Below are 57,671 nucleotides of genomic sequence, written 5' to 3' on the forward strand. Positions count from 1 at the left end.
AAAATTTCCAGTACAATACGTGCTTTTTCATCAGGTGTGAACTTCCTTCTCTTGGATGACATACAACTAAGAAACTCCTTTTTTGCTGTCTAGTTTCTATGTAGCATTATAACTAGTCTCCCAACTTCTATAGTATATTGCAGTAATTGCTTATAACGTTGTTGTATTCACGAAGCCTCACCACCTTAATGACCGTTAGGTCCGGCCGCGATGCGGTTAGGTGGTGCAGGGTTGTCACCTGAATCGGCTTCCTCGAAAATCCTCCCTGGCAACCAAGGGGCGTCAGCCCCGCAGCGTGAATACGGTGTTAGCAGAAGTTACCGACCTCTTCGAATCGACAATTAAAGTCTATTGTTATTCTATTCCATAGTATTCCTTATAAAATTTAATTATCTTCGCTCGTGAAAAATCATTGAAGTCACCAGATATCACGCCATTCTCTATGTAAGACAACTCATCAAATGCATCATTAGATAAATCATTACTTAAGTATTTCTTAGTTTCTTCAATTCCAGCTCCACAAAGTAATTGAATGTCAATGTAACAACCGGTATCAAAATTCTTATTTTTCGCTCTCCAGATTAGATATGTATCTTCTACATTACCAAGTGAAAATAATTTAATGCATAATGTTTTTAAGTATTCGTTGTCTTCGCTATTATTGTTCTCTATCTCATCTATTAATAACTTACGTATTACTTCTAAGTATTCTGTTTCTGGTACTAAACCGTATTTTTCTAACAATTCATCGGTTCTGTCCATAAGTAGCTCCTAATTAATGTAATTGTATTATTTGAAGGTTTCTAAATTCTGTTATGTTTTTTTATTATTTTATATGGTTAATTTGATTTATAAGTATATTCGGTAATTTCTGCTAACGTTGTTATGTTCCCGAACCCTCACTGCCTTAAGGTCCAATAGGACCGGCCGCGATGCGGTTAGGCAGTGCAGGGTTGTCTGCTGAATCCGCTTCCTAGAAATCCCTCTGCAGACCAAGGATCGCTTGCGATCCGCCGCGGGAAAACGGTGTTATGTGAAGTTGCTGGCTTCCTGAATATACCATCAAATATGCTCATTCCGAATTAATTTATATTGTTTTTTTAGTCCATTGAGAAATTCTTCTAATACTTTTAAGTGAACAATAAATCTAAAACCTTTATTATAATCGCTTATATCACCATTAGTGAATTCTGCCATAGTAAGCCATATCTCTATATTAATTAAGTCAGTTTCAAGTGTTTCAAAAACTTTGATCTCAAAGTATACCTCACTACAAAAATGTTCAAATGGTTTGAAGCGATCCTCGTTTGGGTTATCAAGTGTATTGGTATTCATTGCATAAATAATTTCTTCCAACCCGTTTATTATTTTTTCAATTTCCCATACATTGAATGTTGGAGAGTATTCATTAATTGGTAAGTAATATGTTTCGTTATATAGATCTAAAGTAAATTTGAAAGGAACCCAATTCATAAAATCAGGTCTATCAACTTGAATATCAACCTTAGCATTATTTAATAGATCAATAGACAGAAAAACGTTTTTTTCTTTGTTCCATATTGTTGGCATTTAACGACCCCTTTTTAATATTGTTTTCCAGCAATTTCACATATCGTTCTATGTATTCACGAACCCTCACTGGCTTAAGGGGCGCTAGCCCCGGGTCCGACGGACTTAGCCAGTGCAGGGTTGTCTGCCTGACCACTCTTCCCCGAAATGCCTCGGGCAGACCAAGGGCCGCTAGGCCCGCAGCGTAAATACGGTGTTAAGCGAAGTTTCCGACTTCTTCGAGTTGCCTGCATAATTAGCAGTTATCTAAATTCCTTTGGTACCGCAACTTTCCCCGAAAAATAGAAATCACTTCGATTACTCCTGATATAATCCATTAAATATATTTCAAGATTATCTTCAAGTTCATATAACTTAGTATCTAAATCTTCGAAATCAGGTTCATATTCTTCTAATTTCCCTTGTCTTTCATCTCTATCTTTCGATGGATTTCCACCAAGTCTGATAGTTGATTCCTTTATTAAATCATAAAATTCAATTAAATTAATTTCTTTAAACCCGTTCATCGCTTCTTGCCAAACGATACCAGTAGAGTTGTCATAGAATTGATAATGTCCCCCGTTATTCACTTCAGATAGATACCATTGAATCGCAAAAATATACTGTTGTGGACTAGAGAAACGAGATAAGTCTTTATTATATTGATCTTCACCTTCATAAATACTAACACTCCACCAAAGTGGTTCTATTATCTTAAACACATCATTGGAATTAATAACAGAATCATCAATAACCAAATCAATTAGTTCATCGTGCATTATAATTTCACTCCTATAGGTATTTGGCTTTGTATTTAAATGTTCTCCGGAAATTTCGCTTAACGTTGTTGTGTTCCCGACGCCTCACCGACTTAAGCCCCGCAGGGGCGGCCGCGACGCGGTTAGTCGGTGCAGGTGTGTCTGCTGAATATACTTCCCCGAAATTCCTCATGCAGACCAAGGCTCCGTAGGAGCCGCAGTGGGAAAACGTTGTTATACAAAGGAAACTCTTCCTCGATATTGCCCACTAATGTTCTTCTTTAATAAGGTTTAATCTGTTTGTTATTTCTGTTACCCATTTACCTTCCTGATCAGCGAACACGGTTTCCCATCCAAGTTCTTCCGCTGGTATCAAATTTTTCTGTTGATCGTCTACATAAATAATCGATGTTGTACGATGTACTATTTTCTCCTGTACTAATTGATAAATTTTAGGATCAGGTTTACAATTACCAACCTCACTGGAAATAGTGATACTCTTAAGATATTTCGATATTGGATTTAATAAGGGGGCCAACCATTCATTACGATGGTTACTGAGTAAATGAATATCTGCTTTATCACTCCATTTTGAAATTTGTTCAATCGCAGGTAATGGAACTAAATGTTTGTTAATTAAAGGACGAGTATATCTCACTTCGAGGATTGGGAAGTGATTGTGGAGCCATGTCCAAAACTCTTCTTCACTTATCACTCCAGTCCATAGATGATCTCGCACTTCATTCTTAAATAATGTTTTTAAGTCGTTATATGAGATGTCTGCAGTTGTAGCGATTTCTTCCCAAAAAGATGGAGATAGATTTGTTATTATGACACCAGCCATATCAAGAATGAGTTGAGGTTTCTTCATCATCTTGAAACGTCCCCCTAGGTAATAGTGGTTTAATTGAATTTAGGTTCTTTCGTATAACGTTGTTGTATTCACGAACCCTCATCATCTTAAAGGAGCGTAGCGACTGGCCGCGATGCGGTTAGGTGATGCAGGGTTGTCTGCTTGAATCCGCTTCCTCGAAATGCCTCGGGCAGACCAAGGCGCGTCAGCCCCGCAGCGGGAACACGGTGTTATGCGCTGTTACTGTCATCTTTGGTTTACTTACAATTGTCTTTATTATTTCTTTATGGACCGAACCAGCAATCAATAATTGTCGATTTATTTATACTATTGTAATATTATAGAAAATACTTGATTTGGTAGGGGGACGGATTTTATGTTTTATCACGCTCTAGTAAAATATAGTAATGACAGCCAAGATCTATGCACATCAAATATTACAAAAGAAACATTAGTAGACAAACTTCTTATACCTTTTGTAAATGGCCACATTGTTTCGGCTGGAAATGAAGGGAAAATAGTTAATTTAAAAAGCGCTTATTCTATAACAATATACAATTCTGATGAAAAACTAGTTTCTGAAGGAGAAGCTAAACTAATTGATAAAATAAAAGCTAATGAATTTCAAAAAAATAATTGTACAAAAGAGATATTAAATGAATATAAGCATAAATTACATATACATTCTAAATCTGATATCCAAAGAAAATTTTCCGAAATCCAAGATAATGTATTTGTTATAATGAAGTTTGGAGATTCAATATTAGATTCTGCATACGATGGTGTTATTGAACCAATTGTTAGAGAATTTAATTTAACTCCTATTCGAGTAGATAAATTACAAGATTCCGGAAAAATTACAGACCAAATAATTGACAATATCTCAAGCAGTAAATATGTAATTGCAGATTTATCGGGTGAAAGACCAAATACATATTATGAAGCCGGTTTCGCCCATGCTTTAGGAAAAGAAGTTATACTTACCATAAAAAAAGGAGAACACATACATTTTGATTTATCCGGACACAGATTCATACAATGGGAGACCGAATCCGACCTGAGATTAAAATTAAAAGAAAGATTTAAAAGCTTAACAAACAATAACTAATATGATTACCCTTTTCAGTTAATTACAGTAATTGCGCATAACGGTTCCGTGTTCACGACGTCCATTCACCTTAAGCTGCACGAGTCGTGCGACTAGCACGATCTCGGCCGGCCGAGATGCGGTTAGGTGAATGTGTCGCCTGATTCCGCTTCTCTGTCAAAAACTTCTGGCGACCGAGGGGCGTATGCCCCGATGCGTGAACACATTGTTATCTGATGCCGGCTCTTCTTTGAGTTACTTCCATTAATGCTCTTCTATTTAGTTCCAATATGTTTCCTATAAAGTTTTTCTGTCCAACCCCAAACCCACAGACCAAAAAGTATCCCTCCAATAGGGAATAATACTATTGATATTATGAGCAATTCGAAAAAATCTTGATTAAATCTTATCGAGTAATTTTCCATAAATGACATTAAGAAAGTAAACAATATTGCTGTTGGTACACCCCATCCAATAACGCCATTGAAAATAATAAAATTCTTCTTGCCTTTAGCTCTTAATTTTTCCCATTTGCTTCTTTGTTTTTCTTTCATCTCAGTTCATACTCCTTTGTAAAAGTATACAGACACAGATTCCTTCGCTGTGTGTATTCGTTGTTTAGCCGGTTTCAGATAACGTTGTGTGTATTCACGAACCCTCACTGGCTTAAGGCAGCGTAAGCTGCCGGGTCCGACGGACTTAGCCAGTGCAGGGTTGTCTGCTGATTTCGCTTCCTTGAAAAGCCTCTGCAGACCAAGGGCCGTTAGGCCCGCCGCGTGAATACGATGTTAGGTGAAGTCCCTGCCTTCTTCGAACAACTGATCATAATTTATTGAATTCCTGCAGTTCCATATGTATTGTTTATCGCACTTTTGTAATCTTCCCACTTAAAATAAAAAGGTCCTATATTAATAGATTTATTATCAGGCTCTAGTTTAAAATCCCTCCATATTACTAGATCTTCTTCTCTCTCTATAAATACTGAAATAAAACCACAATCTTCATCTCCACACCAAGGACAAACTAGTATTGGATATCTGTAGAATAAATATGTGTGCATTTGATTCAATAAAAAATAATCAATCATTTGTTTTTGATGCTCCTCACTACCCCAACCGAGGGACGGAACCATATCATACTTTTTAAGCATTTGATAAAGTGATCTATCGTCAATTATCAAATCAGCAAATTTAGTATTTTTATTTCCTTCTTGTTCAGGATCATTGTCATCATAGCGACTAGAAGGTCTTGTTTGTAAGTAATTTAGATGTTTCATTTTGTTCCTCCAGGTATCTTGCAGGGATTTCACCTAAAGTTTAATCTGCGAATTCGCATTAAAGCTTTTCACGGTTCTTTAGACGAAGTTCGTTTATCTGGTGATAATCGTGTCATAGACGAAGTTGTTTATCTAGCTAGTATGGTTTATGTGGTAGCCCCTCTTCTGTAATCTGATCTAGAGGACTTTTGATACGACTGACATCCTTAATGCTAACATGCGTATAAATCTCGGTTGTTTTGGGGCTTGCGTGTCCAAGCAGTTCTTGGATGTAGCGAAGGTCGGTTCCAGCTTCCAATAGATGAGTCGCAAATGAATGACGCAGAGTGTGAACAGTGGCTGGTTTTGTAATACCGGTGGTTCGTTTAGCCCTTTCAAACACGTATTGAACGCTGCGTTCAGTTATTGGCTTTGACTGTCCTTCTTCGCCAGGAAAAAGGTAATCAACAATTTGTTCTTGCGCTTGGTACTGAGTAAGCAGTTCGTAAGCTACACGTGAAAGAACAGTGTATCTGTCTTTCTTTCCCTTACCTTGTCGAATGTGAATAACTTTGCGGTATGGATCAATATCCTTCTTTCTCAATTTCACGACTTCACCTACTCGGAGACCAGCTGAATATATAAGTGTAAGAATCACTTGATGTTTCAAGTTCGTAACCGTTTGTAAAATTAGCATGACTTCATGCTGAGAAAGAACGGAAGGAAGCTTTTTTTGAATCTTAGGTCGAATCCAATTATTCGGGAAATCTCGTCTTCCCTCGACTTCACAGATCCAAAAACGAAGTGCACTTATGGCTTGGCTGATATAGGAATGAGAGTGTTGTTGCTCCAGCAAATGCATTACGTAGCTATGAATATGTTGTGAAGTGATGGATTCAAATGGAACCACTAATTGTAACAAAAGTCGTTCGGCATGACCCAAGTATGCTTTTGTTGTCTTTTCACTATAACCCTTTCGTTTTAGCATCTCCTTCAGACGGGTCAAAGCATCTAGTTCAAATCTGCTTTTCAACCTATGTAAGATGGGGAATTCGTTATACAAAATTGTGTTCGCAATTTGAATAGCAACATTTTGGAATAGAGTACAAAAAATTGCAACCGATTGTATGTCTCGAGGTATCATCCACCTTTTCTGATTGTAGTCCCATTTTCTCCTGGGTACTTTTCGTATTAATTCGACCCACGCTGGAACTTTGGGCATTTCAATTAGAAGTTCATCATGTTCTCCTAAATAGACTGTAATGGTTAAGCTATTGAAATTCGCTTTTAACTTCATGATTCCCTCCATTTTCCATGAAAACAAAAAGGAGACAACCTACTTGATACAGTTGTCTCCGATGCTTTCGGCAAATATTTATTTGTTTACTCGTATACATTATACGACAGATTATACGATAATCCTTCAAAAAAACCACTTTTCAGCCACTATAACTTCACCTTCTGCGAAGAATCCCCACCTGCAGCTGATGCACGCTCCAACTCCTTTTCCCTGCGCAATATTTCATCCATCGATGTATTCAAAGCAGCCTGAGGACCGGGGAAATGCTTTTTGTAGTAGGTTAAATCCATAATGATCAAAAGAATCAGCATGCCGCCCAAGGCGTAGCCCGCCATTTGATTCGGCGGAATGACCATGATGATGCAAATGAAGACAATCCATATCAGTGACACAACGGAGATAAAATCGCTGTATTTGCCAAGGTTCCATGGGCCGAGATGTTTATCCTGGAATTTCCCTTGCGATTTGGCGATCAACTTGAGCAGGATGGGAATTCCATATGCGACGTATAGCCCTACTACGCTCACGGCAGTTAGGAAGGCGATTGTCGTATAGGTCGCATCCGGATTGAATGTTTTGATGATGTAATCGATGAAGGCGAGCAGGAATGATAGGATGATAGCCAGCCAGATGGCTTTGGCGGGTGTGCGGAATTTTTTGGAGATCTGTGCCCATTGGCTGCTGAATGGCATCCCTTTGTCACGCGAGAAGGCATACATCATCCGTGAAAAGGAAGTGATCGAAGCGAGGCCGCAGAACCACATGGCAGCTGTGACGAGCCAGAGGATAACGGAACCGAACGTACCACCGAGCGCCTGGCTGATGACGTAGATAAAGGCGTTGCCCGAGCCGGTCGCTGCGGAGGCATCTTTGATCGATAGAGTGACAAAAGCAAGCATGATGAAGCCGATGACGAAGGAATAAGCGACGGAAGTAAAAATACCCCAAGGTGCACGAACGCGCGGGTTGATCGTTTCTTCGATGGTATGTGCGGAAGCGTCGTATCCCGTGAACGTCCATTGCGCCTGCAGAAGTCCGATGAGGAAAGCGAGCATATAAGGTTTATCGGAGAACGTCTCCCCCACCTTGAACAAATAATCGACGCTGTTTAAGCCCCCTTTTGTAAAAAAGGCAAGGGAAACAACCAACACAGCAACGATAGCGATATGGTACCACGCTGAAAAGTCGTTGAGCTTGGCGACGATACGGATGCCGATATGGTTTAAAATTCCGTGGGTAAGCAAGATGACTGTAAAAGCGATCAGCACGGTCGTATTGCTGGACTCGTAACCGAAAACGCTGGCGAGCAGCGGGTCGGCAAACAGGGCGACTGAATAATCGATGCCGGCGACGATCCCGATTTGCCCGATCAGGTTGATCCACGCTGTGTACCAGCCCCACCGCTTATTCTTCAGAATGGCGGCCCAGTGATAAAGCGCACCGGCCGTAGGGATTGCCGAAGCGAGCTCAGCCATCGCAGCTGCGATGAACATGACGAACAGTGCGACAATCGGCCAGCCAAAGCCCATCATACCGGCGCCACCGTAGGTTAACCCATGACCGTAAAGAGAAACTGCTCCGGTGAGGATCGAAATGATCGAGAACGAGATGGCGAAGTTGGAGAAGCCTCCCATGCTTCGCAGCAGCTCTTGCGCGTAACCAAACTTGTTCAAATCCTGCTTATCTTTATCGTGGTGGTTAGCATGTGTGCTCATGTTAAACCTCCTAAAAGTTTTTCGTAAGAAAAACTAACTTCGTAAGCATTCTCTGAGTTTTGCTTTAGCAAAACTTGCATCGTAAGCATAATCTGAGTTTTTCGTAAGAAAAACTAACTTCGTAAGCATTCTCTGAGTTTTGCTTTAGCAAAACTTGCATCGTAAGCATAATCTGAGTTTTTCGTTAGAAAAACTAACTTCGTAAGCATTCGCTGAATCGACCGCCGGGTTACTTGCCGAGAAAGCTTTCATGCTTGCTTTCGTCGAAATTCTGTACGTTTCTTCCCGCAATTCGTACAATCCACCATGCAAACGAACAAGTTACTACAACCAATATGATACCGATCACCAGGCTCATCCTACCACCTCCTTCATTTAATCTCGCGAATCAGACGTTCATATGTCCAAATTGACGCCGCTCGCTTTTTGTTCCAGCATCTTTTGGAGTAGGGTACCGATGTGCGCACCAGCCTCGACGGGTGGCGTCCCCCGCAGGTGAATATTGGAAATCACGGTTCTCTCGCTTTCCACCGTGCCTTTGCGGGGGCGATAGCACATGTATGCACTCATGGATTGGGAGGATACCAGTCCCGGCCTTTCCCCAATAAGCAGCACGAATACGTCTGGCTGCAGGATCTCGCCAATATGATCCATCACCGCAACTCGGCCTCCGCGCACAAAAAACGGTGTGCCTACGGATAGTCCATGAGCACGGAGCGAGTCCATTAATGACGGATAAACATCACGCAGATTGGTATCGATCGCGTTGGCGCTTAATCCGTCAGAGATGACGATCTGTACCTGGGGGTTCATTTTGCAGTTTTTACGTATCTTCTCAATGCCCTCTGCCGCCACAATTCGGCCCATATCCGGACGTTTTAAATAATTCTCCGTGTTTTCATATCGCGTTTCCACGGTAAATAAACTGAAATCATCCAAAAGCGTCTGGCTTACATTTCCGTAGATGGAATCGACGGCGGCAGCATGATCGCAGCGGAATTTCAGCATCTCCTTGGTCAGTGGTCTTGTTCCTGTACGCCATACGCCGATTCGAGCCGGGGTGCTCGCGAGCAGTTCTTGCATCCCCTCTTCCCATTTGGGATTTGGAACATTCAGCGCACCATCGTCAATGACTCCAGTAAGATCAGATTCTTCGGCTACCGTCACGCCATTGACCTCTATCGGAACATCCAGCGTATTTTCTAACATGCCGTTGCCTATCGCGGGACTATCGGCAGCGCCTGCAGCATCGGCTGTTAAGAGCCTCTTCTCCAGCTCCGCCATCACGCTATCGACAAGCCGATCCAATGGAATGGTCCGGTCCATACAGGTATCTCTCCCTTCGCCAATTTACATGAATAATGTCGGATCCCCGGCAAGCGGCGTCAATCTGCCGTTCTCCATGAGGCCCATTTTCACCAACCAGTTTTCGAAGTCCGGAGCAGGCCTTAGTCCCATCATCTCACGTAGTGTAGCGATGTCGTGGTAGCTGGTGGACTGATAATTCAGCATGCAATCGTCGGCCATCGGCACGCCAATGATGTAGTTGACGCCTGCGGCTGCGAGCATCACGGCCAAGTTGTCCATATCATTCTGATCTGCTTTCATATGATTGGTGTAACAAACATCGACTCCCATCGGCAGCTGCTGCAATTTGCCCATAAAATGATCCTCCAAACCTGCGCGAATCACTTGTCTGCTGTCGTATAAATACTCAGGTCCAATGAAGCCTACGACCGTATTCACAATAAACGGCTTATATTTCTTTGCAAGTCCATAGCATCGTGATTCGAGCGTGACTTGATCGATCCCATGGTGGGCTTCAGCCGACAATTCGGACCCCTGCCCGGTTTCAAAATACCACAAGTTCGGTCCCGTACCTGTACCATCTCGCCGAATCAGATCGTCCGCTTCATCAAGCAAAGTCGCGTCAATGCCGAATGCTTTATTGCCGACTTCCGTCCCTGCCAAGCTTTGAAAGACCATATCCGCAGGAGCACCTTGGCGTATTGCTTTCATCTGTGTTTTAATATGGGCTAGAACACAATTTTGAGTTGGAATACTCCATTTCTCCATCACTTCCTTGGTGGCTTTCAAAATTTGCTTGACACTATCCGCCGAGTCTATGACGGGATTAATACCAAGTACGGCATCCCCAATCCCATAGCTTAATGCCTCAAATAAAGAAGCTTTCATCCCCTGAATGCTATCGGTCGGGTGATTCGGCTGAGCACGGCCGGCGAGAACGCCTTTTTGCCCAATTGTAATATTGCAATGGGAAATCACCTCAATCTTCGATGCCGCCTGAACCAGATCGAGATTGCTCATCAATTTGGCTGCGCCGGCAACCATCTCGCTGTTTAATCCACGGCTGATCCGGCGGATTTCGCGGTTTCCCGTATCCTGCCGGAGCAAGTATTCCCGCAGCTCGGCGACGGTCCAATTGCCGACTTCGGCGTAGATTTTTTCATTGACCGCCTCCTCAATGATCCTGGACACTTCATCCGTTTCCGGAGGGAGGAGCGGGTGATTACGGATATCCGCAAGCGTGAGATCTGCCAGTACCAGCTTGGCAGCCATCCGCTCTTTGGCATCTTCAGCAGCGATTCCGGCCAATTGGTCGCCCGATTTTTCTTCGTTCGCTTTGGCCATCACTTCTTTCAAATCACGAAATTGAAACGTTTTTCCAAGTAAAACGGTTTTCAGATTCAACGATGCTTTCCTCCTTCACTTTTGTTGTGAAAGGCCAGTGTTTTGACGACGACGGGAATCATTACACCCGAGATCGGCTTCCCCAGGTCGATGTAATCGCCATACTCCACCTTGATTTGGTCGATACTTATGACTTTCGGGCGCCCAACGCAGCGCTTTTCCAGCGACTGACCCAGCGCTTTGGCAATATCGTTCTCGCAAATCACTACCAGGATCAGGCTTCCCGGAAAATAGCGGGTGAAGCTTTCGGAAAGTATGTCGGCTATGGACTGAAGCGACGCATAGGTAACGTTCGCAACACCGGATAACGCCAAAGCAAACGGCGGAGACGCGTCATGTTCATACAGGCTTGCACCGGTTTGCATGATCGATGTCATCGCATCGGAAAGCTTGATAGGATCTTCAACGATAGCTTGTGTCAACTGCAGCTTCAACACAGGCAAGTTGCGGATCGGAAGCAGTGATGCGTCCAAATGGACGGTTGCACCGCTGATTTCCGTACTCTGCATCCCCGCACCAATCACCGTCGCCCTTCCGGTCTGATCCGGCTGCACTAACTTGATAGGATACCTCGAAAAGGCTTCCTTTATCATGCTGGCAAGCAATGGGCCAATATCGCCATGGATAGAAGTTGCCGCCAAATTAGCAGGCCCTGCCTCTTCCATCAGTTGGCCTATCCCTCCGGAAACCATCCATTCTTCTATCGGCGGAACCGATGTTAGCGGATCACCGACGATAAGTTCTTGAAGTGCTCCCAGCCTGCAGCCAGCATCACCTCCCGCTAAATAATCGAGCATGTCCCGACTCATCCGGGTACATATTTCCCGCAGCAGCTCGTAGCTGACTACTTGCCCAACATGGAGCCGGTAGCCGCTAGCCTGAAGCCACGGACGGATTGAAGGTGAAACAGCCGCAATCGCTCCACCTCCGTCAAGCTGAATCAACCTGCCTCCGACATGGAACGTAATAGTCCCAACCGGCTTCCCCCGCCTAAAAAATGCAGCGTTCGCCGTTCCTCCGCCAATATCGATATTGGCGACCGCTCCTCGGGTTTGCATCGAGCGCTGCTCCGCACCGGCACCCCTACCGGCGAGTAAGCCTTCCAAGTCTGCGCCCGCTGTCGCAACGACGAAATCCCCGGACTGCTCGGCAAGCAGATGCAGGATTTGGCTCGCATTTTTCTTGTTCGCGGTCTCTCCGGTAATAATCACGGCTCCCGATTTCAATTCCGAAGGGCGGACACCTGCACGTCCGTACTCAAGCTTAAGCATTTCTCCAATCCGTTCCGCGTCTACTTCGTCCCCGCTTTTCAATGGCGTGCTGTAAATCGGGCTTGCATAGAGAAGCTCCCGTTCTACAATTTCAAATCGAGGAAGACTGATGGCGCTGGATGTGCGCGATAGCTTCAGCCGGCTTACGATCATTTTGGTTGTGCTCGTACCTATATCGATCCCTGCACTGGTGATCCAATGATCTTCCATGACTTTCACCTGTTCTGAAGGATTCCTACATGTTTATCCAGTCCGTCTTCCAAAATGCCGGCAGCAAGCTTAGACAGCGGTATACCGGTCGACATGCTCGCGCTCCTCATCTTCCGGTAAGTTTCCTCCTCGTCCAGACCATAAGCTTTCATGACGATTCCCTTTGCTTTCTCCACGATTTTGCGCTCATCCAATGTTTGTTTGAGCTGATTCATATCTTTTTTTAGTGCATCCATCTTTTCCTTTTGACTAAGCGCGATGGCAACGGCCGGAATTAAATCAGCATCAGATACCGGTTTAACCAGATAGGCCGATACGCCGGCACTGCGGGCATCCTCAACCAGTTCCCTCTGACTGTAAGCGGTAAGCAGCAGAACGGAGGTATCCTGCATTCGCCGGATGATCTGAGTAGCTTTGATCCCGTTCATCACGGGCATCTTCACATCCATGATGACGAGATCGGGCTTCAGCTTGGCCACCAGCTCGATCGCTTCCTGACCGTTTTTGGCCTCTCCACCTACCCAATAGCCTTCTTCCTCCAGCATTTCCCGGATGTCCATTCGAATGATCGGGTCATCATCCACAACGACGATGGCATTTTTCACAGCGCTTCATCCTCCTCCGGCTTCGTTAGGCATAGCTGGAATGTGATCTGCACTTGAGTCCCCCGGGCATCTGAATCTACGCGCATAATCCCGTTCAGATTTTCCTGTACAAGGGTCTCCGTTATTTTCAGACCGAGGTGGTTCTTTCTGTCTGAACTGGTCGTACCTTCATATCCGTCAGGCCTTTGAATACCGCATCCGTTATCGGAAACCTTCAACCTGGCCATTTGTCCGCTTACCTGAACTGCGATTTCAATGTCACCTTGAGCTCTTTCCTTAAAAGCATGCGTCGCGCAATTTTGCACGAGTTCATTAATTGCAAGAGCAAGTGTCGTCGCTATATCTGATGGCAAAATAAGCTCATCACCACGAATCTCGACCCGAATCGTCTGATCCGGTTTGGCCGAAGAGGAAATGATGTTTTTGGCGATCCGATCCACAACATCGTTGAAGGGGACCGTGTCCAACCCATCGAAAGCGAGCATTTCATGAATGATTGCAATGCTGTTAATGCGATGAATGCTGTCTTGATATACCTTCTTCACTTCTTCTTGCTTCGTTCTGCGCATCTGCAGGCGGAGCAGGCCGGATACGTTTTGAAGGTTATTTTTGACGCGATGATGAATTTCTTTGATAACGGCCGATTTCATGCTCAGCTGCTTCTCTTTTTCTTTCAAGTCTGAAATGTCACGAATCAGCATAAATCCACCGACAGCTTGGTGGTCCCGATACATAGAAACTGCTTTCAACTCGAAAGCAATATTTCCCATTTGAAACTCATCACGAAAAACACCGGTTTGGCCAAGCCCGCTCGCCAGTTTTAATCGGCCATAAAATAATTGGTCAAAACTGCGGCCTTCCAGCACGCCCACATGACCAATTTCCCTGAGCATTTCCCGAGATCGCGGGTTCGTATAGGTTACGCAGTCTTTCTCGTCAAACAATAGGATCCCTTCGTGCATCAGGGACTGCATTCCTCCTTCCGACATGGCGACACTCAGCAGCGTCTTGCTCAACTGTTCCGTTGTTTCGATAAGACGTTCCACATTCTTTTCCTGTTCTATCTTTTCTGAAATATCCTGTTCCATAATAAGCGCGCCAATCACTTTGCCGCTTGTCGACCAAATCGGCACCACATTTTGCTGCATGGCTCTTTGTTCCTGTGAAATCCCTCTGGAGCCGTTAACCGGCTTACCTGACAGCAGGCAGAACATGACAGCGGGTTCGTTTTGAGCATAGGCATATTGCCCGACAACCGATGTTTTGTAGAGGGACGGGGCCGTGGACGGTTGCGCCTGAGCGACAACGATTGCCGAACTGTTATCTGTGAGCGGACAGTCGATGAACACATCCGATTGAGAAGCATCCGCGAACAATTGTAGATGGCGAGACAAATCCTCAATGATACCCGCTTCCTCCGGCGTCAAAAACGTATGTTCTATGCAGAGTTGAATGACAGACGTCATAGAAATTCCCTCACAGACATGAATTTTTGCTGCTACACATTGAAAACGAAGGTTTGCAGTTTCTGCTTCAATACTTCTATGCCTTGATTACTGGCTGCGGAAGTCATATAAATATCCCCATCCGGCAAAGATTGCCGGAGCAGCAACACGGCCCGCTCCACATCCGCTTTCGGATGATCGATTTTCGTGACCGCTCCGATCGCGGGTACGGGAAATCCATTGGAAAATCCAGGCGGAAAGTAATTCCTCGTGCGGGTGGCATCATGAACGAGCAGAATAGCCGATGCTTCGAAGGACGTCGCCATGAGTGAACGATAATAGAGCGGATTCTCGCTATATTCACCTGGCGTATCGATCAACCAATCGCGATATTCGAGGCTTTGCGTTTTCGTGGCCGGCTGCCGTTCGCCGAACAGTGCCTTGACTAAGGTCGATTTGCCGGCGCCGACGGCTCCGATGATCATTACTTTTTTCATGAATGTCACGACCTTGTCAATGATGCGGTAGTAAACTTTAACTTCTCATGTAAAAAGATGTTGACCGCTTCGATCGCCATTTCAACGGCTGCCACTTCCCCGACGATCACGAGCGATCCGGTAAACCGGTCCAGGTAACCGATGCCCACAGGTGCGGCTTTCGTCGCGATATCTGCGGCGATAATAGCCGTTTCCGTTGGCGTAAGCGTCAAAATCCCTAGCGCATTCGCTGCATCAATTCCGAGCTTGGCGTATAAAATTGGATCGGGATTGGCTATGACATGGGCAAGTGTCAGCTGTTTCCCCGGCACATATTCCTGGATTACGCGTTGCTTCTGCTCTTCCATCGCCATAACCTCTCATTCACCTACTTCCGTGACTTCATAACTGTCCACAATGCCTACCACCATCGCGTCAACGGGTACATTTTTTCCACTGAAAAGGATGCGTGCCGGACTCCCCCGCGATACGATTACCTTCTCGCCTACTCCGGCGCCGATCCGGTCTGCAGCGATAACCGTTTGTCCGGCATCACGGTCTTTGAAGTCCGTCGGTTGAATCACCAACAGCTTGAGATTTTCCATGCCGTCTTCTTTTTGGGTGGCCCAAACGCTTCCAATCACTCTTCCGAGAAACACGGGATCTCACCCCTCGTCCTTGAATTGAACGGCAATGCCTTTCTCCCTAAGCATATCTTTGGCGAGTGGTGATAGTATTGTTCCTTTGGCGAGCGTTAAGCGAGCGGTTCGGTTGATTTGAGGCTGCTGCTTGACCCATTCAGCGGAGACGAGCTTACCTTCGAACGTAAGAATAGTTTCTGTCGCGTCTTCAGATAAACCAGTCGTGACTACGCTAACTAAAGAGCCTTCTTCTTGACCGCCTTTACTCGCTGCACATTTGCGAACCGCAACTTCGGCCAACTGTTTCACGGGAGCAAAATCCACCCCATACATTTGCATTTCCTTTTTATAATATTCGAAAAGATTCTGATAAGACTTGGGCAGCCCGAGCGCTTGCAACGTTCGCCGATCTGTCCGTTTTAGCCCAGACGCATCATCCCCGACAAGCACAAATTTACCCAAGACAAGCGCGGAAAAAATGATTTCCGATTTGACAGTCCCTTTCATGCCGAGAGCGACTCTACCCGCGTTGTCCAGATCGATTTCCGGAATGACGATACCCGCGTAGTCCATCGGCACTTCGATTGGCGCAGGGGCATATTCATCGGCCAAAATGATTTTGCCGGGAGCGCCGGACTCAATCTTGTGCTTACCCAGCCAAGCTGAGGTTTCGCCGTCAAGGAACAAAATGTCGTGCTCGATGCCGTTCTTTTGCAGCAGAATAAAGTGGTCCAAATAAGCTTCCTGGGCAGTGCTATCGCAAAATATGTACAGCAGCTTGGGTGGCTTGACCGCTTCCGTTTGCATCGTTTTCACAAGCTCCCGGACGATCGATTCGACCACTAGTTTGATCTCCAACTGCAGCTACCCCCTTACGGAACCCGTGATTTCACCGTTTTTACCGATCATTCGGACAACGTCTCCTGTCTTCAAACCAGCAGCATTCGCCTCATCGGTATCGATATGGAAATCGAGCGAAAAACGTTCATTAACCCTTGCAATGACATCTGCAAAAATAAGCGGCCGTTCACCCAAAGTCTGAAGGATGAGACGATCTCCGCTTTCAGCTTTCATCTTTGATGCATCTTGCGGTGACATATGTACATGGCTCTTGGCTACGATAAGCCCCTGCAGCAAAACAACCGTTCCCTTCGTGCCGGCGAGAGTAATTCCCGGTGTATCTTCGATGTGTCCGGATAGTCTGACAGGAGGATGCACGCCAAGTACATAGCCGTCAGTCCGAGAAACTTCCACTTGCGTAGCCCCCCTGGAAGGGCCTAGAATGCGAACGTTCCGGATGATGCCTTTCGGTCCGATTAATATAACGGTTTCATGAGCGGCAAATTGGCCGGATTGCGACAATTCACGCATAGGCGTCAAGCTGTAACCGGATCCGAACAACGTCTCGACATGCTCCGGAGAAAGGTGGACATGGCGGTTGGATACTCCGACTGGCACACTCATATCCTTTAGAGCCATTTTATCCGGTAGAATGGTTGGATGTGGTGCTATCTGACAAGTAGCAATACCTCTGCTTTTCAAGAAATCAACCGCAGCCGGTGTCAGTTTATCTCCGACACGTACGGGAAAAGGATCCGGCAGACCTTTCACTAACCGGGAACGTAAATAGGCTTCCGTAATGAGCGCCATCGATGAATTTAACCTTCAAGCTTGGGCAGGATGAATTCAATGTCTGAATGCGGCCGTGGAATGACATGAACGGATACGAGTTCTCCCACTTTCTCCGCAGCTGCTGCTCCTGCGTCCGTTGCTGCCTTAACAGCACCAACATCCCCTCTAACCATGACGGTGATCAGGCCTCCGCCGACATGTACCTTGCCTACCAGCTTCACATTAGCTGCTTTGACCATTGCGTCGGCCGCTTCAATTGACCCTACCAAGCCTTTCGTTTCGATCATGCCGAGTGCCGCCATTTCTCCTGCCATTTGAATCCCTCCAATAATTAATATCATTAAATATAAATGTCGTAAATGAATCAACTAATGTAGTTGCATGTCAGAAAGCACACTTTTCACAATTTGCATCACTTCTTCACGGGAAATACCCAGCTTGGCTCGATCGCTCAGCGTGTCCGCTATCCGTTCAGCCGATTTTACTGTTATCGATTCAGGCTCCAACTTCATTTCACGTATGCCAAAAGCAACCCGCTTCAAGTTGAGCAAATGCTGCGGACCAATGTTGTCTGAGGTGATATTATTGCCAAATGAACCGCAGCCCAGCGTCATCGACGGCATGATGCCTGTAGTAGCGCCGATTCCCCCAAACGTGGTTCCTGAATTTACGACGATACGCGAAGCCGGTTTCTCCAGTCCAAACGCCTCTATGACGGCCAAATCCTCACAATGGATACCGAGCGTATGACCCAGACCTCCAAACTCAAGCAATTCAATACATTTTCGGCATCCTTCCTGCCAATCGGTCACGGTGTACAAAGCAAGGATCGTGGTTAGTTTTTCGACGGAAAAAGGATACTCGAGTCCTACATCTGCCTCTTCTGCAACGAGAACCCGGGCATGCTCCGGTACGGATATACCAGCCATTCGAGCGATATCCTGCGGTGATTTTCCGACAATTTTCGGATTCAATCCTTTGCCGGTCATGATGACGGATGCAACTTTTTGCTTCTCCTGATCATTCAGCAAATAAGCTCCCAGACGCTGCAGCTCTTCCAATAACTGTCGCTTAACCGCTAGATCAACGACGAGCGCTTGTTCGGAGGCGCATATCGTCCCGTAGTCGAACGTCTTGCTTTGCACGATATCGCCCACTGCTTTAGATATATTCGCGCTGTGGTGAATGTAGACAGGCACATTGCCGGGACCGACGCCATAAGCGGGCTTTCCCGAGCTGTAAGCAGCCTTGACCATGGCCGTTCCGCCGGTCGCCATAATGAGATCCGTCAGCTTGTGGCTCATCAGTTCATTGCTTGCCTCCATGGACGGCTTTTGCAAGCAATGAATCAGCCCTGCAGGCGCACCCGCTATCTCAGCGGCCTGACGCATCAGATTCGCCGCTTCTAGCGAACAGCGCAAAGCCGAAGGGTGCGGGCTAATAACGATCGCATTTCTTGCCTTCAAAGCGATCATGCATTTAAACATGACGGTTGATGTAGGGTTCGTCGATGGGATGATGGCGGCGATGACGCCGACCGGTTGTGCAACCTCCCAAACTTTGCGTTCCTCGTCCCGGTTAATGATGCCCACCGTCTTCATCTCTTTAATCGCCTCGTAGACGTTACGCGCCACGAACAAATTTTTCGTTTTCTTATCCGCCATATTTCCGAAGCCAGTTTCCTCCACAGCTAGTGTGGCAAGCCGTCCAGCCTCCGCTTCAGCTGTCTTTGCCATCGAAGCGACGATTGCATCGATTTGCGATTGAGACATGGCTTCCAGCTTCTTTTGAGCTGCCTTGGCCTCATGCAAGAAATCACGGACTTCTTGAATGGAGAGCAAATCTTGATCCAGCTTCATGAGGATGATTCCCCCCCGCTATTGTTCAGCTTCATGGATGCATCCGGAAGCTCATCGAGAGGCAGCAGCTTTTGTATAAAACGCCACAACGACGCATCCGGCCGTGGAATGACATGGGTAGACAACAGTGTTCCTATCTTGGAGGCCTCGCTCTCGCCCGCTTGCACAGCAGCTTTCACTGCAGCTACTTCCCCAAGGATATAAATCGTTACGATGCCGGCGTCGGCTTTCTCATATGTCGTAACGCGTACGTCGGCTGTTTTGGCGGCTGCATCCGCAGCAGCGACTAATGCGGGAACGCCCCGGGTTTCAATCATGCCCAGAGCAAGCATGTGTCGATTCAATCGTGATCACCTGCTCTTTCTCAACTGAGCTTCACGGGATTTCTTGCGACTTCCCTTACCGCTTCGGCAAACGCTTCGGCTGCTGCTGCGCAGGCTGACTGACTGCCCGTTAACAACCCGCCGGCAAAGTTTGTTTCCGACGGCGGCGCAAAATATTGGCAAATCCGGACATCTGCGGCTTTCAAAGCAGCATCTAAACCGAACACCGCTTCAAGGGGCGGAGCGATCAAATAGGACAGCGGCTCGCCTTCGCGAATCTCTGCGACCTTGGACAAATAAGACCCTGTTCTGGAGATGACATGGGCATAATAGACATGAGTTCCCTCCTCGTTGAGGGAATAAAAGTAAGCGCCGCTCTCCATCAAGCGCACTGCCGCATCAAGCCCGCTGCGCACTTCAGCAGGCGTTTGACCGCCGATGATCCCGATAAACTCGCCGGATAACGGACCCGATGCATGCGCTGAACCAGCATAAAATGAGTGGGCATAAACGACCTCGACTGCTGCCATTTTCGTTGCCTCATCTATCGCTGTATAGCCGATATCGTCAATGCTGGAAGTAAGCAATCCCAAACTGCGTATTCCCGGTTTCAAATTCAGCTTCTGCGCCAACCCCGGATCCACATTCGGTATCGTTCTAATGGCAAGCGGGACCGCGCGAATCGGTTGATCTCTCACTCCCTTTCACCTCTTCACCAAAAGGATGGTAAAACAAAAAGGTGCCCAGGATCAAAGAACGGATAACGATTCTTTTCACCAAGGCACCATTGCCTTCATAGCTATTCTTTTCATATGCTGATACCTATACTCTAATCCAATTTCAACCATTTTGCAATCGTTATCATGAACAAAAACAAGCTTTATTTTTAGCATCTTTACTAACAAATCATGAAATTTAACACCATAAATGAAAATTTATTTTGAAATATTTCTACAAACCCCTTCCCAAACCAGGGTCATTTGGATATAATTGGTTTTGTTTGTAAGACCACAATTAAAGGAGCGATGTTTAGTCCATGCGGAAACAAGTATTACGCATTCTTTCCGCCGCAGCCATTACTGCAATGCTTACACTGCCAAGTATGGTAAGTGCCGCGGAAGAAAAACCCCCTGAATCACCTACTACGGAAGCTGCCCCTCCAAGTCCTGTACCACTCAAGCCAAGTAACATCAAGTTAGAGACAGCCGGATCCTTCACCTCCCTGCAAGTCGGAAGCACGATTTATGTGTATGACGACCAAGGACAGATTTTCCAAACCAAAGGAGACAATCAGAACGGTTCATTGAAAGACCACTTCACTCTCCCTTACGGCCCTGAGCAAGTCCCATTCATTTTAGTCAAAAATTCCAAGAACGGCTTAATGGTATTCAGCGACATCTGGCCGGAATTCACCAAAAATAACGCGAATAAAGCAAATGACTTCGTCGAAGCCTACGACAGCGGCCGCGTCTTTTATTCCCCACAAACCAAAATCGTCAGCAAAACATCCCATCACTATGCAGAACAAAGCGATAAAGAAGTTGTCGTATACACAGCTAATGATTTCACGGATCTCAAAAAAGGCCATCATGAATCATTCCGGGTTGAAGGTAAATTAAGAGGATTGATCTTGTACGATTGCTGCCCTTATGTAGTGGTAGAAAACAGCAAGAATGAATTGGCCGTGTATCACGCCGGCGAAAAAGGTGCTGTGCAAGTCGGGACAATCGATCTGTAGTAAATACCAAAAAGCCTGACTTTCCAATGGAAGGTCAGGCAATTTTATTCAAGGCCTCATTTTACTCCCATAACTGATCTAATTTATTGGAATAAAAATGAATCGCTTTCTTGTAGGTTTGAATACCTTCATCGCTGCTAGTTTCCGATAACTGTATTAATAAGATTTCCATAGCCTTACTATGTTCATTCAAGTTGTATAGAACCATGGCATAAAACACTTGAAACTCTCTGTTTCCCGGAAATTCTTCTATCGCTTTTTCAAATAAAGTTTTAGCTTGTTCATACATGCCTAATGTGCGATAAGTGCTGCCTAATCCTAATATGGCTCCTTGTTTTTCTTCCCCTTGTAAACCTAGTACTAACGATTTTTCATAAAAAGGTACAGCTTCCCGCTCTAAACCCATCACATCGTGAATCCATGCGCATTGATACCAGAAAGACGGATTATCTGGCTCTTGCTCCAGTAACTCCAATATGATTGCCTTGGCTTCCAACCATTGCCCGGATTCCCTTAATTCAATGACTTCATTTAAACGATTCATAATACCATCCCTCTCCCTTTACATGAAACCTAGTTGTTATCCAGAAATTCAAACAACTTGTGATACATGTCCGCCGCTCCCTCTCCGATCCAAATCAAATGTCCCCATGATTCAAGCACATAAAGCTGCGCGTTTGGAATATACTTTTGAGCGTAATGGGCATGTTCAACGGGAACTGATGCATCATAACGACTATGCAGGATTAATGTAGGGCACTGAATGGCGGACAATTCGTTACTTTGATTATAACTTGTTTGTTTCAAATCAATCTTAAAACCATGCCCTGATCGCTGGCGGTTTATCATGCTTTTAAACTGCCTTTTATCTTCTTCGCTAATTTGAGGTAACACCTTTTCAACGTTAAGCTGACTAAATGAAGATACCATTTTCCGAAAAAGATAGGCAGGAAAAATCATGTTCATGAATCGAAGCATCTTCCAAAGATATTTTTCCGTATATGGGTGAAACATGAGCTGAGCAGACCTGAACAATAGATCCGCAGGAGTCAACCACTGATGCGTTACTGCTGATTGCAGCGTAAGACTTCTTACCCGCTGGGGGTATTTTGAAGCAAAATGAATGCCGCTTGGGCCACCTGCGGAAATCGCTATTATATGAACCTGAGGAACTTTCAAATGATCGAGCAATTCAAGATACGAATCGCACGAAGTGCTTTCATGTTCACCAATCTCTTTAGAAGTTTTGCCATAGCCCGGCCTTGAGGGTGTAATCACTGAATACCCACGTCCGGTAAGTTCCAAATACCCGAATTCCTCATTGCAATTCGAGTGTCCGCCGTGCATGATCAGGATGGGTTCTCCTTGCCCGGCGACGGAGTATTCCAGGTTATAACCAGCTTTGGTTGTGTATTGTCCAATTTTTCTAAGCATGTGAGAAGCCACCCCTAACCCCGTTTGCATAAATTCATCCTGTGCGGCCAGGAGAATAGATAGTCGTATTTCCTCTTTCAATACTTGAACCATAAATGAACCTCCGTTTTGCGGCTATTTCATACTCCGGGCAATGTCCACGAGCCTTCTGATGCCTTCACGCAATTGTCCTTCATTGACGAAGGAGTAGCTTAAACGAATCCATTCACGCATCTCTTTAAGCGGATCGCAGATCGTTCCGGGAACGAAGGAGACAGATTGCCTGAAGCATTCATTCAAGAACGATTCTACGGGAAAATGGTCGGGCAGTTTCAGCCATAAGTTGAGCCCGCCTTTGGGACTCACCCATTTCCAACCGGTAGCTGCTACTTCTTCCTCCATAATGTCTCTTCGAATTTGCAGAGCAATGCGCAGTTTTTCCAAATGCTGCTGCATCCGTTCCGACTCGAAATAATGCAAAAATATTTTTTGATTGACGAGCGGCGTTCCGTTATCTGCCAGTGATTTCGCCGTAGTCAGCTGAGCAATGACTGCTTTGCGCCCAATTATGGCACTAATTCTCAACCCGGGCGCCACATACTTGCTGAAGCTCCGGATATACACGACCCAGCCTTCGGTGTCATATGTGAACATAGGCGGTGGCGGCGTTTGATCAAAAAACATGTCGTGAAACGCATCGTCTTCAATCAGCAGACACTGATACCGTTCAGCCAGTTCGACAAGCTGCTTGCGTTGTCCGGATGGAACCGTATAGCCTGTCGGATTGTGAAAAGTTGGATTCATATAAAAGAATCGCGGCTGATATTGTTTCATCAGCATCTCGACTTTCTCCAAATCATAGCCTTCCGGCGTGATGTCGACCGGGAGAAACCGGGCTCCGTAACTGCGGAAAGTATCGAGGGCTGCGCTGTATGTCGGCCGCTCTACCAAGATCGCATCCAGCGGTCGAATATAGTTTCGGGAAATCAAGTCAATCGCTTGCTGCGCTCCCGTTGTAATCAATAAGTCGCTAGACGTTAGCTGCGCCTTGTGATGCCGTACCATATACTGACTAAGATGCTCACGGAGCTCCTCGTCCCCTTGCGCGGTGGAATAAGTCCCCATCAATTTGGGATAAATGTCGAATACTTTCTTCACGTATTCGGAGAGGAACAGATTCGGCAGCAAATTCGGATCAATCAATGCTTGCGAGAATTGGTAAATAACCGGAACTTGATGAATTTCGGACAAGTTGTTTTTCAGATGTCCGTTGAATGAACCGGGGTGAATCTCCGGATGCTCATCTTGCATTTGCTTCGGATCAATGGGACATATATAATACCCCGACTTTTCCTTCACATAGGCTTTTCCGTTTTGTTTCAAAAGCTGGTACGCTTTGAGCACGGTGAGCCGATTCACGCCCAGTTCCTGAGCGAGCTGCCGGATCGAAGGAAGCTTCTCATCCGCCTGCCAAACTTGGCGTTCCAATCGGGTAATGATATAATCATAAACTTGTCTGAAAAGCATGGCCGCCCCCTTCTCCTATTCCCTTATTGTACACCAAATATCTGCAATCTGGTCTATCTATGCGCATCTGTTCTATTGCCTTCCTTGTATGATACATATCAAAGGGGGAGCAGCTATGATCTTGTTCAATTATTTGCTTATATGTCTTATTTTCGGCACGACCTTTCTCGCGATTAAGATTGGTGTCGATGCCGCTGCACCGCCATTTTTCTCTGCGGGCTTGCGCTTTTTCGTTGCAGGTTTGGTTTTATACGTTTGGATGGTCGGGAGGAAAAAAGCGAGTTTTTCTCTGCTGCTGCATAAAGAGATGCTGCTGACAGGAATCGGTTTGACCTTCGGCACATTCGCAACCTTGTATTGGGCCGAGCAATATGTCACCTCAGGTATCGCAGCGGTGCTGTCGGCCACCGGGCCAATCATGATTCTTGTGCTGCAGATGGTTGTAATGCGACAAAAACCAACACCCCGTTCTGTATGGGGGTGTATCATAGGATTCAGCGGTGTCATCCTTCTGCTGCTTCCCAGCCTTACTCTCTCAGCAAGCGGATGGTGGGTACTCGGTTGCATCGCGATTTTGATCGGCGAATTCTTTTATTCATGGGGAGCCCTGTATTCCAAACGGGTCATCCAGCGTTTCCCGGAGGCATCTCCCATAGCTCTTAACGCGGCTCAGATGATTTACGGCGGTTTGTTATTATTACTTCTGTCTGCGTTTACGGAACACGATCCGTTCGCAAGCTTACAATCACCAGGCGCAATAGGCTCGCTTCTGTATTTGATCGTCATCGGCTCGATGGTTGGACATAGTCTGTTTTATTGGCTCGTCGCCAAAACGAACCCTGTCTTCCCGGCGACATGGCTCTATGTTTCGCCGCTCATCGCCCTCTCTATCGGAGCCATGTTTTATGGCGAAACTATTAGTTGGATTACGATTCTTGGCGTGATCACCATTATCGCAGGTATCGTTATGGTCAATTTGGACAACTTGAATCAGCTATTTAGAAGGCGGAAAAGCGAGAGTAAGAAGCTCCGTGAAGTTCATTCCTGAATGGTCATTTAGTCGTCAAAAAAAGCTTAATCCATGAGCCTTAACTGGCATGGACTAAGCTTTTTGTTATTATTACTGTTCATTTGCCGCTTCTTGAAGATGATCCGACAGCATAGCGGCTCTGCTAGGCAACCGGTTTTCTCCCAGCATCATTCCGGTACCGAGTGCCGTACATCCAAGCGGATCATCCGCGATATGCACAGGAACCCCGGTTTCTGCACGAATCCGCTCATCGATTCCTTCCAGTAAAGCTCCGCCGCCGCACAGCAATATCCCCTGCTCCATCACATCGCCGGCGAGCTCAGGTGGACAAAGCTCTAACGTCGCACGGATGGCTTCGACCAATACGGTTAAAAAATCATTCACAACTATGAATATTTCACTAGAGGCTAACCGAATTGAACGAGGCAAACCGTCGATCACATTGCGCCCTCGGATTTCTATAGTACGTTCTTCCGACGTACGGATCGCCGTTCCAATTTGTTTCTTAATCTCTTCGGCAGTACGCTCGCCGATTTCGAGATTGTACTGTTTTTTCACATAATCCATAATGTCACGATCGATCGACATTCCCGCGCGCGGAATCGTATGACTCGCAACGATGCCTCCCAGCGACAAGACGGCCACTTGACAGTTTCCGCCGCCAATATCGAGTACCAAGTGACCGATAGGTTCGTCGAGATTAATACCGGAACCGAGTGCCGCCGCCAGAGGTTCTTCCACCGCGATCGCTTTTCTTGCTCCTTTATGGACGACCGTTTCTTCAATAGCCCGCTTTTGTACGTTCGTAATGCCGCAAGGCACCGTTATGTAGATTTGGGAGCTCCGCAGGAAAGAAGATCTGCCTTGAATCTTTTTAATAAAATATTTCAGCATGCTGCTTGTCTTCTCAAAATTAGAAATAACGCCGTTCATTAAAGGATACGTGATATCCACATGGGCAGGGGCTCGGCCAATCATGGCTTGAGCTTCAGCACCGGCTGCCAATAGCTCTCCCGTATGTTGATTAAAGGCTATAACGGTGGGTTCGTTGAGCACAATGCCTTTTCCTTTCTCAAAAATCACCGTGTTGGACGTACCTAGGTCAATCCCATATAATTTGTCGAATTGTTTGAACATTTACTTTTTCCTCCTTTGATCATTCAGCTAAATGTGGTTTGGAGGTGGATTACACGTACTCATAGTATTCATAACCGATCGCAGTTTTGTGGGGGCGCGCAAAAAAATAAATACTGGAAAATAAAAGAAGCCGCTGCTATAGCGTGCTCCTCTAATCAATTTCTATTAGGCTACCGTCACGATCATAGGGGTATTTTTTGTAATAATAATGGTATGCTCATACTGCGCCGCCAAACTGCGATCCGGCAGGCGCAGCGTCCATCCATCCGGCTGTTCGACAACAAACTCTGCCCCTGTAGACAAGAACGGCTCTATCGTAATCACTAAACCTTCCTTCAGAATACGCGTATCGTGCTTATTATAAACCGGCAAAATATTGGGCTGCTCATGAATAGCTTTTCCAACGCCATGACTGCACAGATTTCGAATGACCTTATACCCTCCGCGCTGCGCTTCAGCTTGTATCATTCTGCCAATTTCGTTTATTTTCACGCCGTGCTTCAACGACGATATGACTTTCATCATGGTATCGTGGGTATGGCGGCAGAGACGCGTAACCGAGTCACGGTAAGGCGGCATCTGAAAAGAATACCCTGCATCAGCAATGTACCCGTCTTTTTCCGCGCAGACGTCAATATTGATCAAGTCACCAGGCCCAATTTTGCGGTTCCCCGGAATTCCATGCGCAATTTCACGGTTTATACTAATGCACGAGTGCCCTGGAAAATTCAACGTTGTTCTCGGCGCTGATACGGCGCTATGGCTTTTCAAAATCATCCCGCCAATCTCATCTAATTCCTTCGTTGTCATCCCTAGCCGTGCTTGTTGTTTCATTTCTTTTATCGTCAACGCAACTATCTTGCCGATCTCTTTCAAAGCATCAATATCTTTTTGTGAACCGACTGTCATGGGGATCTCCTCCGGTATCGTAATGATCAATGATCGCCTTATTTTACCATATTTTGTTGAGGGATTTCCAAAACGAGATGCCGATGGTCGGGAAAAACCCGCTTGTGATTCCGAGAATCACTGAAATTCTCAGCATTTTGCTATGTAATTTCGTCAACGATCCCTAGTTCCAATGCTTCTTCCGGGCTTATAAACCAATCGCGCTGATGCTCCTGAACGTTTTTTAAATCTTCCAACCGGAATTTCGTTTTCGAGATCAGATACTCATCATAAATCGTTTGCAATCGCTCTGTCTCATCAAGCCGGTTTTTCAATCGTTCGAATTGGCCGCCAATATGATTGGAGACGGAATGATACATAAAAGTGCTCAATCGGCCGGCATAACGTTTATGACCACTAGCCGCGATTAACAAACTCATACTGGCAGCAAGTCCATAAACATAGGTATGGACAGGCGTTTTACTGTTATCAATCACATTAATCAGCGCAAGCCCGTCATAGACGCTTCCGCCGTTGCTATTAATAATGAGGTCGATCGGAACGCGTTTAAAATCCTTTTCTTTTTTATCTCGTTCATCATCCAACTGATTCAGTTTGAGGATGGATTCAATAATCTGTTTGACAGAACTTTTATTAATCCCATCGAATAAATACAAGGTTCTTTCGTTCGTGATCATGGATAAGCCCCCTGTCTCCACCGCTGCTGTTCCTTTACTATATTCCTCCCTCCTGCACTTTGTAACTACTAATGGAACACAAAAAAATCTCCGTTTTACGGAGACCCGGCTAAACCGCTTTCATATCGAATGTCCGCGATCTGTTCCAAATGATTGACCCATCTTGCAGCCGCAAACAAGTAATCGGATAACCGGTTCATATATTGGATGGCTTCCGGATGCAGGGCATGTAGCTTAGACAAGCTCACGACGGCTCTCTCCGCTCTGCGGCATACGGCTCTACTCACATGCAAAGCTGCTGCCAGAGGAGACCCGCCAGGTAAAATAAAATAAGTGATTTCGGGTGTTTGCTCTGAAAATTCATCAATTCGCTTTTCCAGGAATTCCACTTTAGCGAGCGATATTTTATTCACTTTGGGAGCTAATGTAGCCAAATCAACGCCAAGGTCGAACAGATCATGTTGAATTTGCTGCAAACTTTGTTTGAATGATGTGTGAGGATCGTCCATGATTAAACTGACGGCCTGACCTATCAAGCAATTTAATTCATCAACCGTTCCGTACGCCTCTACGCGTAAATCGTCTTTATCGACACGTCCCCCGATGACGCTCGTCTTTCCTTGATCGCCTGTTTTCGTGTATAGTTTCATGCGCATCCTCCTAATTCGTCGAATTTCATGGATAGCGATAAAACCCATGACCGGATTTACGGCCCAATCGCCCCGCTTTCACATATTTTCGCAGCAGCGGGCATGGGCGGTATTTCGGATCCTTGAATCCTTCATACAAAATGTCCATGATAGAAAGACACGTGTCCAAACCGATGAAATCGGCCAGCTCCAGCGGTCCCATAGGATGATTCATTCCGAGCTTCATGACTTGATCGACCGATTCCATGCTGGCAACCCCTTCATAGACGGCAAAGATCGCTTCGTTAATCATGGGCATCAGGATGCGATTCGAGACAAAGCCCGGGAAATCGTTCACTTCCACAGGGGTTTTACCCATTTGTTTCGCAAGCTCATAGACGGAGTCGAATACTTCTTGCGAGGTTTCCAAACCGCGAATGACTTCAACGAGCGGCATAACCGGGACAGGGTTCATGAAATGCATGCCGATGACCTGTGAAGGCCGACTTGTCACTGCTGCGATTTCCGTAATCGGAAGTGACGAAGTATTCGATGCCAAGATGACGTGAGCCGGACAGATCGTGTCCAGCTTTTGAAATAGCGCCGTTTTTAGCTCCATATGTTCAATAATCGCTTCAATGACCAGTTCAGCCAGTTCCGCTTGTTCTAAACGATCTGTTGGCCGGACTCGGGATAGGATCTCCCCCTTTCGTTCCTCTGTTATTTTCCCCTTTTCGACGCTTCGAGTTAATTGTTTGGCGATCGTTGCCAAACCTTTCTGAATGAATTCCGAGGAAATATCATGGAATAGCACGTGCAAGCCGGATGCTGCAGCTGCCTGAGCGATGCCGCTGCCCATTTGCCCTGCGCCTGCGACCATGATGGTTTGGATGTTCATAGGATCGACCTTCTTTCATAATTGGGCAAATTACACGCGCAAAAGAATAGCATCGCCCTGCGCACCGCCGCTGCAAATGGCCGCTATGCCGTAACCTCCGCCAATTCTGCGCAGCTCGTGAATTAACGTGAGAATGATACGGGCACCGCTGGCGGCGATCGGATGACCAAGTGCAATCGCTCCGCCATTCACATTGACTTTATCAGGGTCCCAACCGATTAACTTTCCGCTTGTTAATACGACTGCCGCAAACGCCTCATTGACCTCGAACCGGTCGATCTGGTCCAGGGACATGGAAGTTTGCTGCAGCAGCTTCTGAATCGCAAGTGCCGGTGTGGTTGCGATATAACGAGCCTTCTGTCCGATTGACGCATGTCCTACGATGGTCGCAAGCGGCTTGAGCCCTATTGAGAACGACCTCTCTTTGGACATGACGACCATTGCTGCTGCACCGTCGTTAACGCCTGGTGCATTGCCGGCCGTTATCGTTCCCTCCTTGACGAACACGGAAGGCAGCCCGGCAAGTTTATCAAGGCTTGTGTCCGCTCGCGGGGCTTCGTCTTGTTCCATGTAAATCGTCCCACTCTTGCTAATGATCGGCACCGGAACGATTTCTTCGGCCAAATAGCCTTTATTCATCGCATGAATGGAATGCTGATGGCTGCGCAGCGCCCATTCATCCTGTTCCCCCCGCGTTATGCCAAATTCGTCTGCGACGTAACTGCCGTGTACGATCATATGAACTTTGTCGAACGCGCACTCCAAGCCATCATGAACCATCAGATCAATCAGATCCCGATTTCCCATTCTCGCTCCCCAACGCGCATTTTGATCCAGATAAGGCGCGTTGCTCATGCTCTCCATTCCGCCTGCAAGGATCGTATCCGCATCGCCTGAGCGAATGATCTGGTCGGCTAATGTGACACTGCGCATGCCCGAGGCGCACACCTTGTTAATCGTCTCTGTCGTCACATGCCAATTCAAGCCGGCGTACCTGGCCGCCTGACGGGAGGGGATTTGCCCGGCGCCGCCTTGCAGCACCATGCCCATGATCACTTCATCGATATCCGCCGGATCGAGCGAGGAACGCTCGATCGCCCCTTTCATCGCTGTACCGCCAAGCACAACAGCTTCAATGTCTTTCAAAGCGCCTCCGAACTTTCCGAAAGGCGTTCTAGCTCCACTAACAATGACACTTTCTCTCATGCGCATCGGCCTCCTTTCGTAGCGAAGATCGTTGTAACAAGCCTAGTAAATGATCGTATCCGGATCGTACAGCTCCAGGTTTTGCTTCACTCGCTGCATAAATTGACCGCATATGACCCCGTCTAAGATCCGGTGATCAAGCGAAAGGCATAGATTGACCATCGATCGGACCGCAATTGCATCGTCCTGAATCACGACAGGTTTGCGGACAATCGATTCGAAGGTGATAATCGCCGCCTGCGGGTAATTGATGATGGGATATGAAAGAATCGAACCGAAAGCGCCTGTGTTATTGAAGGTAAACGTACCTCCATGCATATCGGCAAGCGTCAATGTACCGGCTCGCGCACGCTTAACTAAGGCGTCCAGCTCAATAGCTAATCCGGCGATCGTTTTGTGATCCGCGTTGCGAATCACTGGCGTGACGACTGAATTCTCTGAGCCGATTGCGATGGAAAGGTGAATCTCTTTTTTGATGATCATGTTCTCAGAGGCCCAGGTGGAATTCAGCACGGGAAAGTCTTTAATGGCATTAACAATTGCTTTCACGACAAACGGGGTGAACGTCAGCTGCACGCCTTCTTCGCTTTGGAAGCGGGTTTTCAGCCTTTGCCGCAAGGCGACGAGACGGCTTACATCCGCTTCTACCATCAGCCAGGCGTGAGGAATTTCAGTAACGCTCTGCTGCATGCGCGAAGCGATCAGCTTTCGCATAGGGGTAACGGGATGCACCGTGTTTGTTAAATTTCGCACTTCAGGAATCGGTGACCTTTGTTCAGAAGCCTTTGCAGGTGTGACAGTCGGTTCATTCTTTGTAGAGGTAACTTCTTGCTTTTCTGCGGGACGTACCGGAAATGTTTGAGGATGAAGATCAGCTAGATTTTTTACATGGGTTAAAATATCTTTGCGCGTGATTCTGCCGCCCAGCCCGGTTCCTTTCACCTTATGCAAGTCCGTCCCATGTTCTTTCGCAAGACGGAGAACGGCTGGTGAGTAGCGGGAGCTATGCTCGCCTGATGCGGTTTCCTTGCTTTCAACACCTACCGGAACATCCGAATCTCCTGCTCGTAGTTCATCGCCCCCTCGGATGATGCAAATCGGAGCGCCGACGTCGGCACTTTCTCCTTCTTGCACGATGATATGAACCAATTTGCCTTCCAGCGGCGAGGGCATTTCCACATTCACTTTATCCGTCAACAGCTCGCATAAGCCTTCATATTCGCGCACGTAATCGCCCGGCTGCTTCAACCATTTGCCAATGATCGCCGAAACGAGGCTTTCGGCCAAATGCGGTACAATCACCTCAGTACCTCGCTCCTCGTTTTGCCTCATGTCCATCCTCCCCCGCTCGGACTTATGAACTCACAACTATAGCTCCGCTAATCGGCGCATAGCCTCCTTGACCATATCGACATTGGGCATATAAAATTTTTCGATGGTAGGCGCCATGGCAACCGGAGGAATATCGGGAGGGCAGCATCTCATAATCGGAGCATCCAATTCATATAAAAGTTCTTCGGCAATGATAGCCGATATTTCAGCGCCGATGCCTCCCGTCTTGTTGTCCTCATGGAAAATGAGGATTTTCCCGGTTTTCGCGGCAGCCTCGCAAATCGCCGGTTTATCCAGCGGATGCAGAGTCCGCAAATCAAGCACGTGTGCGCTGATCCCTTCGCTTTCAAGTTCAATGGCTGCTCTGAGCGCGTAATGAACCGCCATACCATAGGTGATGACTGTAATATCTTCGCCTTCACGCTTGACCTCTGCCTTACCGATGGGGACGATAAAATCTTCGTCAGGCACTTCGTCGGAGACGGAGAGATAGCATTTCTTATGCTCAAAGTAAAGGACGGGATCTTCGTCTCGAACTGCCGCTTTCAGCAAGCCTTTAGCATCGTAAGCGGTGGACGGGGCGACGATTTTGAGTCCCGGCGTGCCGAAAAAGACCGATTCCGGGCACTGCGAATGGTACAGCCCGCCGCCTCCAGTCGCTCCATATGGAGCGCGGATTACGATCGGGCAGTTCCAGTCGTTATTCGAGCGGTAACGAATTTTCGCCGCTTCGCTGATGATTTGGTTCGTTGCCGGGAATATAAAATCGGCAAACTGAATTTCCGCGATCGGCCGCATGCCGACCATGGCGGCTCCAATGGCCACGCCGACGATCGCAGATTCGGAGAGCGGCGTATCGAGTACGCGCAGCTCGCCGAATCTGTCGCGCATGCCTTTGGTCGCGTTCAACACGCCGCCCTTGCCGATATCCTCGCCAAGCACAAAAACACGCTCATCCCGCTCCATTTCCTCGCTCATTGCAGAGCGGATGGCTTCCAAGTAGGTGATGATCCCCATCTTAATCATCACCCCCTTCATCTTCATCTGCATATACGTATCTCAATGCATCTTCCGGGGCTGGATAAGGGGCTCTATCCGCATATTTCGTCGCTTCATTCACTTCATGCATAATGGTTTCATGCACGGTGCGATCCATTTCTTCGTTCAAGATGCCGCAATCGAACAAATATCGGCGAAAGCTTTCGATGCCGTCCTGCTCCTTATGGTATTCCACCTCTTCTTTCGTCCGGTACAGCATGTCGTCATCAGCGGTGGAATGAGGAGGAATGCGGTACATCATCGCTTCGATCAAAGTCGGACCGGCGCCCCGAATCGCGCGTTCTCTGGCCTCTTTCACTGCACGGTAAACCTCCAGAGCGTCGTTGCCATCCACGCGGACGCCAGTAAAACCGTATCCGGCTGCACGATCGACAACCCGTCCTGCCACTTGCCGATGAGCCGGGATGGAAATCGCATACTGGTTATTCTCACACATGAAGATAACCGGCAGCTTGAAAACACCGGCGAAATTGAACCCTTCATGCACATCGCCCTGGTTGCTGGATCCTTCGCCGAAGGTGACAAAAGCGACGCGTTCTTCTTTTTTCATCAAAGACGTCAGTCCAATCCCGACGGCGTGCAGAACCTGGGTAGCCACCGGACTCGATCCCGAGACGATGTGATGCTTCTTATAGCCAAAATGCCCGGGCATTTGTCTGCCGCCGTTAATATCATCCGCTTTAAAAAACGCGGCAAGCATCAGCTCCTGCACGGTCATCCCGACCGAGAGAACGAATGCATAATCCCGGTAATACGGAAGAAAAAAATCATGCTGTTTTTCAAGCGCAAACGCTGCACCTACCTGCGCCGCCTCTTGACCGATGCTGGAGATGTGAAAAGAAGTCCGGCCTGAGCGTTGAAGCAGCGTAACGCGTTCGTCGAATTTCCTCGCCGTCAGCATGCAAGTATACATGTTCAGCAATTGATCATTCGAAAGACCAAGCTGCCGATGCTTGGGGACTTGCTGAAAGGACATGGAATCCCTCCTCTGCCGGTTCATTGCATGGATTGACAAGCTACATGTTCCGGCGATATTGACCGCCAACCTCATAGAGGGCATGCGTGATCTGCCCTAGACTTGCTACTTTGACCGTTTCCATCAGCTCGGCAAATATGTTGCCCCCCTCCAAGGCTGCCAGCTGAAGTTTGGCTAAAGCGGGAGGCGCTTCAGCCTGATTTTTCGTGTGGAACTCCACTAGGTTCTTAATTTGCTGCTCTTTTTCTTGAGGAGTTGCCCGAGCCAAAGGAATATCCAAATCATCGCCTGTAGGCGGATCCGGACGACGGAAAGTATTCACCCCGATGACGGGCAGTTCGCCGTTATGCTTTTTCATTTCATACAGCATCGATTCATCCTGGATTTTACCTCTTTGGTACTGGGATTCCATGGCTCCGAGCACGCCGCCTCTCTCACTTATGCGTTCCAGCTCCAGTAATACCGCTTCCTCTACGAGATCGGTCAGTTCCTCAATGATGAACGAACCCTGCAGCATGTTCTCGTTTTTGACAAAGCCAAGCTCTTTCGTGATGATCAACTGAATCGCCATCGCCCGGCGAACCGATTCCTCCGTAGGCGTCGTTATCGCCTCATCATAAGAATTCGTGTGGAGCGAGTTGCAGTTGTCCAGAATCGCCATGAGCGCCTGAAGCGTAGTGCGAATATCGTTAAAATCGATTTCCTGCGCATGCAGGGAACGCCCTGACGTTTGGATATGATATTTCAGCTTTTGGCTTCGCTCATTGGCCTTATATTTGTTCTTCATGACGATGGCCCAAATTCTCCGCGCCACGCGCCCGATCACCGTATATTCCGGGTCAAGCCCATTGCTGAAAAAGAAAGATAGGTTCGGAGCAAAATCATCGATCGCCATGCCTCGGGACAAATAATATTCGACGTAGGTAAAACCGTTAGACAGCGTGAAAGCCAACTGGGATATCGGGTTTGCTCCTGCCTCCGCGATATGATAGCCAGAGATGGAGACCGAGTAATAATTACGAACCTCATGATCGATAAAATACTGCTGGATATCGCCCATCATCCGCAGCGCAAATTCCGTGGAGAAGATGCAGGTATTTTGGCCCTGATCTTCTTTCAAAATATCGGCTTGAACTGTCCCTCTCACCGATCGCAGTGTTTCTCTGCGGACACTCGCCGCCTCCTCAGATGTTGGTGATCTTCCTTGCGCATGACGAAATTTCTCCAGCTGCATGTCAATTGCCGTATTCATATACATCGCAAGTATGACGGGTGCTGGACCGTTGATGGTCATCGAGACGGACGTCATCGGGTGGCATAGATCGAAGCCGGCATACAGCTTCTTCATATCGTTCAGCGTACAAATGCTGACGCCGCTTTCCCCGATTTTCCCATAGATGTCCAGTCGATAATCCGGATTCTCTCCATATAAAGTGACGGAATCGAAGGCAGTGCTCAGACGTTTAGCCGGATCGTTTTGTGATAAATAGTGAAACCGCAGGTTGGTTCTCTCCGGCGTTCCCTCACCGGCGAACTGCCGTTTGGGATCTTCTGCCGTACGTTTGAACGGGAAGACGCCTGCCGTATAGGGGAACTCTCCAGGGACATTTTCGTGGCATATCCAGCGAAGCAGGTCACCCCAATCGCGGAATTTGGGCAGGCTCACCTTGGGAATGCTCAGCCCTGATAAGCTTTGCGTTGTAAGCTCTGTCACAATGTCTTTGTCACGGACCCTAGAGGTGTGGGTGTCTCCGGTATATTGACGCTGTATCTCCGGCCATCTGGATAACAGTTCTTTCGTTTTCTTGTGCATATTGTTCTCAATGGTTTCCTTCAGTTTGCTCATAGCTATTAGACTTTCTTCAGATCCAGCGTGCTGCTGCAAGACCTTTATCGCTCCGTCGATCCGGTAGCTGCTGCTTGCCAGTTCGGCTTCACGGGTTACGAAAGCCCGATAGTCACGGACCGTTTGAGCAATTTCTCCCAAATAGCGAATACGGTCATTCGGGATAATCGCGTGCTTCGAAGCGGCTTTTCGATCAGATGAAAAGCTTGGCGTTGGCCACTGCAGCGAGCATTTGCGGTTCATCGTATCGATCAGTGCATGGAACAACGCATGAACACCTGCATCGTTAAACTGACTGGCCATCGTTCCGTATACGGGCATCGTTTCATAATCTTGGTCAAACAAACCGTGATTTCTTTGGTATTGTTTCTTCACGTCGCGAAGCGCATCCAGCGAGCCTTTCCGGTCAAATTTATTGATCGCGATCAGATCAGCGTCGTCGAGCATATCAATTTTCTCCAGTTGAGAAGGTGCACCGAACTCACTGGTCATCACATACAGAAAGACGTCGGAAATTGCGGTAATTTGGTGATCCCCTTGCCCTATCCCGCTTGTTTCCACCATGATCAGATCAAAGCCGGCAGCCTTAACAACCTGAATCACATCCCGAATGGCGTTAGATAGCTCATGACCTGATCCGCGAGTGGCGAGACTTCGCATATACACCCTGTCGGAATGAACGGCGTTCATCCGTATGCGATCCCCGAGCAGTGCGCCGCCGGTCCGCCTCTTCGTAGGATCGACGGATAGGATGGCGATAGATTTGTCGGGAAATTGCCGAAGGAACCGTCGGACCAATTCATCGGTCAGAGAACTTTTGCCGGCTCCGCCTGTTCCCGTTACCCCGACGACCGGACAGCTTGAGGCCATGGCTTGAATATGTTGTAAGGCATCGAACGTCTGGTCGGAGTCAGGCAGCCTGCCCTCGCTCCTATTTTCAGCAGCCGTAATAAACTGCGCAATACTCCGCTGATCTTGACGCAAACAAGCATGGGGATCGAGATTAGCATCAGACACCGTGCTGTAATCGCACTCCCGCATCATGACATTGATCATGCCTTGCAGGCCTAATTCCCTGCCATCGTCAGGAGTAAAGATGCGGGCTACGCCGTATTCATGCAGCTTTTTGATCTCTGACGGCAGAATGACGCCACCGCCACCGCCGTAAACCCGAATATGCGAAGCCCCGTTCTCCCTCAAGGCATCAAGCATGAATGTGAAATATTCCATATGCCCGCCTTGATAGGAGGAGATAGCAATACCCTGAACATCTTCTTGAATCGCAGCCCTAACAACTTCATCCACGGATCGGTTGTGCCCGAGATGAATGACCTCGGCACCGCTCGCCTGAAGCATACGCCGCATCATATTGATGGATACATCGTGGCCGTCAAATAAAGCGGAAGCGGTAACAAATCTCACTTTATGCGTCGAACGATACCTGGTATCCGATCCCATCATGACTCTTCCCTTTCGCTCTCAGTCTGGCAGTTAATCAACCACCGGTTAACATGTATGCAGACAGTAAAAGCCCCTACTGACACGACTGCATCAGCGAGGCCTTTTCTCGACATTTGGGACTGATTTGCAATGGCTATACCATCACAAGGACTGCATACGGAATTTGATGATCTAGGTGGCCTCTTAGTCTGGTTCAGGTAAAATGGTTTTAGCTATTCTTCCATCCAACGCTTCGTAATCGTAATACCGGATAGTATCGTACAACTCTTTCCGCGTTTGCATTTGACTGAGCATCCCCATCTGTGTTCCGGAGTGACGAATCTCGTTGAACACTTGTTCATACGCCTTGGCAGCAACACGCAGCGATGTTACCGGATAGAGCACCATCCGGTAGCCCCAACTCTCGAATTGCTCTGCCGTGTAGTAGGGCGTCCTCCCGAATTCTGTCATGTTGGCAAGCAGCGGGACGCGGATTTCCCGGCTAAAACGCTGAAATTCTTCTTCGCTTTCGAGAGCTTCCGGAAAAATACCATCCGCTCCTGCGGCTGCATAATGCTTGGCACGCTCGATAGCTGCGTCGATGCCTTCGACGCTCTTGGCATCCGTTCGGGCCAGAATAAATAGAGTAGGACAGATTTCTTTAATTGTGCGAATTTTTTGCACCATATCCTGTGGTGAAATAAGCTTTTTGCCGTTCAAATGTCCGCATTTTTTCGGCAATTCCTGATCTTCGATCTGGACGGCTGCAACTTTGGCTTCCACCATTTCCTTTACCGTCCGGGCTACGTTCAGAATGCCGCCGAAACCGGTATCGATATCGACCAGCAGCGGGAGGCCTGATGCGCGAATCAGCTCACGTGCGCGTTCCGCCACCTCATTCGAATATATCAAGCCCAGATCAGGCCATCCTCTACTAGCAGTATACGCAGCTCCGGATAGATAAATGGCTTTAAAATCGCACTGCTTGGCAATTCTTGCCGCCATGCCATCGTGGGTGCCGGGTATTTGGACTATGGGACCTGTCTCTATTAGCTTCCTGAATTCGTTCGCCAGTTGCTTTTGGTCCGGCTCCTCTTCAATTAACCAGCTCATGAGAACCTCCAGCTCCAGTCTGATTTGAAATAACCATCGGTCAAATGACGAGATGAGACATGAACTCATGGACAGGCGTTCGAGTGAGTCGCTCGTAATCCATTGAGAGTTTAAGAATTTCAGATGCCTTGTTCCGTGGGAACCGGGTTAACAAGTTGGCTTCATACTTCTGTACCACTTTAGGCAAACCTTCATCACGGCGTCTGCGGTGTCCAACCGGATATTCGCGAACCGCTTTGTCCGTCTTCGTTCCATCCTTGAAATAAATTTGAATGCTGTTTGCAATAGATCGTTTCTCCGGATCCAGATAGTCTTGGCTGAACTGTTCATCCTCTACGACGACCATTTTCTCCCTAAGCGCGTCAATTCTAGGATCCATTGCTACTTCGTCTTCATAGTGTTCGGCTATTAACGTTCCAAAGATCAACCCGATCGCTACCATGTACTGCAGGCAATGATCCCGATCTGCCGGGTTATGCAGAGGGCCTTTTTTATCGATGATCCGAATGGCGGATTGATGGGTGGTGAGTTTGATTTCACGAATTTCATCAAGCCTGTTTTTCACTTCAGGATATAGCTCTAAAGCGCATTCAACCGCAGTCTGAGCGTGAAACTCAGCAGGAAATGAGATTTTAAACAATATGTTTTCCATCACATATGAACCGAAAGGACGCCCTAATGTCAGCTCTCTCCCTTTGAGTAAAACATCCTGAAATCCCCAGTTTTTCGCAGATAATGCTGATGCATAACCCATCTCACCACCGACAGCCATTAGCGCCAATCGAACTGCGCGACTCGTTGCATCTCCAGCAGCCCATGATTTGCGCGAACCCGTATTAGGGGCGTGGCGGTAGGTTCTTAAACTGGCACCGTCTATCCAAGCATTGGACAGCGCATTATGCAGCTCCTCTTGGCTTCCGCCTAACATCGCCGTGACGATAGCTGTCGAAGCAATCTTCACGAAATGAACATGATCCAGTCCCACGCGGTTTAAACTGTTCTCCAGAGCAAGTACGCCCTGTATCTCATGTGCTTTGATCGTCATCGTCAGCACATCTTTCATGGATAGCGGATCCTTCCCTTCCGAAACCCGTCTGCGGCTTATATAATCGGCGGTGGCCAGAATACTTCCCAGATTATCGGATGGATGCCCCCATTCGGCAGCGAGCCACGTGTCGTTATAATCCAGCCAGCGAATCATACATCCGATATTAAATGCAGCTTGAACAGGATCGAGTTCAAATTGCGTTCCGGGCACACGGGCTCCTCCGGGCAAAACTGCGCCTGGAACGATCGGGCCCAAATGTTTGGTGCATTCCGGGAACCGCAATGCAAGGAGTCCTGTTCCAATGGAGTCGATGAGCACATGCTGGGCAATGCGATAAGCCTCTTCGCTTTCAATTTCGTAATTTAGCGTATAGTCCGCGATATCTAGAATGAGCTGATCGAATTTCATTGCCGGAGTTTGTGAAAATCCGCTCCTGCTGCTGCTCATAGACTTCTTCCCTTCGATTCCTGCGACTCATTCAACCCAGGAGGATGCAGATTCCGCGGTCCCGTGTAATGAACGCGTGGTCTGAACAGTCGATTGTTATCATGCTGCTCAATGACATGCGCGCTTATCCCGATGGTACGCGCAGCGAGGAATACAGGTGTAAATAATTCGATGGGAATACCCAGCAAATGATATACCGGAGCTGCGTAATAATCCAGGTTCGGATACAGATTTTTTTCGCGCTTCATTACTTCTTCCCCGACGACGCACATCTGGTAAAGCTCAGGCTGATTCTTGGCTTTGGTAAGCTTCCAGAGCGCTTCTTTCATGAGAATGGCGCGCGGATCGGCCTTTTTCATGTAAACCCGGTGCCCGAAGCCCATGATGCGTTCCTTTTGAGCTAATTTCTTCAACATCAGGGATTCAAGGTTGGCTTCCGAGCCTGCTTCCAAAAGCATCAACATGACCGCCTCATTCGCGCCGCCATGTAGTGTTCCTTTAAGTGAGGCGACAGCTCCGGTCAGCGCTCCATATATATCGGATTGCGTCGAAGCGATGACGCGTGCCGCAAAGGTTGAGTTCGGCATTTCGTGCTCACTGTACACGATCAGAGATTGGTCAAAAATCGCCTCTTCCAGCTTGTCAGGCACTTTCCCAGTGATCATATACAAGAAATTGGCCGTATACGAAAGCTCCTCGCGCGGTTCGATAAAAGGTTGCTCCATCATCGCTCTGTAGCCGTTCGCCACAATTTGCGGCACCTTGGAGAGCAGCCGGATCGCTTTGCGCGAGTTGGCTTCTCTGGAACGATCATCCAGCTCAGAATCGAAGCTCGCTATCGCCGAAATGCCCGTTCGTAATACATCCATCATATTTGACTGCTCGGAAAGAAGTTGAAGAATAGAAAGCACTTGCTGAGGGAATGTGTATTCTGATTTCAGTTTTTGTTCCAATAAATGACGCTGCTCTGAAGTAGGCAGCGCACCATCAAGCAGCAGCCCCACGATATCCAGATACGTTACATGATGGGCTAGTTCAATTAAGTCGTAGCCACGTAAGACAATCTCTTCATTTTCCACGTCCAGATACGAAATGTCGGTCTCACTGGCAATCACGTTCTCCAGCCCGGGGCGTATCGTTTCGCTCATCTTATTCCTCTCCCTTCATGAATCGGCTAGAAGCATTTTGGAAATAACCAGGCGCTGGATTTCGTTCGTCCCTTCATAAATTTGCGTTACCTTTGCATCGCGTAAATAACGTTCTACCGGGAAATCCTTGGTATAGCCGTAACCGCCAAAAATTTGCACGGCTTCTACCGTCACCTGCACAGCCGTATCACTTGCGAAAAGTTTGGCATAGGCGGATTCCTTGCCATAGGGTAAATTGCGGCTTTCTCTCCATGCGGCCTGATAGGTCAGAAGTCTGGCCGCTTCAATTTTGGTAGCCATATCTGCGATCTTAAAAGCAATTGCCTGCTGCTGAGCGATGGGCTTACCGAACTGTTTGCGCTCTTTCGCATAGGCGATCGAGGCGTCCAGCGCGGCTTGCGCAATGCCCAGCGCTTGTGCGGCTATGCCGTTTCGGCCTCCGTCAAGACTCCGCATGGCGATGGTGAACCCTTCTCCTTCTTTGCCCAGAAGGTTTTCCGCAGGGACGCGGCAATTGTCAAAAACAATTTCCATCGTCGGCGACGAACGGATACCCATCTTTCTTTCTTTTTTGCCGAATGAAAAGCCCGGTGTTCCCTTCTCTACGATAAAAGCGCTGCATCCCCGTTGCTTTAGCTGCGGGTCTGTTAATGCAAAAACAACATAAATTTCCGCTTCTCCCGCATTCGTCACAAAAATTTTGGAACCATGGAGCACATAGCTGTCTCCATCTCGTCGTGCCATCGTTCTCATCGCTCCGGCGTCTGAGCCTGAACCGCTTTCGGTCAAGCTGTAGGCACCGAGTTTTTTCCCTTCGGCAATCGGGCGCAAGTAAGTTTGTTTCTGATGTTCCGTACCATACGTATACAGGGACCAGCCGACCAGCGAAGTGTGTACGGAAAGCATAACCCCGGTGGAAGCACACACCCGTGACAGTTCCTCCAAGACCATCACATACGTGACATAATCGGCACCGAGTCCGCCGTATTGTTCTGGCCACGGGATCCCGGTCAAGCCGAGCTCCCCCATCTTGTCGAACAAGACGCGATCGAACCTCTCCTCCTCGTCCCGCTCGGCTGCGGTCGGCAACACCTCATTTTTGGCAAATTCCCGCACCATCCGGCGAATCATTTCCTGTTCATCCGATAAGGTAAAGTCCATGCGATAGCCTCCTTCAACATGCTTGCCTATCCAATAGTTGCAGCGAAGACTATTCCGTAACCTAATACCGATCTGTGGGAATTGGAGAACGGTTACAAGTGATAATGAGCTCAATTTATATATACACAGCATGCGCATGCTTATAACTTCAATTTGGTTCTAGTAAGGGAATTAACGGAAAAAAGGTCACACTATCCGGCATAAATCGTCCCACGTGGTACAAGGGTGAATTGAAGGCGCTTTGAGGGCCTGTAAAGATGTTTTTCATCATTGCAGACGTGAGAGCGGTTGGAATCGTATTCTCTAACGATGTTTTTCATTTTGGCTCTGTTAAACTTTGTTGTTGATTGAAACAACGATTCTGTATGAAATTTCATATAAAATCGGGCTTTTCGCTTCAATTAGAGCTTTTGTGTATGATTTTTCGTGTATAACTATGTAAATTACCGTTTGAAGGATAAATCTGTGTGATTTTTCGAGTATATATATGGGGGAACTATAGTTTCGAATTGATCGCTAATTGTTTGAGTGGTTTTTCTTATGGTTAGAAATCAACAATAAAGAATAACAAAGCCTTCATCTTTAGAGACGGGAAAAGGGTGAGTCTAGGGTGCTTTAGGGTGAGTCGAGGGTGCTTTAGGGTGCTTTGAGGGTCTGTAAAGATGTTTCTCATCATTGCAGACGTGAGAGCCGGTGAAATCGTATCCTCTAACGATGTTTTTCATCTTTAGAGATGGGAAAAGGATCAGTTGAAAGTGGTGAAAAACATTGCTCAACGAATATTCATCACATAGCTTTATACTATAAAATTGAGTAATTAAGTGGAGAATTGACATATTGTACTGATATGCAGAATAATGAATCCGTTGGTTCAACATGCGTTGGATTAACAACTAATCCCCTGAAAATAGTTCCATTAGTAAAGGAAGCCAGACAAAAAAGACAGCGATATTCGCTGTCTTTTTCGTTTAATCATTTCTGTGGTCATTTCATTTTTTGCACCCGAAAGGGAATCTATATCCATAGGATGCAGGTCTTATGTTTTATCTGCGGGACTCGCTATGCTGTAACGCCCTCAATGGCTCTTTCAGGCAGCCCTGCTCGCCCCCTCGACATCCCGATGCACGTTAACGGTACCTTCATCATTCTACGAATGACTTACCGTCGAAGGCTGACCTGCATAGATGGAGTCTAGCTCATAGACGGCCACTGATTTTACTTTTACGGATCCTTCCTTCGCAAACAGCTTCAATCCTCTGCTTGAAGGTTCCGGAAAAATAAGATCCGTCATGACAAGTCGACCATCGTTTGCAAACACCTCGATAGATGACCAATCGACAAAAATATGCAGTTTGATCATACCATGTATCGGAGATAGTAAAGCACTATGCTTACAAGCGAACTCGTCATGGAAATCGGTCATTCCGGATTTCGTCCGGTCAATGAACAGTCTGTGCTGGCTAGAGTCATAGCCGATAATCGTTTCTTCCTTATCGGAGGTTCTCACTTTCAGGCCGAACTCCAATGCGTCCCCGACTTCAAATTCAGCAATGATTTCAAGCAGATCCCCTTCACCAAGATCTTGCTCCTGCCCAGAACTCACGACAAGCGAGGCAAAACACTTAGACCTCCCTCTCTGAACACAAAGTTCCTTAACAGGAATCTGCCTCAGATAAATCTCCCCTGCATCCATCCCCAGCGAAAGCTCTCTTGGCAGCGTCATCGCGCTTCGCCATTGGGATGTCGGCGTCACCAACGCGTATTTCCAGTTGCTCATCCAGCCGATAAAAAGACGCCTTCCATCGTGCTCCGGCACATCCGACCAGGTCACTCCGGCATAGTTATCCCGCCCATGGTCGAGCCACCGAATAGGAGCCGGGGTCTCACCAGCAACAAAGGTGTATCCATCAAAATGGCCGATGAAATACTGTGTCCTTGATCCTTCCGCATATTTGGCATCGTCGCCAATACTGACGATCAGCACCCATTTTTGTGTACTCGCCATACCATCGACAGGAAGCGGGAACAAATCAGGACACTCCCAGACCCCTGTATGCGAGCCTTGATCTGCACCAAATTCACCGCTATACTCCCACTCCTTCAAATTGGGGGATGTATAAAAGCGAATGTGATCGCCGGCAGCGATGACCATCACCCAATTGTGTCCATCCTCATACCAGAATACCTTAGGGTCGCGGAAATCGGTCAAATGTTCTTCAGCAAGAACGGGGTTATTTGCATATTTGAGCCAGGTCCTTCCGCGATCCACGCTGTATGCAAGACTTTGTCTTTGTCTGGCAATCTCGGTACCCGGCATCGTATCATGATGGGTAAAAATCGCTACAAGACCGGATCCTCCGCCAAAAAAACCGCTCGTATCGCACTCATCCGCCACGATGCTGCCCGAGAAAATCGTGCCGTGTTGATCCGGCTCCAGCGCAATAGGCAGGTGCTCCCAATGAATAAGGTCCCGACTGACTGCATGCCCCCAATGCATGGGGCCCCAAACCGTACTTTCAGGGTGGTATTGATAGCAAAGATGGTATTCCCCTTCATAAAAGACCATTCCGTTCGGATCATTCATCCACTGCTTGGCAGGCGTGAAATGAAGTTGCGGGCGAAACCGTTCCTGGTAGTTAGCTGTTGTCATGATCCTTCGTCACCTTCCGTATCTCTTCAAGCGTGGGCATTGCCGGGATCGCGCCTCTTCGGGTCGTCGCCAACGCACCTGCTGCATTGGCGAATCGGATCATGGTCCGAAGATCCTCTTCATTCAAAGTTTCAAATCCTATCTTTCTGTCCATCCAACCATATAAGAATCCCCCGAAAAATGCATCCCCCGCACCCGTCGTATCGATCGCCAGAACGGGATAGCCTCCAACGCTCCCAGTTTTACCACCGAGCCGATAGAAAGCTCCTTTTTCACCTAATGTGACTAAAATGAGAGATGTGCCGAATTTCTCGCCAATCATGCGAGAACCCTCTTCCAAATCCGTGACTCCGGTCAGGAACGTAAGCTCTTCCTCCGATAATTTCACGATATCCGCTCGCGCCAAACCATACTCGATCATTTTCCTCGCATGATCCAAGTCGTCCCAAAGCGGTATTCTTAAATTCGGATCAAACGATATCGTACAGCCTTGCTCCTTGGCATAAAGGAGCGCCCTCCTCGTCGCGGATGCAGCCGGTTCATCGGTCAACGATAGTGAACCAAAATGGAAAATCTTCGACTGCCCGATCATATCCAGCCGCACTTCCTCTTTTTGGAGCTGGGTGTCTGCGCCAGGTTTTCGATAGAAACTGAAAGAACGGTCACCATGCGGATCCAAATGGACGAACGCCAATGTCGTATTCACCTCATTACTCGACACGACGCCTCGAGTATCAATACCGCATTCATTCAACGTTTGGATTAAGTACTGCCCATGCGGATCTAATCCAACTTTGCTAATAAAACCCGTCTGCTTTCCCCATTTGGCTAAAGCCGCCAGCACATTGGCCGGCGCTCCGCCCGGATTACGCTCGAATAATGTGTACCCAAGCTCAGATTGTCCAGCTGGCGTGAAGTCTATCAAAACTTCACCTAATGCCACTACATCATACATTCGTTCTCTCCACCTTCGTCTTATTAAGTTAAATCTCTCTATTTTGAATCTATGAATGCCGGCTTCATTTCCCATATTTCTAATGATGCAATGCGTATGTCGTCATCCGCTCGCAGCTGCAAACCTAGAGCATCCAGTCTGGATGGATACGTACGTGTCGTTAAGCTCTTCAAGCCATTCGCATAAGCTTCGATCAAAGACCTGTCAACGAAGACACGCAGCTGCAGCGCTTCTCCATGAAGTTCAAATTTCCCTTCTTGAATGCCACGTGTGCGCTCATACGGGTCCAGCGTTGCTTTCTCCCGATTGACCCCGAATTGCTCACGGTCGCGATCATAGTAAATTACGGTCTCTTCCTCACCATCCGGCGTTCGCCTAACTACAAGGCCGAAAAATCGAACCGAACCTGATCCTAGAGTGATCTGTATGTCCAAAGCGTCTCCTTGAATGTCCTGCAGGCGATCATTTGCTTCACCAAGCGTAACATCCGCCAGATCAAGCAGCTTCATACCGTGAAGCAGCCGAATTTCTTCGATCGGCTCAATGCCTAACCGTCCATCCTCACGCAAAGTCAAGCTGACCGGCATGCCGGCGCTATGCGACCATCCGCAATCATAATCGATTTCGGGCGTTCGTTCCCCCTGCGCGATTGTAAAGAGCAGCGACCGGCCCGTGACAGGGTCAATCATGCCGCTAGGTCCTGTAAAATGAAAGTCGCCCACATCGATGAGCCCAGGCTCGTCATGATCCGGCATGAACCGGAAGCTGGCTCTGTCCCAATTTCCTAACCAATAGTTTACCTCGACTTTGGCTTCAGGCCCCCAAGGACTGATGAGCAAAATATGTTTGCCTGAATCTTGACCGTTACGTTGCAACGGAAGCAGCACCGGCAGCTCCCACATGATGCCAAGATACGGATACTGCTCATAATCGCTGATGAAAAGAGGACCTTTGCACGTCCAATCGATCATATTGATGGATGTATACACCATGGCGGTGCCGCCTTGACCCTCGATCCCGGTTCCAACCAGCATGATCCAGTGGTCATCTTCCTTCCACACGTAAGGATCGCGGAATTCGCCGAATAAACCGATGCCCGGCTCCTGAACGACAATCGGGTTAGGATGCTTTATCCATCTCTTCAAATCCCGATCCCGATCTTGCGGATAAGCGGTACGAGCCAATCCGACCGATTGATTCGGAGACAAAGCGAAATTACCCGCCGTATAAAATAAAGACGGATGGCCTTGCTCATCATAAGCGGCGCTGCCTGACCAAATGCCGTCCGGATCCAGTGCCGGTTCCGGTGATAACGCTGCCGGCAAATCCCGCCAATGCACCAGATCTTCACTAACCCAGTGGCCCCAATGAATATAATGCCAGAACGGGCCGTTAGGGTTGAATTGATAGAACAAATGATACTGGCCGTTAAAATAAATCGGCGCATGCGGCTCATTCATCCAATGCCCCGGCGAGGTCAGATGAAATTGCGGCCGATGCCGGTCACGGGTAAAATAGGACCGGGGTATCGACAAATGCTCATCCGGAATATCAGGAATGTCGCCCCCATGGCCTTCCAAAGCTTGCCGATACAATTCGGCAATCCCCTCCCCGGAAATCTCCGCATCATACATGCGAAGCTCATCCATCAACCCGTCAAACATATTCATCGTAAACGCTTCAGCCAGAATAACGCCTTTGTTATTTTTACCAATGAGCAGATCTTCAGAACTTGGTGTAATCTCAATCATCTGCTGCGAATGCTGATACATCGTAACTATATTGCCATTCAGGAACAACTTTATCTGTCCCGTCGCCGCATCATACGTTGCAGCTACGAAAGACCAGGTAAACTTAGGCAGCGGGTGGTCATAACACCACACTTCGACCCATTGTTCACCAAGCGCGAGCTGAATCGACCAGCTGCCGTGTCTCGACATGCCGATTACATAGCCTTCGCAGCGCTCCCGGTCATGCTGATTGACGATCGCGGCAAGCCGCTGCTCATCGCCGAAATCATAGCTGCGCGGCGCTACCCAAGCAGTGATCGTCAATCCATCGAATAGCTTGGGGGTTAGATCGGCGGATCTCTTCAACCAAGTTGAATAGCCGTCGAACAGCAGTGCATTGCCGTTGATGCCTTGACGCCAAATCGGCTCCCGCTGCGGCTGATAACGGCCTCTCAGCAAGGCAAATTCAATCTGATCATTTCTTCCCGATGCCTGATCATGCGCGATACTGCCCTGCCCTTCATCAAAAGCCCAGTAGGCGATTGGTTCCATCCGCATTTCCTCCTGCTATTACGCTTACTTGGCCGATTTATTATAGCGGTCCAAAGCGGCTTGATAAATGCCCAGCAAATCTTCCAAGCCCATTTTCTTTAATGTCGATAAGTAGGCGTCCCATTCTTTGTCCACGCCGCCCTCCATCAACCATTTGGAGCGCTTTTCATTCGTCAGCTTCGCAATATCCGGCTTGATTTTGCCGATTTTATCGAGTTCTTCAGGTGTGAAGAAGATGGCCGGATAGTTCTCTTTTTCCATTTGAGGAACAAAGGTATCTTTAATGCGATTCATACGTTCCAAAGCACGTGGTTCTGGAGCGACCAGGTTCTGGAAGTCCTCGGCCAAAATGACGCCCGTCAAATTCGGCGCAACTTTTTGCCGGAATTCTCCTGCAGCTACACCGGCTTCGAGCGGCTTCTGAACGAGCTTTCCGTCCTTCTCATCAAAGACGATGCCAATCGGTCCCCAATGAAGTTGTGCTGCCATTTTCGGCTCATATTGCAAATCCAGCCATCTCGCGGTAATTTCAGGGTTTTTGTTGACTTTGGTAATGACCGGACCACCCCTGCTCCATGGGGAACCGTTGTTGTATTTAACGACCATGTCTTTGAACGGCGGTACAAGTACATAATCTTTGGCACGATCCGGGCCCACGATCTCCGTCTCTTCCCACCACAGATACGACCCGAGAGTGACATCCTTCGTTTTCCCTTTCGCAAAGTAGGGCGCCGTATTGTTGTTGAACGTAAACGAATCCTTATCGATCAGTCCTTCTTCCACCCATTTATGAAAATAAGAGACGGCTTCCTTGTATTTCGGGTCGATAGCGGAGTAACTCACCTTGCCGTCTTTGACATTCAAGTGCTCGATAAACGAGTTATCGTTCGGTTGGTATGTCTTGTCAGGAACGCCAAAGGCTCCGAACAAATAACCGATATCTCCCGTCCAAAACGTATTCATGAACGACATGGGCACTTCATCCGGCTTGCCGTTGCCGTTCGGATCTTTCGTTTTGAATGCGGTCAGCACGTTATGAAGCTCATCGATTGTCGTAGGCATTTTGAGATTCAGCTTATCCAGCCATGCTTGATTCAAGAAAAGAAAATCCGGATTCGAGCCGATTCCCGCCTGCCCCTTGCCAAGCTCTTCCGCAACCGGCAGCGAGTAAATCTTGCCATCAGGAGCCGTCACAAAGGCTTTCAGCTCGGGCCGTTTTTCGAACAGCTTTTTCACATTCGGCATATACTTATCGATCAGATCGTTGAGTGGAATAATCGTACCGTCTTTGCTGTATTTAACCAGATCATTGTCCGTAAAACGCGCGCCGTAGAATACATCCGGGAGATTGGAACTGGCGAGCAAAATATTCTTTTTATCGTTGTAATTCGCCTCCGGGACGTTATCCCAATCAATATGCACATTCGTCTGGGCTTCAAGCCGTTTGAAAATTTCCATCTCGCCATAATTCGGCGCGAGCGGCGCTTTAGGCGATACCATTTTAAGTGTGACCTTTTCCTTGACGATCGGGTAACCGGTTTCATTGAAGCTTGCCGCTGCCTTCTCCCCGCTTTGCGGCGCAGCTGATTCTTTGACCTCAGGCGTTTTGTCGCTGCATGCGACCAAGACCAGGCTTAAGCTCATTGTGACTGCTGCAACTGTCGCGAATGTTTTTTTCATATTCGATACCCTCCCTTTTTGTATGTAGCCCACTGCAAGTTCTTTTTCACTTACACACGGTTTGGAGCTCACGCTTTCAGAAAGCCGACCACCACCTTTCATACGGTCTACACGGATGAGCACTTAACCTTTTACCGAACCGATCAGCACGCCCTTTACGAAATAACGCTGTAAAAAAGGGTACAAGATTAGCAAAGGCCCAGCCGCAATCAGGATGACGCCATACTTGATCAGCTCGGAGACTCTTTGTTTGGCCACCAAGGAATCGATATCCGATACCATATCGCCGATCGGCTGGCTTTGGATGAGAATATTCCGGAGCACTAATTGAAGCGGGTACAGCTTTTCATTTTCCAAATAAATCAGTGCATCGAAGAACCCGTTCCACTGCCGGACGACGGCGAACAGCACAAGAACCGCCATAATCGGCTTCGATAAGGGAATGACGACGCTCCAGAGAAACCGGGTGTTTCTGCAGCCGTCGATGAATGCAGCCTCGCGCAGCTCATCCGGTATCGTCGATTGAAAGAACGTGCGTGCGATGATGATCCCGAAAGCATCGACGGCGGACGGCAGGATAACGGACCAAACGGTGTCGACCATGCCCAGCTTTTTGATCAGCAAATAAGTCGGAATTAAACCGCCCGAGAAGAACATCGTGAAGACGAAGAACAGCATGAAGACGTTGCGGCCGTAAAAATCTTTGCGGGATAGCGGGTATGCCGCTCCGACGGTTAAGGCCACGCTAATGAGCGCGCTTGCCGCCGCGTACAGGATCGAGTTCCCGTAGCCGGACCAGATCTGGGGATCGGATAAAATCCGGCTGTACCCCTCGAGCGTGAAGCCTTTTGGCCACAACCATACGCTGCCTGAATAAATCTGATCGGGCTCGCTGACCGAAGCAATGACGACAAAATAAAGCGGATACAATATCAGTAGGGCGAACCCGCTCAACATGATCACATTCAAAGCGTCAAACCACTTATCTGCCGTGCTTTTTGTAGTAATCATCTTGGTTTACGACTCCTTTCCGGTTAAAATAGGCCGCTGCCGTTGATTTTTTTGGCGATGCGATTAACGCTGAGAAGCAGCACGAAATTGATCAAAGAGTTGAACAAGCCGACAGCTGCCGAAAAGCTGTATTCCGCGCGCTGCAGACCGATTTTGTACACATAGGTGGCGATTATTTCCGATGAGCTGGCGTTTAAATCGTTTTGCATCAGGAAGGCTTTCTCAAAACCGACATTCATCAGGTTCCCGACCGCCAAAATGAACAGTATAAGAATGGTAGGCTGAATGCCTGGAATATCGATATGCCAGATGCGATGCCATTTCGATGCGCCGTCCACGACTGCCGCCTCATGCAGATGAGGGTCGATACCCGCCAGAGCTGCCAGGTAAATGACGGATGCAAATCCCGTTTCCTGCCAGACGCCGGAAAAAACGTAAAGACTTTTGAACCATTCTGCCTTGGACAAAAAGTAAACCGGTTCGCCGCCGAACATTTGAATGATGTGATTGATGAGACCGCTTCCTGGCGACAGAAACACATACAGCATGCCGACGAGGACGACCGTAGAAATAAAATAAGGCGCGTATATGACTGTCTGGATAAACCGTTTGTATCGTTCTCTGGCCAGTTGATTGAGCATAAGCGCGATGAGAATCGGAATCGGGAACGAAACAGCTAAAGAATAAAGGCTAAGCCCGAGCGTGTTCTTGATGACGGTCCAAAAGTTGAAGGAATCGAAGAACCGCTGAAAATGTTCCATGCCCACCCAGGGGCTTCCCCAAAAGCCTTTGGATGCGATGAAATCCTTAAATGCAATCTGTACCCCGTACATCGGCCAATATTTAAAAATCACGAAATATAACACCGTCGGTACGATGAGCAAATAAAGTTCGTAATTGGCTTTGATTTGTTTGAACGCTTGTTTGTTCGTTATCATGTAAGCGTCTCTCCCCCTTCTCTACGGTAAAATCGTTTACGTAAACGTTTTTCTAACCTTCAAAAAAAAGCTGTAATAGCTTTTTTTAACAAGAGTCCCGCATGATCAGCGCGGTTGGCAGCCTGTATTCTTTGCTTCCTGCGGACGGATTCTCTATCCGCTTCAGCATGATCTCCGCCGCTTTCACGCCGATCTCATAGGAAGGCTGGCGAATGACGGTCAGCGGCGGTGATGTGATCTGCGTCCAATCATAATCGTCGAATCCAATAACGGCTAATTCTGCCGGAATCTGAATCCGGCGCTCCTGTATATATCTCATGGCGCCCATCGTCAACACATTATTGGCGATGAACAGCGCTGTAATGTCATGCTCGGCAAGCAGCGCTTTGACGCCCTCGTACCCGCTCTCAAAGTTAGATTCGGCGACTTTTACGATGGATGGGTCCCAAGGAATGCCGTGATCGGCCAATGCTTTCTGATAACCTTCATAACGTTCGTTGCTCGTCGTAATACCGAGCTCCCCCGTTAATAAACCGATTCGGCGATGCCCTTTGGCGATAAGCGTTTTCACGGCTTCATAAGCGCCTCCTAGTCCGTCAGCGAGCACACTGTCGCCGTTATACCCTGCCGGCTTGCGGTCAATGAACACAACCGGATAGTTGGAACGGACAATCTCGTTCAAATAACTGACATCCTCGGCGATGGAAGCGATGAAAAGCCCATCAATTAATTTGGAATTAAACAATTTGATTTGTTCCTGCTCATCTTCAATTTGTTCAGTCGTATTGTTGCTGAGCAGGAGATGATAGCCATGCTGTTTCAGCGTAAACTGAATGCCTTGCGCAACCATCATAAAAAAGAAATTCGATGTGTCCGAAGGAAGCACCGGTACGATTAAACCAATCGTATTGGACTTTTGACTGCGCAAGCTTCTGGCTGCCGAGTTAGGCCGGTAATCCAGCTCCTCCATCGCCTCGTATACTTTTCGCTTTATTTCGTCCGAAACATAGCGGGTGTTATTGATAACATGAGAAACCGTAGCTATGGAAACACCCGCATGTTCAGCGACTTGCTTAATGCCGGAACGCATGATTTTCGACCCTCTTTTCTCAGAAAAACGTTTACGTAACCGTTTTCTTGATTATAGGATCGAAGCGGAGTTGTTGTCAAACACTTTTTTATAGTTCACATTCATGTCGACACTTGGCAAGAAAGAAGCGCACCAAGTGCGCCTGTTCCCTCTTTTATCGTGACGATGCTAAGTCCCATACGTCCAGACTGACCAATTTGGCGTTTCCCTTTTTAGAAAATAGTCTGATGCCGACACTCGCCGGATCCGGATAGATCCGGTTGGTGATTGTTTTAATACCGTTATTGGCAAACAGCTCTACGGAAGAACGGTCGATGAACATATGCAGCTTAAGGCATCCGTCCTCCATCGGATTCAATCGCACTTCACTCACGCCCGAATCACCAATCCCGGACAAGCTGCGGTCCATGGAGAGCTTGCGTTCGGTCATCGAGTACGCGACTTCTGTACGTTCTGCATCATCGTCCGAGCAGCGCAGCCAAAAGCCAAATTCAGCTACGCCTGACGCATCGGCGATGTCGAATACGGCGTTCATTTCGAGCGCATCTCCTGCAATGTCAGGAAGCGGAACAACCGTATCCGCTGAGATATCCATCAACTCCAAGCGTCGATGCGTTCCACGCAGTGAGGTCAATTCTGCCACTGGCTCCATGAGCAAAGTGCCGTCTGCAGCAAGCTTCAGCTCACGGGGCAGCGTGAAAGCCCCCATCCAGCCGTGATCCTGCTCGGGCATCGTTGCCCCCCAAATATTCATCCAGCCTAACAAGATTCGCCTGCCATTTGCATCTTTGAATGTTTGCGGCGCATAGAAATCGAATCCGTAATCCAACCGCTCCGCTTGTTCGGCGATGAATTGACCCCGCTCGTAATCCATCCGGCCGGACATATACATGGTTTTCGTCGCCCCCATGTTCATCGGGGAGATGATCAGGACATGTTTATTCTGATTACCGAGCGGAAACAAATCCGGACACTCCCACATATCGCCCATCGTTCCATCGCTCTCTGCGGCGATACCGATATACGTCCAGTCTCGGAGGTCGTCCGCCTTGTATAGCAACGCTTTGCCTAGGCCGTCTTTGCCATAACCCATCACCAAGTACCAGCTACCTTCATGCATCCACACTTTCGGATCACGGAAACCGAAGCCGCCTTCTTCAGGCGGTGCACTGATCACGGGATTCTCGTTTTTAACAAAGCTCACCCCGTCTGAGCTAGTAGCCATGCATTGCACTTCCATCGGAGTTCGCCCGTCGACATGCCCCGTATAGAAAAGAGTCAGCTTGCCATCGTGGTCGATGGCACTCCCGGACCAGCAGCCATAACCACCGCTCTCGCCCAAATCGTATGGTTCCGAAGGGGCGAGCGCAATCGGGAGATGCTCCCAGTGGATGAGATCTTTACTTTTGGCGTGTCCCCAATGCATCGGACCCCATCTCGGTTCATACGGATAGTGCTGATAAAACGCATGATATTCGCCTTTATAATGGACAAGGCCATTCGGATCGTTCATCCAGCCGGCTGGCGGCATCAAATGATAACGAAGCCTGAAACTCTCGTCAGTCAGGCCTGCGGCTAGCTGCCCCAGTGCCTTATTTGCTTGAAGGACTCGCTCTGCATGTATCCGTCTTACCGATTTATTATCCTGTTGGTTCACTTCCTCCACACCTTTCCTGCATCTTCTGTTTTCCTTTCTTTGGCTATCAGCCCTTGATCCCGGACATCGTAATGCCTTGAATGTAATAGCGCTGCAAGAACAAGAACAAGAACAAAATCGGCACCGTCGACAGCGTGTTCGCCGCCAGTACTTTTGACCAATCCGTCCCTTCGGTCGAAGAAAACGCGGATATCGCCACTTGGATCATCTGCATTTTCTGATCGTTAATGACGATCAGCGGCCATAAATATGAATCCCAGTTACCGAGGAACGTCATCAATCCTAGCGTGATTAAAGCCGGAACAGCAGCGGGCAACACGATGGAGATAAACGTGCGAGGCAGACCAGCCCCGTCGATTCGCGCCGCCTCTATCATTTCGTTCGGAATTTCCGCGAAAAACTGCCGCAGCATAAAGATTCCGAAAACGGACAGCATCGAAGGAACAATCAGTGCCTTATAGGAATTAAGCCAGCCTAGATCATGCATCAGCAAATAGTTCGGTACGAGCGTTACCTCAGCCGGGATGATCATCGCGGACATAAACAATGCAAACAATGCCGGCTTAATGCGAAACCGCAGCTTGGCAAATGCAAAAGCCGCCATCGAGTTGATCAGCAGCACCATCACTGTGACTGCGGATGCAACGACGAACGTGTTGCCGATATAGCGCAAGAACGGGTTCCTCTCGCTGAATATAACGTTATGAAAATTTCGCAATGTCAGCTCGACGGGAACAAGCAAATGAATGTTCAGCGTCGACGTGTACTTGAATAATTCTTGATACGGACGCAATGAGCCGGTGACCATCCATAGGATAGGTCCGACAGAGATGACGGCAATAATGACCATCAGCAGCATTTTTAAAAAAGCAAGCGATTTATTCAAATGTAGTCCCCTCCTATTCATCCTTCTCATTGTCGAATAGCTTCATCTGCACCAAAGAAATGATCAGCACGATCGCGAATAAAATGAATGCCGCAGCGGTCGCATAGCCCATTCGCATTTGCTGAAAGGCGAGCTTGTAAATATAGAACACGACAGTTTCCGTAGAGCTGTTCGGACCACCATTGGTCAATACGAACACGAGACCGGACAGCTTGATCGCATCGATCGTCGTCATGATGACGACAAAAGCGGTCGTTCGTTTCAATAGCGGCAGCGTGATTTTGAAAAATTGCTGCAGCTTGGAGGCTCCGTCAACTTTGGCCGCTTCATACAGATCGGGGGAAATGTTATTCAAGCCGGCCAAGAAAATAATCATGAAGAATCCCGCCGCTTTCCAGATTCCCAAGATGATGATGCCGTTCATGGCCGTCTCCGGATTCGACAAAAAATTCGTTAGCGGCAAATGCAAGGCTTTGAGCACACTGTTCAGCAAACCGAACTCTTTGTTGTAAATCAGTTTAAAAACGGTGGCCGCCACCGCTGTCGAAATGACGACAGGAATAAAATACAGCGTCCGGAACAACCCGCTTGCCGCCGTTTTTTTCTGGATCAGCAGCGCCAGCCCGAGCGCAATGCTCGTTTGAATCGGAATGACGATGACGGCGAAATAAAACGAATGCTTCAGGCTGTTCAAAAACGAACGGTCTGTCAGCAGGCCCGTATAGTTGTCGAGTCCTACGAAGACGTCGCCGGAGCCGACTAACGAGTAATTTTTGAAGCTGATCATAAACGCCTGAATCATCGGGTAGAACACAAAGACAAGCAGCAATGCCAAAGCTGGAAAAACAAACCAGAATGCGGTGACCTGCTCATGTTTGCGGAAACTTTGCGACGATTTTTTTCTGTGTATCGCAGAATTCATGGTCTCTCTCTCCAATCCGCTTTATTTGTTCTCAAAAACAAACACGTCCACAGTCGTCAAAGCGCTGCCATCGGCGCTTACCGCTGTGATCTCCGCTTCTCCGGCTTTTACACCGGTCACCTTCGCTCCAGAACTGCTCGTTTCAACGCTCGCGATGGATTCATCACTGGATTCCCATCTGATCGATTGCGGTGCGCTGAGTGGAATGACGGATGCCACGATGCTCTCACTGCCGTCTACAGGCACGTCAAGAACGTCCTTATCCAGCGTAATTCGCTGCGGCTTCAGGCCGTCTGGATCTTCATCTCGCCATATCGTTCGCATCGGATAATAACGCGCATAACCCAAGGTAACGCCGCCGCCGACACTACTCAGCTCCAATCCATTGCTGGTCGGCTGGGGGAACATAATCATCGATAGCACGACCTCGCCGTCATTCGCGAATACTTCCACACTGGATTCATCGACGAAGACATGAAGCTTGATTCTGTTGCCTTGCAGCGTGAGCGGCGCGAATACTTGTTCCGCGAACCCTTTCTCGAACGTTGTAACGCCCGAACGTGTCCTGTCCAAAGTAAGCTGAGCGTTCTTGGTGTTGTAGCGAATGACAGTCTCTTGCTCGCTGCCTTTTCTTACTTTCAGCGCCAATTCGGCATCCTGCTGCACGGTGAACTCCGTTTCCAGCTCATAAGAAGTTCCTTTTATGCCTTCAAACGGATTGTTGCCGGAACCTGCAGAAAGCTCCTGTTTGGCGAAAATCATCGGCTTGCCGCGAAGTGCCTGCAATTCCTTGACCGGCTCCTGGATCATACGAAGTCCTTGACCAGGAATGTTTCTAAGTCTGAGCTCCCGGGGAATCGACATATTTCCTTTCCACGCGCCGGTTGGCATCGCGAACGGATAGCGCCAGTTGGACATCCAGCCAAGCCATATCCGGCGTCCGTCCTTAGCCGGAATATCGGAGTAGGACACCGCCGCATAAAAATCTTTGCCGTAGTCGGTCCACAGCACATCAGACGGCTTATTCTCATTCGTAAATGTCTTCCCATCAAATGAACCGATGAAATATTGGGCCGTAGAACCCTTTGTTGTCGGGTTGCTGCCGATGCTGACCGCAAGCACCCATTTCTTCTTATTCGTTCCCTCAATCGGAAGCTCGAATAAATCCGGACATTC

At 47.9% G+C, this 57,671-nt stretch carries 54 protein-coding genes (1 of these 54 running past the window's edge); 3 read left to right on the top strand and 51 right to left on the bottom strand.

Features of this window, described 5'->3' with window-relative positions:
* Positions 1 to 354 precede the first annotated feature (354 nt).
* From ICC18_RS08610 to ICC18_RS08625, 4 genes are all read right to left on the bottom strand, one after another.
* On the bottom strand, positions 355 to 762 hold the full coding sequence (locus ICC18_RS08610) for a hypothetical protein (protein ID WP_188174002.1): 408 nt from the start codon (positions 760 to 762) through the stop codon (positions 355 to 357).
* A 300-nt stretch (positions 763 to 1,062) separates the two neighbouring features.
* On the bottom strand, positions 1,063 to 1,569 hold the full coding sequence (locus ICC18_RS08615; protein WP_188174003.1) for a WapI family immunity protein: 507 nt from the start codon (positions 1,567 to 1,569) through the stop codon (positions 1,063 to 1,065).
* A gap of 242 nt (positions 1,570 to 1,811) precedes the next feature.
* Positions 1,812 to 2,327: a DMP19 family protein gene (locus ICC18_RS08620; protein WP_188174004.1), complete on the bottom strand. Its 516-nt coding sequence runs from the start codon at positions 2,325 to 2,327 to the stop codon at positions 1,812 to 1,814.
* Between the two features lie 247 nt (positions 2,328 to 2,574).
* On the bottom strand, positions 2,575 to 3,180 hold the full coding sequence (locus ICC18_RS08625) for an HAD family hydrolase (RefSeq protein ID WP_188174005.1): 606 nt from the start codon (positions 3,178 to 3,180) through the stop codon (positions 2,575 to 2,577).
* A gap of 355 nt (positions 3,181 to 3,535) precedes the next feature.
* Here ICC18_RS08625 and ICC18_RS08630 point away from each other — a divergent pair, with 355 nt between their 5' ends.
* Complete coding sequence (locus ICC18_RS08630; protein WP_188174006.1) at positions 3,536 to 4,267, top strand: TIR domain-containing protein; 732 nt, start codon at positions 3,536 to 3,538, stop codon at positions 4,265 to 4,267.
* Positions 4,268 to 4,521: 254 nt separating this feature from the next.
* Here ICC18_RS08630 and ICC18_RS08635 read toward each other — a convergent pair whose 3' ends face one another.
* The 19 genes from ICC18_RS08635 to eutL form a co-directional block, all read right to left on the bottom strand.
* A complete protein-coding gene (locus ICC18_RS08635; RefSeq protein ID WP_188174007.1) occupies positions 4,522 to 4,800 on the bottom strand; it encodes a hypothetical protein in 279 nt (92 codons plus the stop codon).
* A 275-nt stretch (positions 4,801 to 5,075) separates the two neighbouring features.
* Entirely contained in the window at positions 5,076 to 5,522 is a 447-nt protein-coding gene (locus ICC18_RS08640; RefSeq protein ID WP_188174008.1) for an oxidoreductase, read from the bottom strand.
* A 136-nt stretch (positions 5,523 to 5,658) separates the two neighbouring features.
* Positions 5,659 to 6,798, bottom strand: coding sequence for a tyrosine-type recombinase/integrase (locus tag ICC18_RS08645; RefSeq protein WP_223192451.1), 1,140 nt, complete (start codon positions 6,796 to 6,798; stop codon positions 5,659 to 5,661).
* Between the two features lie 149 nt (positions 6,799 to 6,947).
* Positions 6,948 to 8,516 carry an amino acid permease gene (locus tag ICC18_RS08650; protein ID WP_188174009.1) on the bottom strand — a complete coding sequence of 523 codons (1,569 nt, stop codon included), beginning with the start codon at positions 8,514 to 8,516 and terminating at the stop codon, positions 6,948 to 6,950.
* A 229-nt stretch (positions 8,517 to 8,745) separates the two neighbouring features.
* Entirely contained in the window at positions 8,746 to 8,874 is a 129-nt protein-coding gene (locus tag ICC18_RS34285) for a hypothetical protein (RefSeq protein ID WP_262495849.1), read from the bottom strand.
* Positions 8,875 to 8,912: 38 nt separating this feature from the next.
* Positions 8,913 to 9,842, bottom strand: a complete 930-nt coding sequence (gene eutC, locus ICC18_RS08655; protein WP_188174010.1) for an ethanolamine ammonia-lyase subunit EutC — start codon at positions 9,840 to 9,842, stop codon at positions 8,913 to 8,915.
* Positions 9,843 to 9,866: 24 nt separating this feature from the next.
* The gene (locus tag ICC18_RS08660; RefSeq protein WP_188174011.1) at positions 9,867 to 11,228 is read right to left on the bottom strand and encodes an ethanolamine ammonia-lyase subunit EutB; all 1,362 of its coding nucleotides are present in this window, start codon (positions 11,226 to 11,228) and stop codon (positions 9,867 to 9,869) included.
* Positions 11,225 to 12,709, bottom strand: a complete 1,485-nt coding sequence (locus ICC18_RS08665) for an ethanolamine ammonia-lyase reactivating factor EutA (protein WP_188174012.1) — start codon at positions 12,707 to 12,709, stop codon at positions 11,225 to 11,227. Before ICC18_RS08665 ends, ICC18_RS08660 begins: the two co-directional genes overlap by 4 nt.
* Before the next feature lie 5 nt (positions 12,710 to 12,714).
* Positions 12,715 to 13,314: an ANTAR domain-containing response regulator gene (locus ICC18_RS08670; protein WP_188174013.1), complete on the bottom strand. Its 600-nt coding sequence runs from the start codon at positions 13,312 to 13,314 to the stop codon at positions 12,715 to 12,717.
* Entirely contained in the window at positions 13,311 to 14,780 is a 1,470-nt protein-coding gene (locus ICC18_RS08675) for a GAF domain-containing sensor histidine kinase (RefSeq protein WP_188174014.1), read from the bottom strand. The genes ICC18_RS08670 and ICC18_RS08675 overlap by 4 nt, the downstream gene beginning before the upstream one ends.
* Positions 14,781 to 14,812: 32 nt before the next feature.
* On the bottom strand, positions 14,813 to 15,256 hold the full coding sequence (locus ICC18_RS08680) for a EutP/PduV family microcompartment system protein (RefSeq protein ID WP_188174015.1): 444 nt from the start codon (positions 15,254 to 15,256) through the stop codon (positions 14,813 to 14,815).
* Between the two features lie 5 nt (positions 15,257 to 15,261).
* Entirely contained in the window at positions 15,262 to 15,603 is a 342-nt protein-coding gene (locus ICC18_RS08685; protein WP_188174721.1) for a BMC domain-containing protein, read from the bottom strand.
* Between the two features lie 12 nt (positions 15,604 to 15,615).
* Complete coding sequence (locus tag ICC18_RS08690; protein ID WP_188174016.1) at positions 15,616 to 15,894, bottom strand: EutN/CcmL family microcompartment protein; 279 nt, start codon at positions 15,892 to 15,894, stop codon at positions 15,616 to 15,618.
* Between the two features lie 6 nt (positions 15,895 to 15,900).
* Complete coding sequence (locus tag ICC18_RS08695; protein ID WP_188174017.1) at positions 15,901 to 16,734, bottom strand: hypothetical protein; 834 nt, start codon at positions 16,732 to 16,734, stop codon at positions 15,901 to 15,903.
* 6 nt (positions 16,735 to 16,740) lie between these two features.
* On the bottom strand, positions 16,741 to 17,526 hold the full coding sequence (gene pduL / locus ICC18_RS08700) for a phosphate propanoyltransferase (RefSeq protein WP_188174018.1): 786 nt from the start codon (positions 17,524 to 17,526) through the stop codon (positions 16,741 to 16,743).
* 8 nt (positions 17,527 to 17,534) lie between these two features.
* Positions 17,535 to 17,822, bottom strand: a complete 288-nt coding sequence (gene eutM, locus ICC18_RS08705; RefSeq protein ID WP_188174019.1) for an ethanolamine utilization microcompartment protein EutM — start codon at positions 17,820 to 17,822, stop codon at positions 17,535 to 17,537.
* A 54-nt stretch (positions 17,823 to 17,876) separates the two neighbouring features.
* The gene (locus ICC18_RS08710; RefSeq protein ID WP_188174020.1) at positions 17,877 to 19,367 is read right to left on the bottom strand and encodes an acetaldehyde dehydrogenase (acetylating); all 1,491 of its coding nucleotides are present in this window, start codon (positions 19,365 to 19,367) and stop codon (positions 17,877 to 17,879) included.
* On the bottom strand, positions 19,364 to 19,711 hold the full coding sequence (locus ICC18_RS08715; RefSeq protein WP_282559200.1) for a BMC domain-containing protein: 348 nt from the start codon (positions 19,709 to 19,711) through the stop codon (positions 19,364 to 19,366). The genes ICC18_RS08710 and ICC18_RS08715 overlap by 4 nt, the downstream gene beginning before the upstream one ends.
* A gap of 20 nt (positions 19,712 to 19,731) precedes the next feature.
* Entirely contained in the window at positions 19,732 to 20,388 is a 657-nt protein-coding gene (gene eutL, locus ICC18_RS08720) for an ethanolamine utilization microcompartment protein EutL (RefSeq protein ID WP_188174021.1), read from the bottom strand.
* Positions 20,389 to 20,726: 338 nt separating this feature from the next.
* Between eutL and ICC18_RS08725 the strand changes: the two genes are divergently transcribed.
* Positions 20,727 to 21,428, top strand: a complete 702-nt coding sequence (locus ICC18_RS08725; protein ID WP_188174022.1) for a hypothetical protein — start codon at positions 20,727 to 20,729, stop codon at positions 21,426 to 21,428.
* A gap of 61 nt (positions 21,429 to 21,489) precedes the next feature.
* Here ICC18_RS08725 and ICC18_RS08730 read toward each other — a convergent pair whose 3' ends face one another.
* The 3 genes from ICC18_RS08730 to ICC18_RS08740 are packed head-to-tail and all read right to left on the bottom strand — an operon-like array spanning position 21,490 to position 24,368.
* The gene (locus ICC18_RS08730; RefSeq protein ID WP_188174023.1) at positions 21,490 to 21,972 is read right to left on the bottom strand and encodes a tetratricopeptide repeat protein; all 483 of its coding nucleotides are present in this window, start codon (positions 21,970 to 21,972) and stop codon (positions 21,490 to 21,492) included.
* 29 nt (positions 21,973 to 22,001) lie between these two features.
* Entirely contained in the window at positions 22,002 to 22,955 is a 954-nt protein-coding gene (locus ICC18_RS08735) for an alpha/beta fold hydrolase (protein ID WP_312029501.1), read from the bottom strand.
* Between the two features lie 21 nt (positions 22,956 to 22,976).
* Entirely contained in the window at positions 22,977 to 24,368 is a 1,392-nt protein-coding gene (locus ICC18_RS08740; RefSeq protein ID WP_188174024.1) for an aminotransferase-like domain-containing protein, read from the bottom strand.
* Positions 24,369 to 24,483: 115 nt separating this feature from the next.
* On the opposite strand from ICC18_RS08740, the gene ICC18_RS08745 reads away from it, so the two are divergent.
* A complete protein-coding gene (locus ICC18_RS08745; RefSeq protein ID WP_188174025.1) occupies positions 24,484 to 25,416 on the top strand; it encodes a DMT family transporter in 933 nt (310 codons plus the stop codon).
* A gap of 72 nt (positions 25,417 to 25,488) precedes the next feature.
* On the opposite strand, the gene ICC18_RS08750 is transcribed toward ICC18_RS08745, so the two are convergent.
* The 25 genes from ICC18_RS08750 to ICC18_RS08870 all read right to left on the bottom strand — a co-directional run.
* Complete coding sequence (locus ICC18_RS08750; RefSeq protein ID WP_188174026.1) at positions 25,489 to 26,535, bottom strand: rod shape-determining protein; 1,047 nt, start codon at positions 26,533 to 26,535, stop codon at positions 25,489 to 25,491.
* Positions 26,536 to 26,700: 165 nt separating this feature from the next.
* Entirely contained in the window at positions 26,701 to 27,444 is a 744-nt protein-coding gene (gene map / locus ICC18_RS08755; protein ID WP_188174027.1) for a type I methionyl aminopeptidase, read from the bottom strand.
* A gap of 140 nt (positions 27,445 to 27,584) precedes the next feature.
* Complete coding sequence (locus tag ICC18_RS08760; protein WP_188174028.1) at positions 27,585 to 28,121, bottom strand: ATP-dependent Clp protease proteolytic subunit; 537 nt, start codon at positions 28,119 to 28,121, stop codon at positions 27,585 to 27,587.
* Between the two features lie 95 nt (positions 28,122 to 28,216).
* Positions 28,217 to 28,771 carry a cob(I)yrinic acid a,c-diamide adenosyltransferase gene (locus tag ICC18_RS08765; RefSeq protein WP_188174029.1) on the bottom strand — a complete coding sequence of 185 codons (555 nt, stop codon included), beginning with the start codon at positions 28,769 to 28,771 and terminating at the stop codon, positions 28,217 to 28,219.
* A 25-nt stretch (positions 28,772 to 28,796) separates the two neighbouring features.
* Positions 28,797 to 29,648, bottom strand: a complete 852-nt coding sequence (locus tag ICC18_RS08770; RefSeq protein WP_188174030.1) for a 3-hydroxybutyryl-CoA dehydrogenase — start codon at positions 29,646 to 29,648, stop codon at positions 28,797 to 28,799.
* A gap of 30 nt (positions 29,649 to 29,678) precedes the next feature.
* On the bottom strand, positions 29,679 to 30,854 hold the full coding sequence (gene mmgA, locus ICC18_RS08775; protein ID WP_188174031.1) for an acetyl-CoA C-acetyltransferase: 1,176 nt from the start codon (positions 30,852 to 30,854) through the stop codon (positions 29,679 to 29,681).
* Between the two features lie 42 nt (positions 30,855 to 30,896).
* A complete protein-coding gene (locus tag ICC18_RS08780) occupies positions 30,897 to 32,186 on the bottom strand; it encodes a dihydrolipoamide acetyltransferase family protein (protein WP_188174032.1) in 1,290 nt (429 codons plus the stop codon).
* A gap of 36 nt (positions 32,187 to 32,222) precedes the next feature.
* On the bottom strand, positions 32,223 to 33,203 hold the full coding sequence (locus tag ICC18_RS08785) for an alpha-ketoacid dehydrogenase subunit beta (RefSeq protein ID WP_188174033.1): 981 nt from the start codon (positions 33,201 to 33,203) through the stop codon (positions 32,223 to 32,225).
* Position 33,204: 1 nt separating this feature from the next.
* Positions 33,205 to 34,221, bottom strand: coding sequence for a thiamine pyrophosphate-dependent dehydrogenase E1 component subunit alpha (locus ICC18_RS08790; RefSeq protein ID WP_188174034.1), 1,017 nt, complete (start codon positions 34,219 to 34,221; stop codon positions 33,205 to 33,207).
* A gap of 40 nt (positions 34,222 to 34,261) precedes the next feature.
* Positions 34,262 to 37,525 carry a fused isobutyryl-CoA mutase/GTPase IcmF gene (icmF, locus tag ICC18_RS08795; RefSeq protein WP_188174724.1) on the bottom strand — a complete coding sequence of 1,088 codons (3,264 nt, stop codon included), beginning with the start codon at positions 37,523 to 37,525 and terminating at the stop codon, positions 34,262 to 34,264.
* A gap of 186 nt (positions 37,526 to 37,711) precedes the next feature.
* On the bottom strand, positions 37,712 to 38,620 hold the full coding sequence (gene prpB / locus ICC18_RS08800) for a methylisocitrate lyase (RefSeq protein ID WP_188174035.1): 909 nt from the start codon (positions 38,618 to 38,620) through the stop codon (positions 37,712 to 37,714).
* Between the two features lie 40 nt (positions 38,621 to 38,660).
* Complete coding sequence (locus ICC18_RS08805) at positions 38,661 to 40,115, bottom strand: bifunctional 2-methylcitrate dehydratase/aconitate hydratase (protein WP_223192452.1); 1,455 nt, start codon at positions 40,113 to 40,115, stop codon at positions 38,661 to 38,663.
* A complete protein-coding gene (gene mmgD, locus ICC18_RS08810; protein WP_188174036.1) occupies positions 40,112 to 41,263 on the bottom strand; it encodes a citrate synthase in 1,152 nt (383 codons plus the stop codon). Before mmgD ends, ICC18_RS08805 begins: the two co-directional genes overlap by 4 nt.
* Positions 41,264 to 41,278: 15 nt before the next feature.
* Positions 41,279 to 42,424, bottom strand: coding sequence for an acyl-CoA dehydrogenase (locus ICC18_RS08815; protein ID WP_188174037.1), 1,146 nt, complete (start codon positions 42,422 to 42,424; stop codon positions 41,279 to 41,281).
* 1,147 nt (positions 42,425 to 43,571) lie between these two features.
* Entirely contained in the window at positions 43,572 to 45,074 is a 1,503-nt protein-coding gene (locus tag ICC18_RS08820; protein WP_188174038.1) for a glycoside hydrolase family 32 protein, read from the bottom strand.
* Positions 45,061 to 46,029 (bottom strand): carbohydrate kinase family protein, encoded by a 969-nt coding sequence (locus ICC18_RS08825; RefSeq protein WP_188174039.1) that lies wholly within the window; start codon positions 46,027 to 46,029, stop codon positions 45,061 to 45,063. The genes ICC18_RS08820 and ICC18_RS08825 overlap by 14 nt, the downstream gene beginning before the upstream one ends.
* 38 nt (positions 46,030 to 46,067) lie before the next feature.
* The gene (locus ICC18_RS08830; protein ID WP_223192453.1) at positions 46,068 to 48,311 is read right to left on the bottom strand and encodes a GH32 C-terminal domain-containing protein; all 2,244 of its coding nucleotides are present in this window, start codon (positions 48,309 to 48,311) and stop codon (positions 46,068 to 46,070) included.
* 24 nt (positions 48,312 to 48,335) lie between these two features.
* A complete protein-coding gene (locus ICC18_RS08835; RefSeq protein WP_188174041.1) occupies positions 48,336 to 49,991 on the bottom strand; it encodes a type 2 periplasmic-binding domain-containing protein in 1,656 nt (551 codons plus the stop codon).
* Positions 49,992 to 50,114: 123 nt separating this feature from the next.
* The gene (locus ICC18_RS08840; RefSeq protein WP_188174042.1) at positions 50,115 to 51,002 is read right to left on the bottom strand and encodes a carbohydrate ABC transporter permease; all 888 of its coding nucleotides are present in this window, start codon (positions 51,000 to 51,002) and stop codon (positions 50,115 to 50,117) included.
* A gap of 23 nt (positions 51,003 to 51,025) precedes the next feature.
* Positions 51,026 to 51,940 carry an ABC transporter permease gene (locus ICC18_RS08845; protein ID WP_188174043.1) on the bottom strand — a complete coding sequence of 305 codons (915 nt, stop codon included), beginning with the start codon at positions 51,938 to 51,940 and terminating at the stop codon, positions 51,026 to 51,028.
* Between the two features lie 85 nt (positions 51,941 to 52,025).
* On the bottom strand, positions 52,026 to 53,030 hold the full coding sequence (locus ICC18_RS08850; RefSeq protein ID WP_188174044.1) for a LacI family DNA-binding transcriptional regulator: 1,005 nt from the start codon (positions 53,028 to 53,030) through the stop codon (positions 52,026 to 52,028).
* A 154-nt stretch (positions 53,031 to 53,184) separates the two neighbouring features.
* Entirely contained in the window at positions 53,185 to 54,687 is a 1,503-nt protein-coding gene (locus tag ICC18_RS08855) for a glycoside hydrolase family 32 protein (protein WP_312029502.1), read from the bottom strand.
* Positions 54,688 to 54,733: 46 nt separating this feature from the next.
* Positions 54,734 to 55,573: a carbohydrate ABC transporter permease gene (locus ICC18_RS08860; protein WP_188174046.1), complete on the bottom strand. Its 840-nt coding sequence runs from the start codon at positions 55,571 to 55,573 to the stop codon at positions 54,734 to 54,736.
* 13 nt (positions 55,574 to 55,586) lie between these two features.
* Complete coding sequence (locus ICC18_RS08865) at positions 55,587 to 56,495, bottom strand: carbohydrate ABC transporter permease (protein ID WP_188174047.1); 909 nt, start codon at positions 56,493 to 56,495, stop codon at positions 55,587 to 55,589.
* 21 nt (positions 56,496 to 56,516) lie between these two features.
* Positions 56,517 to 57,671: the 3' portion of a GH32 C-terminal domain-containing protein gene (locus tag ICC18_RS08870; RefSeq protein ID WP_188174048.1), read on the bottom strand. It continues 693 nt past the right edge of the window; 1,155 of the gene's 1,848 nt are visible here — the last part of the coding sequence; its start codon lies beyond the right edge, outside the window — the gene reads right to left on this strand; its stop codon occupies positions 56,517 to 56,519.

Source organism: Paenibacillus sedimenti, assembly GCF_014534655.1.
Taxonomy (GTDB): domain Bacteria; phylum Bacillota; class Bacilli; order Paenibacillales; family NBRC-103111; genus Paenibacillus_E; species Paenibacillus_E sedimenti.

Excerpts from the sequence above, each read along its gene's own strand:
- ICC18_RS08610 (WP_188174002.1), bottom strand. The coding sequence starts at position 762 with ATGGACAGAACCGATGAATTGTTAGAAAAATACGGTTTAGTACCAGAA.
- ICC18_RS08615 (WP_188174003.1), bottom strand. The coding sequence starts at position 1,569 with ATGCCAACAATATGGAACAAAGAAAAAAACGTTTTTCTGTCTATTGAT.
- ICC18_RS08620 (WP_188174004.1), bottom strand. The coding sequence starts at position 2,327 with ATGCACGATGAACTAATTGATTTGGTTATTGATGATTCTGTTATTAAT.
- ICC18_RS08625 (WP_188174005.1), bottom strand. The coding sequence starts at position 3,180 with ATGATGAAGAAACCTCAACTCATTCTTGATATGGCTGGTGTCATAATA.
- ICC18_RS08630 (WP_188174006.1), top strand. The coding sequence starts at position 3,536 with ATGTTTTATCACGCTCTAGTAAAATATAGTAATGACAGCCAAGATCTA.
- ICC18_RS08635 (WP_188174007.1), bottom strand. The coding sequence starts at position 4,800 with ATGAAAGAAAAACAAAGAAGCAAATGGGAAAAATTAAGAGCTAAAGGC.
- ICC18_RS08640 (WP_188174008.1), bottom strand. The coding sequence starts at position 5,522 with ATGAAACATCTAAATTACTTACAAACAAGACCTTCTAGTCGCTATGAT.
- ICC18_RS08645 (WP_223192451.1), bottom strand. The coding sequence starts at position 6,798 with ATGAAGTTAAAAGCGAATTTCAATAGCTTAACCATTACAGTCTATTTA.
- ICC18_RS08650 (WP_188174009.1), bottom strand. The coding sequence starts at position 8,516 with ATGAGCACACATGCTAACCACCACGATAAAGATAAGCAGGATTTGAAC.
- ICC18_RS34285 (WP_262495849.1), bottom strand. The coding sequence starts at position 8,874 with ATGAGCCTGGTGATCGGTATCATATTGGTTGTAGTAACTTGTTCGTTT.
- eutC (WP_188174010.1), bottom strand. The coding sequence starts at position 9,842 with ATGGACCGGACCATTCCATTGGATCGGCTTGTCGATAGCGTGATGGCG.
- ICC18_RS08665 (WP_188174012.1), bottom strand. The coding sequence starts at position 12,709 with ATGGAAGATCATTGGATCACCAGTGCAGGGATCGATATAGGTACGAGC.
- ICC18_RS08675 (WP_188174014.1), bottom strand. The coding sequence starts at position 14,780 with ATGACGTCTGTCATTCAACTCTGCATAGAACATACGTTTTTGACGCCG.
- ICC18_RS08680 (WP_188174015.1), bottom strand. The coding sequence starts at position 15,256 with ATGAAAAAAGTAATGATCATCGGAGCCGTCGGCGCCGGCAAATCGACC.
- ICC18_RS08685 (WP_188174721.1), bottom strand. The coding sequence starts at position 15,603 with ATGGAAGAGCAGAAGCAACGCGTAATCCAGGAATATGTGCCGGGGAAA.
- pduL (WP_188174018.1), bottom strand. The coding sequence starts at position 17,526 with ATGGCGCTCATTACGGAAGCCTATTTACGTTCCCGGTTAGTGAAAGGT.
- eutM (WP_188174019.1), bottom strand. The coding sequence starts at position 17,822 with ATGGCAGGAGAAATGGCGGCACTCGGCATGATCGAAACGAAAGGCTTG.
- ICC18_RS08710 (WP_188174020.1), bottom strand. The coding sequence starts at position 19,367 with ATGAAGCTGGATCAAGATTTGCTCTCCATTCAAGAAGTCCGTGATTTC.
- ICC18_RS08725 (WP_188174022.1), top strand. The coding sequence starts at position 20,727 with ATGCGGAAACAAGTATTACGCATTCTTTCCGCCGCAGCCATTACTGCA.
- ICC18_RS08730 (WP_188174023.1), bottom strand. The coding sequence starts at position 21,972 with ATGAATCGTTTAAATGAAGTCATTGAATTAAGGGAATCCGGGCAATGG.
- ICC18_RS08735 (WP_312029501.1), bottom strand. The coding sequence starts at position 22,955 with ATGGTTCAAGTATTGAAAGAGGAAATACGACTATCTATTCTCCTGGCC.
- ICC18_RS08740 (WP_188174024.1), bottom strand. The coding sequence starts at position 24,368 with ATGCTTTTCAGACAAGTTTATGATTATATCATTACCCGATTGGAACGC.
- ICC18_RS08745 (WP_188174025.1), top strand. The coding sequence starts at position 24,484 with ATGATCTTGTTCAATTATTTGCTTATATGTCTTATTTTCGGCACGACC.
- ICC18_RS08750 (WP_188174026.1), bottom strand. The coding sequence starts at position 26,535 with ATGTTCAAACAATTCGACAAATTATATGGGATTGACCTAGGTACGTCC.
- map (WP_188174027.1), bottom strand. The coding sequence starts at position 27,444 with ATGACAGTCGGTTCACAAAAAGATATTGATGCTTTGAAAGAGATCGGC.
- ICC18_RS08760 (WP_188174028.1), bottom strand. The coding sequence starts at position 28,121 with ATGATCACGAACGAAAGAACCTTGTATTTATTCGATGGGATTAATAAA.
- ICC18_RS08765 (WP_188174029.1), bottom strand. The coding sequence starts at position 28,771 with ATGAAACTATACACGAAAACAGGCGATCAAGGAAAGACGAGCGTCATC.
- ICC18_RS08770 (WP_188174030.1), bottom strand. The coding sequence starts at position 29,648 with ATGAACATCCAAACCATCATGGTCGCAGGCGCAGGGCAAATGGGCAGC.
- mmgA (WP_188174031.1), bottom strand. The coding sequence starts at position 30,854 with ATGAGAGAAAGTGTCATTGTTAGTGGAGCTAGAACGCCTTTCGGAAAG.
- ICC18_RS08780 (WP_188174032.1), bottom strand. The coding sequence starts at position 32,186 with ATGAGGCAAAACGAGGAGCGAGGTACTGAGGTGATTGTACCGCATTTG.
- ICC18_RS08785 (WP_188174033.1), bottom strand. The coding sequence starts at position 33,203 with ATGGGGATCATCACCTACTTGGAAGCCATCCGCTCTGCAATGAGCGAG.
- ICC18_RS08790 (WP_188174034.1), bottom strand. The coding sequence starts at position 34,221 with ATGTCCTTTCAGCAAGTCCCCAAGCATCGGCAGCTTGGTCTTTCGAAT.
- icmF (WP_188174724.1), bottom strand. The coding sequence starts at position 37,525 with ATGGGATCGGATACCAGGTATCGTTCGACGCATAAAGTGAGATTTGTT.
- prpB (WP_188174035.1), bottom strand. The coding sequence starts at position 38,620 with ATGAGCTGGTTAATTGAAGAGGAGCCGGACCAAAAGCAACTGGCGAAC.
- ICC18_RS08805 (WP_223192452.1), bottom strand. The coding sequence starts at position 40,115 with ATGAGCAGCAGCAGGAGCGGATTTTCACAAACTCCGGCAATGAAATTC.
- mmgD (WP_188174036.1), bottom strand. The coding sequence starts at position 41,263 with ATGAGCGAAACGATACGCCCCGGGCTGGAGAACGTGATTGCCAGTGAG.
- ICC18_RS08815 (WP_188174037.1), bottom strand. The coding sequence starts at position 42,424 with ATGGACTTTACCTTATCGGATGAACAGGAAATGATTCGCCGGATGGTG.
- ICC18_RS08820 (WP_188174038.1), bottom strand. The coding sequence starts at position 45,074 with ATGACAACAGCTAACTACCAGGAACGGTTTCGCCCGCAACTTCATTTC.
- ICC18_RS08825 (WP_188174039.1), bottom strand. The coding sequence starts at position 46,029 with ATGTATGATGTAGTGGCATTAGGTGAAGTTTTGATAGACTTCACGCCA.
- ICC18_RS08830 (WP_223192453.1), bottom strand. The coding sequence starts at position 48,311 with ATGGAACCAATCGCCTACTGGGCTTTTGATGAAGGGCAGGGCAGTATC.
- ICC18_RS08835 (WP_188174041.1), bottom strand. The coding sequence starts at position 49,991 with ATGAAAAAAACATTCGCGACAGTTGCAGCAGTCACAATGAGCTTAAGC.
- ICC18_RS08840 (WP_188174042.1), bottom strand. The coding sequence starts at position 51,002 with ATGATTACTACAAAAAGCACGGCAGATAAGTGGTTTGACGCTTTGAAT.
- ICC18_RS08845 (WP_188174043.1), bottom strand. The coding sequence starts at position 51,940 with ATGATAACGAACAAACAAGCGTTCAAACAAATCAAAGCCAATTACGAA.
- ICC18_RS08850 (WP_188174044.1), bottom strand. The coding sequence starts at position 53,030 with ATGCGTTCCGGCATTAAGCAAGTCGCTGAACATGCGGGTGTTTCCATA.
- ICC18_RS08865 (WP_188174047.1), bottom strand. The coding sequence starts at position 56,495 with ATGAATTCTGCGATACACAGAAAAAAATCGTCGCAAAGTTTCCGCAAA.